At 72.8% G+C, this 57,671-nt stretch carries 42 protein-coding genes and 1 pseudogene (1 of these 43 running past the window's edge); 21 read left to right on the top strand and 22 right to left on the bottom strand.

Annotation, left to right across the window (positions count from 1 at the left end; genetic code table 11):
• From CUT83_RS14380 to CUT83_RS14370, 3 genes are all read left to right on the top strand, one after another.
• On the top strand, nucleotides 1–1,491 hold the end of the coding sequence (locus CUT83_RS14380; protein WP_439145003.1) for an alpha-N-acetylglucosaminidase. The gene continues 1,605 nt to the left of window position 1, outside the view; only the last 1,491 of its 3,096 coding nucleotides appear in the window; the start codon falls outside the window, past its left edge; the stop codon is at nucleotides 1,489–1,491.
• A gap of 129 nt (nucleotides 1,492–1,620) precedes the next feature.
• Entirely contained in the window at nucleotides 1,621–2,316 is a 696-nt protein-coding gene (locus CUT83_RS14375) for a TetR/AcrR family transcriptional regulator (RefSeq protein ID WP_101256234.1), read from the top strand.
• 10 nt (nucleotides 2,317–2,326) lie between these two features.
• Nucleotides 2,327–3,235: a DUF4253 domain-containing protein gene (locus tag CUT83_RS14370; RefSeq protein WP_143688556.1), complete on the top strand. Its 909-nt coding sequence runs from the start codon at nucleotides 2,327–2,329 to the stop codon at nucleotides 3,233–3,235.
• A gap of 121 nt (nucleotides 3,236–3,356) precedes the next feature.
• On the opposite strand, the gene pulA is transcribed toward CUT83_RS14370, so the two are convergent.
• From pulA to CUT83_RS14335, 7 genes are all read right to left on the bottom strand, one after another.
• Nucleotides 3,357–8,759 carry a pullulanase-type alpha-1,6-glucosidase gene (gene pulA / locus CUT83_RS14365; RefSeq protein WP_101256232.1) on the bottom strand — a complete coding sequence of 1,801 codons (5,403 nt, stop codon included), beginning with the start codon at nucleotides 8,757–8,759 and terminating at the stop codon, nucleotides 3,357–3,359.
• A 258-nt stretch (nucleotides 8,760–9,017) separates the two neighbouring features.
• The gene (locus CUT83_RS14360) at nucleotides 9,018–10,730 is read right to left on the bottom strand and encodes a carbohydrate-binding module family 20 domain-containing protein (protein ID WP_101256231.1); all 1,713 of its coding nucleotides are present in this window, start codon (nucleotides 10,728–10,730) and stop codon (nucleotides 9,018–9,020) included.
• 453 nt (nucleotides 10,731–11,183) lie between these two features.
• The gene (locus tag CUT83_RS14355) at nucleotides 11,184–12,314 is read right to left on the bottom strand and encodes a LacI family DNA-binding transcriptional regulator (RefSeq protein ID WP_101256230.1); all 1,131 of its coding nucleotides are present in this window, start codon (nucleotides 12,312–12,314) and stop codon (nucleotides 11,184–11,186) included.
• Nucleotides 12,311–13,966 (bottom strand): glycoside hydrolase family 13 protein, encoded by a 1,656-nt coding sequence (locus CUT83_RS14350; RefSeq protein ID WP_101256229.1) that lies wholly within the window; start codon nucleotides 13,964–13,966, stop codon nucleotides 12,311–12,313. Before CUT83_RS14350 ends, CUT83_RS14355 begins: the two co-directional genes overlap by 4 nt.
• A gap of 58 nt (nucleotides 13,967–14,024) precedes the next feature.
• Nucleotides 14,025–14,951, bottom strand: coding sequence for a sugar ABC transporter permease (locus tag CUT83_RS14345; protein ID WP_101256284.1), 927 nt, complete (start codon nucleotides 14,949–14,951; stop codon nucleotides 14,025–14,027).
• Nucleotides 14,952–14,956: 5 nt separating this feature from the next.
• The gene (locus CUT83_RS14340; RefSeq protein ID WP_101256228.1) at nucleotides 14,957–15,976 is read right to left on the bottom strand and encodes a carbohydrate ABC transporter permease; all 1,020 of its coding nucleotides are present in this window, start codon (nucleotides 15,974–15,976) and stop codon (nucleotides 14,957–14,959) included.
• A 38-nt stretch (nucleotides 15,977–16,014) separates the two neighbouring features.
• Entirely contained in the window at nucleotides 16,015–17,295 is a 1,281-nt protein-coding gene (locus CUT83_RS14335; RefSeq protein ID WP_101256227.1) for an extracellular solute-binding protein, read from the bottom strand.
• 239 nt (nucleotides 17,296–17,534) lie between these two features.
• On the opposite strand from CUT83_RS14335, the gene CUT83_RS14330 reads away from it, so the two are divergent.
• From CUT83_RS14330 to CUT83_RS14320, 3 genes are all read left to right on the top strand, one after another.
• Nucleotides 17,535–18,872 carry an extracellular solute-binding protein gene (locus CUT83_RS14330; protein WP_101256226.1) on the top strand — a complete coding sequence of 446 codons (1,338 nt, stop codon included), beginning with the start codon at nucleotides 17,535–17,537 and terminating at the stop codon, nucleotides 18,870–18,872.
• Between the two features lie 105 nt (nucleotides 18,873–18,977).
• A complete protein-coding gene (locus CUT83_RS14325) occupies nucleotides 18,978–20,048 on the top strand; it encodes a LacI family DNA-binding transcriptional regulator (protein WP_101256225.1) in 1,071 nt (356 codons plus the stop codon).
• Between the two features lie 36 nt (nucleotides 20,049–20,084).
• Complete coding sequence (locus CUT83_RS14320) at nucleotides 20,085–20,930, top strand: phosphatase PAP2 family protein (protein ID WP_101256224.1); 846 nt, start codon at nucleotides 20,085–20,087, stop codon at nucleotides 20,928–20,930.
• A 410-nt stretch (nucleotides 20,931–21,340) separates the two neighbouring features.
• Here the strand turns inward: CUT83_RS14320 and CUT83_RS14315 are convergent, their stop codons facing one another.
• The 4 genes from CUT83_RS14315 to CUT83_RS14300 all read right to left on the bottom strand — a co-directional run bounded on the left by CUT83_RS14315 (nucleotide 21,341) and on the right by CUT83_RS14300 (nucleotide 27,388).
• Nucleotides 21,341–24,544, bottom strand: a complete 3,204-nt coding sequence (locus CUT83_RS14315) for a bifunctional [glutamine synthetase] adenylyltransferase/[glutamine synthetase]-adenylyl-L-tyrosine phosphorylase (RefSeq protein ID WP_173915072.1) — start codon at nucleotides 24,542–24,544, stop codon at nucleotides 21,341–21,343.
• Nucleotides 24,545–24,629: 85 nt separating this feature from the next.
• Nucleotides 24,630–25,991 carry a gamma-glutamylpolyamine synthetase GlnA2 gene (gene glnA2, locus CUT83_RS14310; protein ID WP_093852419.1) on the bottom strand — a complete coding sequence of 454 codons (1,362 nt, stop codon included), beginning with the start codon at nucleotides 25,989–25,991 and terminating at the stop codon, nucleotides 24,630–24,632.
• A gap of 96 nt (nucleotides 25,992–26,087) precedes the next feature.
• The gene (locus tag CUT83_RS14305) at nucleotides 26,088–26,720 is read right to left on the bottom strand and encodes a GNAT family N-acetyltransferase (protein WP_240958301.1); all 633 of its coding nucleotides are present in this window, start codon (nucleotides 26,718–26,720) and stop codon (nucleotides 26,088–26,090) included.
• 71 nt (nucleotides 26,721–26,791) lie between these two features.
• A complete protein-coding gene (locus CUT83_RS14300; RefSeq protein WP_101256222.1) occupies nucleotides 26,792–27,388 on the bottom strand; it encodes a Uma2 family endonuclease in 597 nt (198 codons plus the stop codon).
• A 160-nt stretch (nucleotides 27,389–27,548) separates the two neighbouring features.
• Here CUT83_RS14300 and CUT83_RS14295 point away from each other — a divergent pair, with 160 nt between their 5' ends.
• The gene (locus CUT83_RS14295; RefSeq protein ID WP_101256221.1) at nucleotides 27,549–29,303 is read left to right on the top strand and encodes an NAD+ synthase; all 1,755 of its coding nucleotides are present in this window, start codon (nucleotides 27,549–27,551) and stop codon (nucleotides 29,301–29,303) included.
• A 422-nt stretch (nucleotides 29,304–29,725) separates the two neighbouring features.
• Here CUT83_RS14295 and CUT83_RS14290 read toward each other — a convergent pair whose 3' ends face one another.
• The 4 genes from CUT83_RS14290 to CUT83_RS14275 form a co-directional block, all read right to left on the bottom strand.
• Complete coding sequence (locus tag CUT83_RS14290) at nucleotides 29,726–30,997, bottom strand: MFS transporter (RefSeq protein ID WP_101256220.1); 1,272 nt, start codon at nucleotides 30,995–30,997, stop codon at nucleotides 29,726–29,728.
• A 202-nt stretch (nucleotides 30,998–31,199) separates the two neighbouring features.
• Complete coding sequence (locus CUT83_RS14285; protein ID WP_101256219.1) at nucleotides 31,200–32,246, bottom strand: endonuclease/exonuclease/phosphatase family protein; 1,047 nt, start codon at nucleotides 32,244–32,246, stop codon at nucleotides 31,200–31,202.
• Between the two features lie 291 nt (nucleotides 32,247–32,537).
• Nucleotides 32,538–33,149 carry a TetR/AcrR family transcriptional regulator gene (locus CUT83_RS14280; RefSeq protein ID WP_101256218.1) on the bottom strand — a complete coding sequence of 204 codons (612 nt, stop codon included), beginning with the start codon at nucleotides 33,147–33,149 and terminating at the stop codon, nucleotides 32,538–32,540.
• Nucleotides 33,146–34,837, bottom strand: coding sequence for an MFS transporter (locus CUT83_RS14275; protein WP_101256217.1), 1,692 nt, complete (start codon nucleotides 34,835–34,837; stop codon nucleotides 33,146–33,148). Before CUT83_RS14275 ends, CUT83_RS14280 begins: the two co-directional genes overlap by 4 nt.
• 172 nt (nucleotides 34,838–35,009) lie before the next feature.
• Here CUT83_RS14275 and panB point away from each other — a divergent pair, with 172 nt between their 5' ends.
• The 3 genes from panB to CUT83_RS14260 all read left to right on the top strand — a co-directional run bounded on the left by panB (nucleotide 35,010) and on the right by CUT83_RS14260 (nucleotide 37,282).
• On the top strand, nucleotides 35,010–35,867 hold the full coding sequence (gene panB, locus CUT83_RS14270; protein ID WP_101256216.1) for a 3-methyl-2-oxobutanoate hydroxymethyltransferase: 858 nt from the start codon (nucleotides 35,010–35,012) through the stop codon (nucleotides 35,865–35,867).
• A 166-nt stretch (nucleotides 35,868–36,033) separates the two neighbouring features.
• Entirely contained in the window at nucleotides 36,034–36,444 is a 411-nt protein-coding gene (locus tag CUT83_RS14265; protein WP_101256282.1) for an Hsp20/alpha crystallin family protein, read from the top strand.
• 61 nt (nucleotides 36,445–36,505) lie between these two features.
• Entirely contained in the window at nucleotides 36,506–37,282 is a 777-nt protein-coding gene (locus CUT83_RS14260) for a site-2 protease family protein (protein ID WP_101256215.1), read from the top strand.
• Here the strand turns inward: CUT83_RS14260 and CUT83_RS14255 are convergent.
• Nucleotides 37,269–37,490 carry a hypothetical protein gene (locus CUT83_RS14255; RefSeq protein ID WP_101256214.1) on the bottom strand — a complete coding sequence of 74 codons (222 nt, stop codon included), beginning with the start codon at nucleotides 37,488–37,490 and terminating at the stop codon, nucleotides 37,269–37,271. The genes CUT83_RS14260 and CUT83_RS14255 overlap by 14 nt on opposite strands.
• A 494-nt stretch (nucleotides 37,491–37,984) precedes the next feature.
• On the opposite strand from CUT83_RS14255, the gene npdG reads away from it, so the two are divergent.
• Nucleotides 37,985–38,701, top strand: a complete 717-nt coding sequence (gene npdG, locus CUT83_RS14250) for an NADPH-dependent F420 reductase (protein WP_101256213.1) — start codon at nucleotides 37,985–37,987, stop codon at nucleotides 38,699–38,701.
• Between the two features lie 337 nt (nucleotides 38,702–39,038).
• Here npdG and CUT83_RS14245 read toward each other — a convergent pair whose 3' ends face one another.
• Nucleotides 39,039–39,266 (bottom strand): hypothetical protein, encoded by a 228-nt coding sequence (locus CUT83_RS14245; protein WP_101256212.1) that lies wholly within the window; start codon nucleotides 39,264–39,266, stop codon nucleotides 39,039–39,041.
• Between the two features lie 53 nt (nucleotides 39,267–39,319).
• On the opposite strand from CUT83_RS14245, the gene map reads away from it, so the two are divergent.
• The 4 genes from map (at nucleotide 39,320) to CUT83_RS14225 (ending at nucleotide 43,948) form a co-directional block, all read left to right on the top strand.
• Nucleotides 39,320–40,177: a type I methionyl aminopeptidase gene (gene map, locus CUT83_RS14240; protein WP_101256211.1), complete on the top strand. Its 858-nt coding sequence runs from the start codon at nucleotides 39,320–39,322 to the stop codon at nucleotides 40,175–40,177.
• A 123-nt stretch (nucleotides 40,178–40,300) separates the two neighbouring features.
• A complete protein-coding gene (locus CUT83_RS14235) occupies nucleotides 40,301–40,966 on the top strand; it encodes a biliverdin-producing heme oxygenase (protein WP_101256210.1) in 666 nt (221 codons plus the stop codon).
• Between the two features lie 146 nt (nucleotides 40,967–41,112).
• The gene (locus CUT83_RS14230) at nucleotides 41,113–42,774 is read left to right on the top strand and encodes a cellulase family glycosylhydrolase (protein WP_101256209.1); all 1,662 of its coding nucleotides are present in this window, start codon (nucleotides 41,113–41,115) and stop codon (nucleotides 42,772–42,774) included.
• A gap of 187 nt (nucleotides 42,775–42,961) precedes the next feature.
• Entirely contained in the window at nucleotides 42,962–43,948 is a 987-nt protein-coding gene (locus CUT83_RS14225; RefSeq protein WP_240958302.1) for an SCO2278 family lipoprotein, read from the top strand.
• Nucleotides 43,949–43,964: 16 nt separating this feature from the next.
• On the opposite strand, the gene CUT83_RS14220 is transcribed toward CUT83_RS14225, so the two are convergent.
• Nucleotides 43,965–44,702 carry a bifunctional DNA primase/polymerase gene (locus CUT83_RS14220; protein WP_101256207.1) on the bottom strand — a complete coding sequence of 246 codons (738 nt, stop codon included), beginning with the start codon at nucleotides 44,700–44,702 and terminating at the stop codon, nucleotides 43,965–43,967.
• Between the two features lie 481 nt (nucleotides 44,703–45,183).
• On the opposite strand from CUT83_RS14220, the gene ddaH reads away from it, so the two are divergent.
• The gene (gene ddaH / locus CUT83_RS14215) at nucleotides 45,184–45,993 is read left to right on the top strand and encodes a dimethylargininase (protein WP_420882481.1); all 810 of its coding nucleotides are present in this window, start codon (nucleotides 45,184–45,186) and stop codon (nucleotides 45,991–45,993) included.
• Nucleotides 45,994–46,035: 42 nt separating this feature from the next.
• Here the strand turns inward: ddaH and CUT83_RS14210 are convergent, their stop codons facing one another.
• Complete coding sequence (locus CUT83_RS14210) at nucleotides 46,036–47,136, bottom strand: small ribosomal subunit Rsm22 family protein (RefSeq protein ID WP_101256206.1); 1,101 nt, start codon at nucleotides 47,134–47,136, stop codon at nucleotides 46,036–46,038.
• Nucleotides 47,137–47,414: 278 nt separating this feature from the next.
• Between CUT83_RS14210 and CUT83_RS14205 the strand changes: the two genes are divergently transcribed.
• A complete protein-coding gene (locus tag CUT83_RS14205) occupies nucleotides 47,415–47,819 on the top strand; it encodes an ATP-binding protein (RefSeq protein ID WP_101256205.1) in 405 nt (134 codons plus the stop codon).
• Nucleotides 47,820–48,088: 269 nt separating this feature from the next.
• Here the strand turns inward: CUT83_RS14205 and CUT83_RS14200 are convergent, their stop codons facing one another.
• Entirely contained in the window at nucleotides 48,089–48,364 is a 276-nt protein-coding gene (locus tag CUT83_RS14200) for a type II toxin-antitoxin system VapC family toxin (protein ID WP_101256204.1), read from the bottom strand.
• A 31-nt stretch (nucleotides 48,365–48,395) separates the two neighbouring features.
• On the bottom strand, nucleotides 48,396–48,638 hold the full coding sequence (locus CUT83_RS14195) for a type II toxin-antitoxin system Phd/YefM family antitoxin (protein ID WP_101256203.1): 243 nt from the start codon (nucleotides 48,636–48,638) through the stop codon (nucleotides 48,396–48,398).
• Nucleotides 48,639–48,966: 328 nt separating this feature from the next.
• On the opposite strand from CUT83_RS14195, the gene CUT83_RS14190 reads away from it, so the two are divergent.
• The 4 genes and pseudogenes from CUT83_RS14190 to pglX all read left to right on the top strand — a co-directional run.
• Nucleotides 48,967–51,021: an NACHT domain-containing protein gene (locus CUT83_RS14190; RefSeq protein ID WP_158239013.1), complete on the top strand. Its 2,055-nt coding sequence runs from the start codon at nucleotides 48,967–48,969 to the stop codon at nucleotides 51,019–51,021.
• A gap of 127 nt (nucleotides 51,022–51,148) precedes the next feature.
• Nucleotides 51,149–51,676: a hypothetical protein gene (locus CUT83_RS14185; protein WP_101256201.1), complete on the top strand. Its 528-nt coding sequence runs from the start codon at nucleotides 51,149–51,151 to the stop codon at nucleotides 51,674–51,676.
• A gap of 200 nt (nucleotides 51,677–51,876) precedes the next feature.
• Nucleotides 51,877–54,132: a tetratricopeptide repeat protein gene (locus tag CUT83_RS29670; RefSeq protein ID WP_240958303.1), complete on the top strand. Its 2,256-nt coding sequence runs from the start codon at nucleotides 51,877–51,879 to the stop codon at nucleotides 54,130–54,132.
• A gap of 204 nt (nucleotides 54,133–54,336) precedes the next feature.
• Nucleotides 54,337–56,799 (top strand): annotated as a pseudogene (gene pglX, locus CUT83_RS14175) (BREX-2 system adenine-specific DNA-methyltransferase PglX); the annotation flags it as partial.
• Nucleotides 56,800–56,807: 8 nt separating this feature from the next.
• On the opposite strand, the gene CUT83_RS14170 reads toward pglX, so the two are convergent.
• A protein-coding gene (locus CUT83_RS14170) for an IS5 family transposase (RefSeq protein ID WP_420882460.1) occupies nucleotides 56,808–57,613 on the bottom strand; the annotation gives its coding sequence in 2 pieces (ribosomal slippage) (nucleotides 56,808–57,275 and nucleotides 57,278–57,613; 804 coding nt in all).
• Between the last annotated feature and the right edge of the window lie 58 nt (nucleotides 57,614–57,671).

Genomic DNA, 57,671 nt, shown 5'->3' with positions numbered 1-57,671 from the left:
CTGCTGGAGGCGGCCCCCGCCCTGCGCGGCGGCGACGCCTACCGTCACGACCTGGTGGACGTCGCCCGGCAGGCCCTGGCCAACCGCAGCCGGGTGCTGCTGCCCCAGCTGCGCACCGCCTACGAGGACGGCGACCTGGGGGCCTTCCGGGAGCTGTCGGCGCTGTGGCTGCGGCTGATGACGCTCACCGACGAACTGGCCGGGACCCACCGGATGTTCCTGCTGGGCCCGTGGACGGACGCCGCCCGCCGCATGGCGGCCTCCCCGCGGGAGGCGGCGGAGCTGGAGCGCACCGCCAGGGTCCTGCTGACGGTGTGGGGCGAGCGGGCCACCGCCGACGCCGGGAAGCTGCACGACTACGCCAACCGCGACTGGCAGGGGCTGACCGGCGACTTCCACCTGCCGCGCTGGCGGCGGCTGCTGGACGAGCTGGACGCCGCGCTGGCCTCGGGCCGGCCGCCCGCGCGGATCGACTGGTACGCGGTCGAGGAGCCCTGGACGCGGGAGCGCCGGGAGTACCCGCTGCGGCCCTCGGGCGATGCGTACGCCACCGCGCTGCGCGTGCGCGACAGCCTCGCCCGCGCGCCCTACCAGGGACGGCTGGAGGCCGCACTGGAGCCGGGGGCGCTGGAGCCGGGCGGGCGCGGACTGCTGACCGCCTCCCTCACCAACACCAACGGGCTGCGGGCCACGGGCCCGGTCGAGTTCGCCCTGTCCACCGGCTCCACCGGTCTGCGGGCGGTGCCGCTGGATCCCACCACCGCGGACCGCGTGCCGCCCGGCGGCCGGACCCGGGTCCGCTGGCGGGTGACCGCCCCCGGCCGGCCCCTGACCGCGCCGCTGCGGGAGCTGTCGTACGGCCTGACGGCGCGGTACGGGCCCGAGGGCGGGCGCCGGGTGCGCGCGGAGCTGGGCGGCTCGCTGTTCCTGGCCGGGCCGCTGCCGTCGGGGCTGCGCACGGTCTCCACCAACGGCGCGGTCTTCGGCCGGCTCGGCGAGCGGTACGCCGTGCACGGCGGGGGCGCGGACCTGTGGAAGGGCACCGCGGAGTTCGGCGCCGTGTACCGGCCGGGCGGGCTGGGCGAGCGGGGCTCGGTGACGCTGCGGGTCGACTCCCAGGCGGGGACCGGGCCGTGGGCGAGGGCGGGGATCTTCGTCCGCAACGACCTGTCGCGGGCCGGCTCGCCGGGCTTCGTCAACCTGTCGGTGACCCCGGCCAACGGGGTGGTGCTGTCCTACGACTCGGGCGGCGACGGCACGCTGGACTCCTACCGGCGGATCACCGGGGTGAGGGCCCCGGTGCTGCTGCGGCTGCGGCGCGCGGGGGAGGAGTACACCGGCGAGCTGTCCGACGACGGCGGCGCGAGCTGGCGGACGGTGGCGACGGTGCGGGTGCCGGGCGCGGCCGGACGGCAGGACGCCGGCCCGGGCATGACCGCGGCGGGCGGCACGGCCGGCACGGTGGAGTTCTCCGGGTGGCGCACGGCCTGACGCCGGGCGGCCGGCGGCGGGTCCGGGCACCCCCGCCGGTCCTCCTCCGGCCGTCTCCCGGCCGTCTCCCGGCCGTCTCCGCAGGCGGACGGGGCGGCCGGTGTCCGCGGCGCTCGCTAGGGTGTTCCCATGACCACCGGGGTACGCCGCAGGATGGGTGTCGAGGAGCGTCGGCAGCAACTGATCGACGTCGCACTGAGGTTATTCAGCGACCGCCCGCCCGAGGACGTCTCCATCGACGACATCGCCACCGCGGCGGGGATATCGAGGCCGCTGGTCTACCACTACTTCCCGGGCAAGTACAGCCTCTACGAGGCGGCGGTGCGGCGGGCGGCCGACGAGCTGTCCGCCCGTTTCCACGTACCGCACGAGGGCCCGTTCAGTCTGCGGCTGCTGCTGGTGATGGGGCGTTACTTCGACTTCGCCGAGGAGCACGCGCCGGGCTTCTCGGCGCTGCTGCGCGGCGGTTCGGTGCGCAGCGAGGCCGTGGTCGAGGAGGTGCGGCAGGCCGCGTACGACCAGCTCCTGGCCCATCTGGAACTCACCGATCCCGGCCCCCGCATGTCCCTGGTGATCCGCACCTGGGTCGGTGTCGCCGAGACCACGGCGCTCAGCTGGCTGACCGACCGCTCGATACCGCGCCGGGAGCTGGAGCGGCAGCTCGTCCACGATCTGCTGGCGCTGGCCGCGGTGACGGCCGCGTTCGACGAGGAGACGGCCGAAGTGCTCCGCCGCGTCGTGGATCAGGAGCCCCCCGACGGCCCGTTCGCGGAACTGGTGTCCAGGCTGCTGGCACTCGTTCCCGGGAGGGCCGGCGGCGGGTAGTTTCGAGGCCGTGACTCATGTGACCCGTGGACCGAGCACCAAGGCACCGAACCTGCGCTCGCTCGCCGCGTCGGCGGCGCTGCCGCCGGGCACGCTGGTCGACCGGACGGTGCTCGGCAGGCTGCCCGAGCCGCTGCTGTGGCGCTCCGACGAGCCCGCCGGGCCGGACGGCTGGGAGCGGATGCTCCCGGTGCGGGACGCCACCGGGCTGTGGCCCGTGCTGCTGGGCACGCATGTCCGCGGCACCGCGGTGGAGGACGATCTGCTGCCCCCGCCGCGGGGCGGGGACGGCGGCAGCGCGGGCGGTGGCGGCGGGACCGGCAGCGGCGGGGGCGGCGGGACCGGCAGCGGCGGGGGCGGCAGCGGCGGGGCCGGGACGGGCGCCGCCGGTGTGCTGGCCGCCTGGTGGCGGCGGCACGCCGCGTGGGAGCCGGGCGGCCGCGGGGCCGGGGGGATACCGGCGCTGCGGCCGTACGGCAGACGCCCGCCCGAGCTCGCGCCCCCCTCGTGTGCGGGCGCCGACCCGGACGCCGCGGCGGCCGGGGCGGCCCGCGCGCTGGTGACGCGCGGCACCCTGCGCCGCCCGCGGGCGGCCCTGGTCCCGGCGGCACGGAGCGCGGACATACCCGCCGCCATCGGCTGGTCGGGCACCCTGGCCTCCGGCGAGGACTTCGAGGGGTACGGCGCGGTGCTGCGCTCCTGGGAGGAGCGTTTCGGCACCCGGGTGGTGGCGCTGGAGCCGGACGTGCTGCACCTGTCGGTGCCGGACCCGCCCCGTACCAGGGCCCAGGCCCTGCCGGTGGCGGCCGAGCACTACGCGTTCTGTCCCTCGGTGGTGCGGCAGGGCGCCGGATCGATCTCGCGCTACGCGGACAGGTGGCTGACCGGCCGGAGCCTGTGGTCGTTCTGGTGGGACTGAGCACCGGCCGGGACGGCCGGCGGGCGGGCAGGCGGGGGGCGTGGGGGGACGCGCCCCGGGGCGGGGCCGTCCGCCGACGGCCCCGCCCCGGGGTGTCACTCGCTCCACCGCCCCGCGCGGGTCACCGCGCGGCGAACACCGCCACCGTGCGCGGCGGCACGGTGAAGGCGCCCTTCTTCCCGTCGAAGGCGGCGCCGCGGACCACCGTGTCGGAGCCCTTCGCCTGCACCGGGTGCAGTGCGTAGGAGGCGCCGGCGAGCGAGGGGACGGTCTGCGTCTTCCGCTCGGGGGTGGCGTTGAGGACGACCACCAGATCGCGGTCGCCGTCCGCCAGGCGCATGGTGATCACGCCCGGGGTCTCCTCCTTCCCCGACAGCGGGAAGGACAGCGCCCGCTGGACCCCGGCCGCCGTGGACTGGCTGAAGACCTCTTCCGTGGAGCGGATCTCCAGCAGATCGCGGTAGGCGGCGGAGGCGCCCTGGATCTCCCCGCAGGAGGGCGAGAGGTCGGCCAGGGTCAGCAGTGGCTTCGCGTACGGCCACTTGTCCTCGTTGTCCCAGGCCGGCGGCAGCCCGCGGCCGAAACCGTTGCCGGCCTCGCAGTTCCAGTGGACGGCGTTGTACCAGTCGCCGGAGTCGTAGGAGTTGCGGTCCAGCGACTTCGAGCGCAGCAGGTCGCTGCCCGCCTGGCTGAGGGCCGGCCCCTGGGAGAGAGCGGCGGTGGCCATGGCGATCACCTGCATACGGGCCCGGTCGGCGGCCGGGGTGTCCTGGGGCAGCTTGAACGCCAGGGCGTCGTAGAGGGTCTCGTTGTCGTGGGCGTCGGCGTAGGCGAGCGCCTCGCCGGGGGCGGCGGCGTATCCGGCCGGTGAGCCGTTGTAGTCGACCTGCGAGCCGGTGACCCGCCTGCCGGAGGTGTCGGTGAAGGTGTAGTCGGCGAGGTTGCCGGACAGCCCGACCTTGATCAGGTCCTGGTAGTGCAGCAGCCGCTGCCTCTGCTCGGCCCGGCTGCCGTTGGCGTCCGAGGAGTTGGGGTCGGTGTACAGGCCGCTGGCGAAGCCCTGGACGCCGGGGTCGGCGTCGAAGGGGCCGCCGCCGCGCACCGCGTCGCGGGCCCGGTCGGAGAAGGTGGCGATGCCGGTGCCGGCCATGTTCTTCTGCGTGGCCTGGACGAAGCGGGCGTCGTCGGCGACCTCGCCGAAGTTCCAGCCCTCGCCGTAGAGGATGATGTTCTTGCCGTCGACGCCGTCCTTCTCGGGCGTGAGGGCGTCAAGCGCCTCGCGGACGGCCAGGATGTTGGCCTTGGGGTGGTGGCCCATCAGGTCGAAGCGGAAGCCGTCCACCTTGTACTGCCTGGCCCAGGTGACGATGGAGTCGACCGTGAGCTTGCCCATCATGGTGTGCTCGGGCGCGGTGTTGGCGCAGCAGGTGGAGGTGGCCACCGTGCCGTCGGCCAGCAGGCGGTGGTAGTAGCCGGGCACGATGCGGTCCAGGACGGACTGCTCGTCCTGCCCGGCGGCCATGGTGTGGTTGTAGACCACGTCCAGCACGACCCGCAGTCCGGCCTTGTTCAGGCTCTTGACCATCTCGCGGTATTCGACGGTGCGGGTGGTGCCGTCGGCGTCGGTGGCGTACGAGCCCTCGGGCACGGTGTAGTGCAGCGGGTCGTAGCCCCAGTTGTAGGCGTCCTCGCCGCGGATCTTCCCGATGCACTCCTGCTGCTCGCCGGAGTCGGCGGGCAGGGCCGCCAGGTCGCAGGCGGGTTCGGCCCTGTCGGCGGCGCGCTCGGGGATGGAGGCGATGTCGTACGAGGGCAGCAGGTGGACGTGTGAGGTGCCCGCGTCCGCCAGCTTCCGCAGGTGCTTCATGCCGTCGGCGGAAGTCTCGGTGAAGGCCAGGTAGCCGCCGCGGTGCTTCTCGCTCACCGTGGGGTCGGCGACGGAGAAGTCGCGGATGTGCAGTTCCTGGATCTGCGCGTCGCGCAGCGGGGTCGGGGCCGGCTTGTCCAGCTTCTTCCAGCCCTTGGGGGCCAGCTTCGGGTCGGACAGGTCGACGACCAGGCTCTTTTCGGAGTCGGTGGTCAGGGCGGTGGAGTAGGGGTCGGTGACCTTGTTGGTGACCAGCCTGCCCACCGAGGGCGCCCAGACCTTCACGTGGTAGCGGTACGGCTCGCCCGTCCAGCTCCGGTTGCCGCGCGCGCTCCACACGCCGGTGGCGTCGTCGCGGCGCATCCGCACGGTGCGGCCGTCCAGTTCGAGGGAGACCTGCTGCGCGGTGGGTGCCCACACCGACAGGGTGGGGCGCCCCTTGCGGTCGAAGACCGGGCCGAGGTCGGCCTTGGCCGCCCTCTTGCCGTAGAGGTCGTCCAGCACGCCGGGGATCTGCACTCCGGTCGCCGCCAGCAGCGCGCTCTCGCTGTTGCGCTGGGTGGCGACGATCTGGCCGCGCAGGGCGGTGCGCACCCGGTCGCGGTCGCGGGGGTCGATACGGAAGGCCGGGTAGTCCTTCAGATGCGGGAACCTCTCCTTCTGCGCGTCGCTCAGCCCGCCGGGCACGGGGTTCAGCCGCAGCCAGCGGCCCTCGTGGCTGAGGGCGCCGTCCTGGAGCGCGATGGTGCCGCGGGTGTCGTAGGCGAGCTGCTGGCTGGTGGCGTCGGTGGCCTCGACCTTCCAGGCGACGGTGTCCCGGTCGATCCACTGGGCCTCGGCCCCGCCCAGGTCCAGGTCGGGTGCGCTGCCGGTGGTGGGCAGCAGGTAGCCGGGGGTGGCGGACAGCTTCCAGACCTCGCGGCCGTGGGTGGCGAAGTCCAGTGACTGGTCGGCGTTCTCGTCCTTGGTGTCGCCCTTGTGGATGATGTAGCTCAGCGAGGTCGCGCCCTCGGCCAGCGGCACCTCGAAGGTGACGCCGAAGGCGTCCTCCCCGACCGGCATCAGGGGCTTGGACCAGTCGGTGGGCTCGGCGGCACCGGTCCAGGTGTGCAGGCCCCAGCCGTCGTAGTCGCCGTCCGCGCGGTGGTAGTGCAGTACGGCCTTCTTCCCGTCCTGCGGCGGGTAGACGTCCTCGGGGCGCTCGGACAGCGTCTCGTCGCTGCCCTGCTCGACCCACACCTCGCCGGTCCTGGCCAGGTCGACGGTGCGCTCGGGTCCGTCCGCCTCACCGTCCTTGGTGATGGTGAAGGAGATCCTGCCCTCGCCGTCGGCCGGCCTGACCCAGGCGAAGGCGCCGTAGGCGTCGCGGCCGGTGAAGTCGGCGGTGCGGTCGCCGGCGACCAGTTTCCAGCCGTCGTAGTCGCCGTCCGTGCGCTGGTAGTGGACGACGGCCCAGTCCCGCTCGACGGCCGAGGGCTTCTCGGGCGGCGGGGCCTGGCCGGCGGCCGAGGAGGCGGTGTCGGAGGCGGTGCGCCCCTCGGCGTCGACCACGACGGCCTTGTAGCGCAGCGGCGTTCCGGCCTTCACGTCCGGGCCGATGTACTGGGTGACCTTGTAGGGGGCGTGGTCGGCGGTGCCGAGTGTCTGCCACTTCCCGTTGCCGGTCTGGGCGGCGAAGACGACGCGGTCGAGCTGCCGGCCGTCTCCTCCCCCGACGTTCGCGGTGATCTCGACGGTGCCGGTGGCGCCCGCGGCGGGGGCCTCCAGCTCGACGGTGGGCGCGGCGGCGGGGGCGGGCAGCGGCCTGGCCGCCTTGAACACCGCGGTGGACAGGGCCGGGACGGTGACGGTCAGCTTCGCGTCCGGTCCGGTGCGCACGGTGGCGTCGCCGCCGTGGAGCCGGCGGAACGCGGTGTCCGGCGAGCCGGTGGGGATCTCGACGGTGCGGGCCTTGTCGCCGTTGTTGGCGGCGACGAGGTACTCGGTGCGCCGCTCGGCGTCGGTGCGGGTGAAGGCGTACACGCCGGGGCCGTCGCCGCTGTGCGCGTACCGCTCGGTCTGGACGCCGTCGCGCAGGGCGGGGTGCTCGCGGGTCAGCTTCGACAGGGCGGCGATGGAGCGGTACAGCGGGTGGGAGGTGTCGTAGGCGTCCTCGGCGTGGGTGCGGTCGGTGCCGATCCGGTCGTTGTCCTCCTCGTCCAGGTAGGAGGGCACCTTGGAGGCGAAGAGGGTCTGGCGGGCGTCCTGGTCGCCGCCGGTGCCGGTGAAGCCCTGCTCGTCGCCGTAGTAGATCACCGGGTTGCCGCGGCTGAGGAACATCAGCTCGTTGGCGAGCTTCGCCCGCTTGAGCAGTTCGGCGTCGGACGCGCCGGGGTTGTCCTGGCGCAGGAAGGCGCCGATGCGGCCCATGTCGTGGTTGCCGGTGAAGGTGACCTGCTCGTAGGCGTTGGAGCGGCCGGTGGTGTAGCGGTAGTCCTGGGCGAACAGGTTCGACAGTTTGGCCGCCGGCCCGCCCTGGGATGCGTAGGAGCGGGCCGCCTCCTGGAAGCCGAAGTCGAGGGTGGCGTCCAGCTTGCCGCGGGTGACGTAGGGGGCCATCCGGGCCGGGTCGGAGGAGTAGACCTCGCCGAACATGAAGAAGTCCTCGCGGCCCTTCCTCGCGGCGTAGGCGTCCAGGGCGGTGGCCCACTGGGTCCAGAACTCCATGTTGACGTGCTTGACCGTGTCGATGCGGAAGCCGTCGATCCGGAAGTCCTTCACCCACCGCTGGTAGATCTTCTTCATGCCCTCGACGACCTCGGGGCGCTCGGTCCACAGGTCGTCCAGGCCGTAGAAGTCGCCGTACCGCGAGCTCTCCCCGGCGAAGGTGGAGTCGCCCCTGTTGTGGTACATCTGCGGGTCGTTGAGCCAGCCGGGGACCTTCACGTCCTTCTCGGCGGCCGGAACGACCGGGGTGCGGGGGAAGGAGTCGCGGTCGGTCTTCGGGAACTTCCCCCCGGCGGCGCGGTCGGCGTAGTCGGCGTCGTCGAAGGGCCTGCCGTCCTCGGTGAGGTAGGGGAAGGCGCCCTTGGACAGGTAGGAGTAGGACTTCTCCTCGTAGTTCACCACGTCGGCGGTGTGGTTGGTGATGACGTCGAAGAAGACCTTCATGCCCTTGTCGTGGGCGGCGTCGATCAGCTTCCGCAGGTCGTCGTTGGTGCCGAAGTGCGGGTCGACCTGGGTGAAGTCGGTGATCCAGTAGCCGTGGTAGCCGGCGGAGGTGTTCTTCCCCTCGCCCTGGACCGGCTTGTTCTTGAAGATGGGCGCCATCCAGATGGCGGTGGTGCCCAGGCCCTTGATGTAGTCGAGCTTCTCCGTCAGGCCCTTGAGGTCGCCGCCCTGGTAGAAGCCCTTGTGGGTGGGGTCGTAGCCGGTGGTCAGGCGGTCGCCCTTCAGCCCGCCGCGGTTGTTGGAGCGGTCTCCGTCGGCGAAGCGGTCGGGCAGGACGAAGTAGAACTGCTCCCGCGTCAGGTCGTGCCGGGCGGGCTCGGCGGCCAGTTTCGCGTCGGACGGCGGCGGTGGTGCGGCCTTGGCGGGGGCCGCCGCGGTGATGAGCGTCGCCAGGAGCGCGGCCGCGATGCTCGCGGCCGCTCCTCTGCGCGCCAGGGGACCTGTCACGGGTCGCTCTCCTCGGGTGCGGTGTTCTGTGCGTGGTGCGCGGTGTCGCGCCGTGTGGTCGCGCGGTGTGGTCGCGCGGTGTGGGGGACGACCTGTGGGGGGAGTCCGGATGACCGGATGACCGGATGGGGGGCGTGGGCCGCCCGGCCCGGCGGCGGGGAAGTGGGCCGGGGTCCGGGCGGCCGTCTCATGGCCTGCGCGGGGGCCGGGGTCCGCGCGGGGCTCTGCGCGGGTGCCGGCTCCGTGCGCGGGTCAGCTTCAGCTGCGCCAGGTGTCGTTCAGCACGACCCTGCCGTCGGCGGGGACGGTGGCGGTGCGGTTGGCGCCGCTCTCCCAGGTGACGTTGCCGCCGGCGTCCTTGCGTATGTACTTGTACTCGAAGGACGTACCGGCCGGCAGGTCCACGTCCAGCTTCCACACCGGGTAGCCCGCCGGGTCCAGCTTGGGGGCGTTCGCGGTGTTCCAGTTGCCCAGTTCGGCGCGGTTGCCGACGACGTGGATGTTCTGTCCCATCACCGTGGTGGCCTCGACGTTGAACGAGGCGCCGTCGGCGGTGTTCCCGCTGTCCCCGCCGTCGCCGCCGCCGGAGCAGGTGCGGGCGCCGGTGTGCAGGGCCAGGGCGGCGTTGGCGCCGAGGGTGGCGGTGAACCGGCCCGATCCGTCGACGGTCACCTTCCTGCCGCTCTGGACGTCGCAGTAGTCACCGGACGGCAGGGAGGACTGGAAAGTACGCGAGAGCGGGGAGCTCTCGTGGTTGATGGCGACGTACGCCCTGGAGCCGCGCCCGAAGGCGATGGCGTTGTTGCCGTTGTCCCACCAGTTCGTGACGGCCTGTCCGCGCGAGACGTTGCGGAAGGCGACCATGGAGGAGATCTCGCGCCAGGCGTGCTGGCACTTCCAGCCGCCGCTGTAGCAGGCGGTCACGTTGCCGCCGCTCGGCGGGCCGGCGTCCTTGTCGGACCACTCGTAGCCGGAGTGGACGTCCGGGGAGCCGTAGGGCCAGGCCAGCATGAAGACGTTGGCCAGGGTGTAGTTGGCGCCGTCCTTGTAGTTGAGGGTGTCGCCGACGCGCTCGGTGTCGTGGTTCTCCACGAAGACCCCGGACTTGCCGGACTCCATGAAGCCCCAGCCCTCGCCGAAGTTCTTCAGGTGGGCGAGCCTGTCGCTGTTGAACACCCGCTTGAGCTCGCGGCCGTAGCGGAACTCCTGGACGTCCCCGCTGCCGAGGTACTCGGTGGGCGAGACCGCCTCGCCGGCTCCGTGGATGGCCTCGTGCTTCCAGTAGACGTTCGGGTCGGACAGCCGGGACTTGATGGCGGCCAGGTCGGTGGCGGGCATGTGCTTGGCGGCGTCGATGCGGAAGCCGTCCACGCCCAGGGAGAGCAGGTCGTTCAGGTAGGCGGCGATACGGCCGCGGACGTAGTCCTCGCCGGTGTCGAGGTCGGCCAGGCCCACCAGTTCGCAGTTCTGGACGTTGCCCCGGTCCCGGTAGTCGTTCACCTCCGACCGGCAGTCGTCCATGTCCCGGCCGCTGTAGATGCCGGGGTAGTCGTACTTGGCGAACGGTGTTCCGCCGGTTCCGGTGCCGCTCGCGTGGGCGGACATGTGGTTGATGACCGCGTCGGCGATGACCTTCACACCGGCCGCGTGGCAGGTGTCGATCATGTTCTTGAAGGACGCGCGGTCGCCGAGCCGGCCGGCGATCCTGTAGCTGACGGGCTGGTAGGAGGTCCACCACTGGCTGCCCTGGATGTGCTCCTGGGGCGGCGAGGTCTGGACGTACCCGTAGCCGGCCGGGCCGAGGGTGTCGGTGCAGGCCCTGGCGATCGAGTCGAAGCGCCACTGGAACATCACGGCGGTGACGTCCTTGGTCCCGGGCGGGGCCGCCTGCGCCGGTCCGGGAACGGCGATGAGGGAGCCTGCCATGCCCGCGACAAGCGCGAGTGTGGCGGCCGCTGATCTCCTGGCCACGTTTCCTCCTGTGGGGGAAGCAGATGCGAGTGCCTGCCTGGGGGCAACGCGCCGCGCCCGTGAGGCGGTGGAGCAGTGAATGCTCTTGCTGCAAGAAGACTGAAAGAGCCTGAAAGTCTTCGCGCAGGAGACCGTAGACGGGCCCCGGGGGGCCGTCAAGGCTTTGGACATCTCCGGGAAACACAGCCGTCGCCTCTGCGCAAACTCTTTCGCAAGAGATTGCATGGTGCTACGTTCGACCACACTCCCGGTCCGGTCGGCCGGGGGACCAGGCACATGGCCCCCACGCGCCCGGCCGGCCGGGCCGGGATGCCCGCGCACCGGCCCGCGGCGCACGGTTCCCCCCGGACACACCGCCGGGCGCCGGCCGGCACCCGGCGGCGGGCTGTCAGGTCACACACCGCCGGGTGCCCGCCGGCGCCCGGCGGTACGTGTCGGGTCCTGCGCCCGCCCCTACTCCTGCTGCGGCGGCGGGGCCGTCGAGCCCCTCACCACCAGCTCGGGCTGGAAGACGAACTCCGAGTGCTGGACGGGGTTCCCCCCGATCTCCTCCAGCAGGGCGTTCACCGCCGCGCTCGCCATGGCCTTGACCGGCTGGCGCACGGTCGTCAGCGGCGGGTCGGTGAAGGCGATCAACTCGGAGTCGTCGAAGCCGACCACCGACAGCTCGCGCGGGACCTCCAGCCCGCGCTGCCGGGCTGCCCGCACCACGCCCAGCGCCATCAGGTCGCTGCCGCAGACCACCCCCGTGCAGCCGGCGCTGATCAGCGCGCCCGCCGCGGCGTGGCCGCCCTCCAGGGTGAACAGCGTGTGCTGGACCTGCTCGCGTACCCGCGCCGCGGGTACGCCCTGCTCGATCAGCGCCGCCGTGAACCCCTCCGCCTTCCGCCGCACGGGTACGTACCGCACGGGGCCGACCGCCAGGCCGATCCGCAGTGGATCATGGCCCAGGTCCACCAGATGGCGTACCGCCATCCGGGCCGCCGCCCGGTCGTCGGGCGACACGAAGGGAGCGCTGACGTGCTCGTTGAACCCGTTGATGAGCACGAACGGCACACCCCGCCCGGACAGCCGCACATAGCGGCCCGGGTCCGCGGTGGTGTCGGCGTGCAGCCCGGAGAGGAAGACGATGCCGTTGACGCCCCGCTCGACGAGCTGGTCGACCAGCTCGTCCTCGGTGGCGCCGCCGGGCATCTGGGTGCACAGCACCGGGGTGTAGCCGTGCCCGGCCAGGACCTGTTCGATGACCTGGGCGAACGCCGGGAAGATCGGGTTGGTCAGCTCCGGGATGACCAGCCCGATCAGTCCGGCGCTGCGCTGCCGCAGCCGCACCGGCCGCTCGTACCCCAGCACGTCCAGGGCCGCCAGCACCTTCTGCCGGGTGCCGGCCGCCACGCCCGCCTTGCCGTTGAGCACACGGCTGACCGTGGCCTCGCTGACCGAGGCCTGGGCCGCGATGTCGGCCAGACGGGCAGTCCCGGGAGCACTGCCGGGGACACTCCCGGGAACGCCGCCGGGGACGGCGCCCGCGGCCGGTCCCCCCTGCTGGGGGACCGGCGCGGGCGCCGTACCGGTGTCGGTCATACCTCCCACCAGACGGTGGTGTCGGCCGGGATCGCCCCGCCTTCGTACTCGCCGCTGGCCAGCAGCGCCCGGCCGGGCGCCGCGGACAGCTCCACGGGCCGGTCGGTGGTGTTGGCGGTGCAGATCAGGTCGCGGCCGGAGCCGTCGGCCGCCCGGCGGCGGAAGGCCAGCACGCCGGCGGGGAAGTCCTCCAGCCACTCCACGCTCTCGCCCGCGCCCAGCGCCGGGTGCTCGCGGCGCACCGCCAGCGCGCTGCGGTACAGCTCCAGCGTGGAGGTGGGGTCGCCGGTCTGCTCCTCGACCGACAGCTCGGCCCACTGCCCGGGCTGGGGCAGCCAGCTTCCGCCGGAGCCGAAGCCGTGGCTGGAACCGGCCCGCGTCCACGGGATCGGCACGCGGCAGCCGTCGCGCAGCCCGTCCTGTCCGTTGTCCTTGAAGAAGGACGGGTCCTGGCGCACCTCGTCGGGCAGGTCGGCGACCTCCGGCAGGCCCAGCTCCTCGCCCTGGTAGACGTAGGCCGAGCCGGGCAGCGCCAGCATCAGCAGCGAGGCCGCGCGGGCGCGGGCCAGGCCGCCGCCGAGCCGGGTGCGGTGGCGCACCACGTCGTGGTTGGACAGCACCCAGGTGGTGGGGGCGCCGACCGGGCGCATGGAGTCCAGCGACTGGTCGATGACCTCCCGCAGCGCCTCGGCGTTCCACCCGGTGTTCAGGTAGTGGAAGTTGAACGCCTGGTGCAGCTCGTCGGCGCGCAGGTAGAGCGCGGTGCGCTCGGGGCTGGGCGTCCAGGCCTCGGCGACGCCGATGCGCTCGCCGGGGTACTCGTCCAGGATGCGCCGCCAGGAGCGGTAGATCTCGTGGACGCCGTCCTGGTCGAAGAAGGGCAGCACCTGGTTGCCCAGCAGCTTCAGCTGCCCGGCCCGTCCCATGTCGGGCAGTCCGGCGGCCTTGACCAGTCCGTGTGCGACGTCGATGCGGAAGCCGTCCACGCCCATGTCCAGCCAGAAGCGCAGCACCGAGCGGAACTCGTCCCGCACGGCCTCGTTCTCCCAGTTGAAGTCGGGCTGCTCGGGGGCGAACAGGTGCAGGTACCACTCCCCCGGGGTGCCGTCGGGGTTCTTGGTGCGGGTCCAGGCCGGGCCGCCGAAGATGGACTCCCAGTCGTTGGGGGGCTCCTCGCCCTTCGGGCCGCGGCCGGGGCGGAAGTGGTAGCGGTCGCGCAGCGGCGAGCCGGGGCCCTCGCGCAGGGCTCTCTGGAACCACTCGTGCTGGTCGGAGGAGTGGTTGGGCACCAGGTCCACGATGATCCGCAGCCCCAGCTCGTGGGCGTCGCGGATCAGCGCGTCGGCGTCGTGCAGATCGCCGAACATCGGGTCGATGGCGCGGTAGTCGGCGACGTCGTAGCCGGCGTCGGCCTGCGGGGAGGCGTAGAAGGGGCTGAGCCAGACGGCGTCGACGCCCAGGTCGGCCAGGTAGGGCAGCCGCGCGCGGACGCCCGCCAGATCCCCCATGCCGTCGCCGTTGCCGTCGGCGAAGGAGCGGGGGTAGACCTGGTAGATCACCGCGTCGCGCCACCAGCCGGCCGGCGCTCCCGAGGCGTCCGTGCGGACGGCCGGGGCCGTGCCGGTGGCGGGGGCTGATGAGTGCTGGGTCATGTCATCCCTGGTGTCGTGAGTGGGGGGACGCGAGGTGCCGGACGAGTGGGGCGGCGGATCAGGACTTGACGGCGCCGGAGGTCAGGCCGGCGACGAGGTGGCGCTGTGCGATGCCGAAGACGATCGCGGCCGGGACGGCGATGATCACCGCGGCGGCGGTCATCGAGCCCCAGTCGCCCACGTACTGGTTGACGAAGGTCTGCAGGCCGCCGGCGAGGGTGAGGTTCTCCTCGCCGGTCATGAAGGCCGACGCGTAGGCGACCTCGGCCCAGGCCGTCACGAAGCTGTAGAAGCCGGTGACGGCCAGCCCCGGCTTGGCCAGCGGCAGGATCAGCCGCCAGAACGTGCCGAAGGGGTTGAGGCCGTCCACGCGCCCCGACTCGTCGATGGAGACGGGGATGGTGTCGAAGAAGCCCTTCATCATCCAGGCGCAGAACGGCACCGCGATGGTGAGGTAGGTGATGATCAGCCCGACGGGCTGGTTGAGCAGGCCGAGCTGCGCCATCAGGTTGTACAGCGGCACGATCAGGATCGCCATCGGGAACATCTGCGTGATCAGCAGGGTCCACATCAGCGGGCGCATCCCGGGGAAGCGGAAGCGGCTGACGGCGTAGCCGGTGGTGGCGGAGATGAACACGCCGAGCAGCGTGGTCGCCACCACGACCACCACCGAGTTCCAGAACCAGGTCAGGAAGTAGGTCTCGCCCAGGACGTGGGTGTAGTTCTCCAGCGTGAAGTTCTGCACCAGCGAGGTGGTGAAGGTCTCCGTCTTGGGCTTGAAGGACGTCACCAGCAGCCAGAAGGGCGGGAAGACCGCGGCCAGGGCCGCGAGCAGCAGGCCCGCGTGCAGGGCGGTGGAGGCCAGCGGCCCGCGCTCGCCGCGCCCGCGCGCCCGCCGGGGCCGCCCGCCGCCGGCCGGCGGCACGGGCGCGGTGGTGGCGGGGTCGGGGGTCGTGGTCGCGGTGGTGGTTTCCGTGGTGTTCATCGTCGTCACCACACCTCTCCCTGCTTGCGGAGCGAACGGCGGTAGAACACCGCGAAGAGCATCAGGAGCAGCAGGATCAGCACGCCCCAGGCCGCGGAGGTGGCGAAGTCGCGCGGGCTGTTGAGGAAGGACAGCCGGTAGGCGTAGGTCACCAGGATCTCGGTGGAGTCGCCCGGCCCGCCGCGGGTGAGCAGGTAGATCACCGGGAACATGTTGAACGTCCAGATGGTGCTCAGCAGGACCACGGTGCTGCTGACCGAGCGGATGCCCGGCAGGGTGACGTTGCGGAAGCGCTGCCAGGCGTTCGCGCCGTCCACCTCGGCGGCCTCCAGCAGCTCCGAGGGGATGGCCTGGAGGGCGCCCAGCAGGGCGACGAGCATGAACGGCACGCCCAGCCAGACGTTCACCGCGATGACGGAGATCTTCGCCCAGGTGGGGTCGCCCAGCCAGGGGACGCCCTCGATGCCCCCGCCCTCCAGGACCCGGTTGAGGATGCCGTTCTTCTCGTTGAACAGCATCTGCCAGGCGAAGACGGAGACGAAGGCGGGGATGCCCCAGGGCAGGATGATCGCGATGCGGTACACCGCCCTGCCGCGCAGCTTCCGGTTGAGCATGGTGGCCAGCACCAGGCCCAGCAGGAAGGTCACGGAGACGCAGCCGACCGTCCACAGCACCGTCCAGCCCAGCCGGTCCCAGAAGACGTTGTCGGTGAGGATGGCCAGGTAGTTCTCGAGACCGACGAACTCGTAGGTGGCCTCGATCTCGTTGACGCCGATGGTGCGGGCGACGTTGGCCTCGTCCGCGTCCGTCAGGGACAGCCAGATGCCCCGGAACAGCGGATAGCCGATGATCACCCCGATGACGGTCACCACGGGGGCCACCATGGCCCACGCGTACCAGTGCGTCGCCAGTGCGCGGCGCAGCGGTCCGGGGACCTTGCTGGACTTCTCGCCAGTTCCGCGGCCGCGGCCGCGGGCGTCTCCGCCCGCGGCCGGTGCCACCGACTGGCCGGTCTCGACAGCCATGGTCGTCGGTCAGCCTCTCCCTGAGCTCTTCCGGACCCTTACTTCCAGTCCCCGTCCTCGAGGAGCTTGGCGTACTCCTCACCGGCCTTCTCCGCGGCGGCCTCCGGCTTGGTCTTGCCGGTCAGCACGTCGGCCATCTGGACGCGCAGCGGCTCGAAGAGGGAGTTGCCCTCGGCGATCCAGGGGCGCTCGACGGCCTTGTCCACGGCGGGCTTGAAGAACTGGACCATCTGGTTGTCCTCGACGGTCTTCTCCTCGTACACCGAGGTGCGCGTCGGCAGCAGGCTCAGCTCCTCGGTGGTGCGCTTCTGGACCTCGGCGGAGCTCATGTACTTGACGAACTCGTAGGAGGCGTCGAGGTTGTCGGAGCCGGCGTAGACGGAGTAGTTGTGACCGCCCTGCGGGGCGCCCTGGCCGGCGCTGCCGGCCGGGACCGCGGCGACCCCGAGGTTGTCCTCGTCGTCCTTGAACTGCTTGCCCGCGAGGGTGTCCTCGATGGCCCAGGGGCCATTGATCATCATCGCGACCTTGCCGTCCTTGAAGGACTTCTGCATGTTCTCCCAGCCGTTGGTGGTGTCCGTGGTCGCGGCCCCGGAGTCCACCAGGTCCTTGATCACCTCGAACGCCTTCACGCCGGGCTCTTCGTCGATGGTGATCTTCTTCGCGTCGGCGTCGAGCATGTCGCCGCCCTCGCCGTACAGGAAGGGCAGGAACCAGTACGGGTCGTCGCCGCGCAGGTAGAACGGGGTGACGTCGTTCTTCTCGAACGCCTTCGTGGAGTCCTTGATGTCCTCGACCGACTGCGGGACCTCGACGCCGGCCTTCTCCAGCAGACCCTTGTTGTAGAAGAGGGCCAGGGTGTCGATGACCTGCGGGACGGCGTAGGTCTTGCCGTCGTACTGGGTGCTGCCCCAGGCCTGCGGCAGGTAGTCGTCCTTGTCGTCGACCGCGGCGGTGTCGTCCAGCGGGGCGAGGTAGCCCAGGCTGGCGAAGTCGGCCACCCAGGCGACCTCGGTGCGCATCACGTCGGGGGCGCCGGAGCCGCCGCCCGCGGCGTTCTTGAACTTGTTACTGGCCTCGCCGAAGGGGACGTTGACGTACTTGACCTCGACGCCGGGGTGCTTGTCCTCGAACTCCTCGGCGACCTTCTTGTAGAAGCCCTTCTCGGCGTCGCCCGACGTGTCCCAGAACTCGACGGTGCCCGACAGTTCGCCGTTGGCGTTCTTCTTCTCGCCGCCGTCGCCGTCCCCGCCGCCGCAGGCCGTGGCCGCGAGCGCGATGGCCGCGACCAGTGCGGTGGTCCCTATGCCACGCCGCATGTGAACTCCTCCATGATCCGGTGCCCGTCTCGCGGGGGCACTGGCGTACTCCGCGCGGGCCGCGCGGTCGCGGCGCCGGGCTGACCAGGAACGTAACAGCGGGGCAATCTTTTAGAAAGACCTTGCGGCAACTTTCTGCAAACGAGTCTGCAACGACTTCCGCAAGAAGTTGCACCCCTGCTACCTTCCTCCGCGTTCCACTGCGGATCCTCCGCTTGAGGACAGACGGGAAGAGCACGATGGAAAGCCACATACACCCCGACACGTCCGATTCGACCGGACGGGCCGCCCGACGCGGCAGGACCGCCGCGCTGGCCGCCGCCCTCTCCCTGACCCTGACGGCCACCGCCTGCACGGTCCTCGGCGGCTCCGCCGAGGACGACGCCTCCGCCGCCTCCGGCAGCGTCACCTGGTGGGACACCTCGGGCGAGGCCGAGGCCCCGCACTTCGCCAAGCTCGTCGCCGCCTTCGAGAAGAAGCACCCGGAGATCGACGTCGAGCACGTCACCGTCCCCTTCGACCAGGCCCAGCAGAAGTTCCTGGACGCCGTGGAGTCCGGCCGGGGCATACCCGACGTACTGCGCGCGGACGTCGGCTGGACGATCGGCTTCGCCGCCGAGGGCCACCTGGCCGACCTCACCGGCACCCCCGCCCTGGACGCCGACATGTCCGGTTTCCTGCCGACCACCACCGCGAGCGTGACGCTGGAGAACGGCGGCGTCTACGGCGTCCCCCAGGTGACCGACACCCTCGCCCTGCTGTACAACCGCCGGATCTTCGAGGAGGCCGGGATCAGCCGCCCCCCGTCCACCTGGAAGGACCTCAAGGACGTCGCGCTGGAGATCAAGGAGAAGACCGGCGCCGAGGGCATCGCCCTCAACCCCGACCCCTTCTTCTCCCTGCCGTTCCTGTACGGCGAGGAGAGCGATCTGGTCGACGTCGGCTCCCGTACGATCACCGTCGCCTCCCCCGACTCCGTCCGGGGGGTGGCCACCGCCGCCGACCTGGTCTCCTCCGGCGCCGCGCCCAAGCCCCCGGAGAAGGACGCCTACGCCGCCATGCAGAACGCCTTCAAGAGCGGCGAGGCGGCCATGATGATCAACGGCCCCTGGGCGACCGCCGACATCTTCTCCTCCCCCGAGTTCGAGGACCGCGACAACCTCGGCATCGCCGCCGTCCCGGCCGGCGGGTCGGGCACCGCGGGCTCCCCCACCGGCGGCCACAACCTCGTGGTCTCCGCGGAGGCGGAGAACCCCGACGCCTCGTACCTCTTCGTCAAGTACATGACCGACGCGAAGCGGCAGGAGAGCACCGCCCTCGCCCTGGGGCTGCTGCCGACCCGTACGGCCGCCTACACCGGGAAGGTACTGTCCGACCCGGTGCGCAACTCCTTCTACCTGGCGCTGACCAAGGCCGTGGCCCGGCCCTCCCTCCCCGAGGGCGGACAGCTCTTCGTCGCCCTCCAGCCCCACTACACGGCCATCCTGCGCGGCGAGGAGACCGCCCGCGAGGGACTGACCCGCACCGCCGAGGAGTGGAGCGACGGACTGCTGCCCGGCTACAGCGTCGAACGGTGAGCCCCCGGTTCCGCCCCCCGGCCCCGGGGGGCGAAACCACACCTATCCGGGCGAACTCCCGGGTACGGTGGGCAGTCGGACACATGACCGGTACAGTCCGGTGCTGTGACCGCACGGCTAGCTGACATCGCAGCCCAGGCGGGGGTCAGCGAAGCGACGGTCAGCCGCGTCCTCAACGGCAAGCCCGGCGTTTCCCCGGCCACCCGCGAGTCCGTCCTCGCCGCACTGGACCTGCTGGGGTACGAACGGCCCATGCGCCTGCGCCGGCTCAGCGCGGGGCTGGTCGGGCTGATCACCCCCGAGCTGGAGAACCCGATCTTCCCGGCGTTCGCCCAGGTCATCGGACAGGCGCTGACCCGTCAGGGCTACACCCCCGTCCTGGCCACCCAGACCCCCGGCGGCTCGACGGAGGACGAGCTGACCGAGATGCTCGTGGACCGGGGCGTGGCGGGCATCATCTTCGTCTCCGGGCTGCACGCCGACACCACCGCCGACACACAGCGCTACGAGCAGCTGCGCGGCAAGGGCGTGCCGTTCGTGATGGTCAACGGCTTCTCCCCCAAGGTCCGCGCGCCCTTCGTCTCACCGGACGACCGGGCCGCGATGCGACTGGCCGTCACCCACCTGATCTCGCTCGGCCACGAGCGCATCGGTCTGGCCCTGGGGCCGGCCCGGTTCGTGCCCGTGCAGCGCAAGACGGAGGGCTTCACCACCAGCCTCCAGGAGCAGCTCGGACTCTCGCCCGGCGAGGCGGAGTCGATGGTCCAACACTCGCTGTACACCCTGGAGGGCGGCCAGGCCGCGGCCGGCACCCTGATCGACCGCGGCTGCACCGCCGTGGTCTGCGCCAGCGACATGATGGCGCTCGGCGCCATCCGGGCCGCCCGGCAGCGCGGCCTGTCCGTTCCCGGCGACGTCTCGGTCATCGGCTTCGACGACTCCCCGCTGATCGCCTTCACCGACCCGCCCCTGACCACCATCCGCCAGCCGGTGACCGCGATGGGCCAGGCGGCGGTACGGGCCCTGCTGGAGGAGATCGGCGGCACCCCCGCCCCGCACAGCGAGTTCGTCTTCCTCCCCGAGCTGGTCGTCCGCGGCTCCACCGCCTCCGCGCCTCAGGGACGGAGGTCCGTCCCGGGGAGGACCGGAGGTGACCGGGACAGGACCGGGGGATGATCGGTCGGGGTCCGGATTCTGGCAGACTGGCGCACCATGGGGGCTACGATCGCGAGGACGACAGAAGAAACCAGAGTGACCGATGTCGCTCCGGCAGATGAACACACGGTTGCTCCGGCTCCGCGCCGCACCGTGTCCCAGCGCATCCGCGTGCCCCGCAGGCCCCGGATCTGGTTCGAGATCACGCTGATCGCGATCAGCTACTGGACGTACTCCATGATCCGCAACGCCGTGCCGGAGCAGGAGGCGCAGGCCCTGCGGAACGCCGACTGGCTGTGGGAGGCCGAGCGCGCCCTCGGCATCGCCGTCGAACAGTCCCTCAACCACGCGGTCAACGGCGTCACCTGGCTGATCGTGACGATGAACTACTACTACGCCACGCTGCACTTCATCGTCACCATCGGCGTCCTGGTCTGGCTCTACCGCAGACACCCGGGCCGCTACGCCGCCACCCGTACGGTCCTGTTCGCCACCACGGCCGTCGCCCTGCTCGGCTACTACCTCTACCCCCTGGCTCCGCCGCGGCTGATGGAGAGCGTGCACTTCATCGACACCGTCAAGGTCCACGGCACCTGGGGCTCGATGGCCTCGGGCGACATGGCCAACGTCTCCAACCAGTACGCGGCCATGCCGTCGATGCACATCGGCTGGTCGGTGTGGTGCGGCATCACCCTCGCCCTGTTGGCGGCGCCGCTGTGGGTGAAGATCCTCGGATGGCTCTACCCGGCCCTCACCCTGGTGGTCATCGTCTGCACCGCCAACCACTTCTGGCTGGACGCGGTCGGCGGGCTGGTCTGCCTGGGCATAGGCTTCGCGGTCTCCTGCGCCTGGTACGGCGCCCCGGCCCACCGCCTCCCCCGCCTGATCCCCGCCTCGCCCTAGCCCCACCCACGGGAGAAACCCCTCCCCCGCGCCGGGGGCTCGCTTCGCCCGGGTGACGACCACGCGCCCGCACCCGGACAACGGGCCCGCACCACCCCGGACCCGCACCCGGGCGACGGCGGGAGGGGACGGGGAGGGGCGGACGTTCCGGACACTCAAGTATTATTTGCGGCCAATAGGCGCTTCACGCAACGGTGTACGGAACGGCCGTAAATAATACCGTCCGGAATGTTCGCCCCGGACCGGCCCCGACCCCCGCACACACCCGGCCCCCACCGCACCGCGCCCCCACCGCCCCACCGGCGGAACCCGCGCCCCAGAACGCACCCCCACCGGCGGAGCCCGCCCCCAGGGCGAACCCGCCACCGGCGGAACCCGCCCCCAGGGCGAACCCACCACCGGCGAAACCCTCACTCCACCCCGTAGAACAACCGGTCCACCACCCCCCGGGCACGCCGCGTGATACGCCGGTAGTCCTCCAGCATCTCGCCCACGTGCCCCGGCTCGTACCCCAGGTAGCGTCCGACGGCGGCCAGCTCGCGCGGCTCGGAGGGGAAGGTGTCGCCGGGCCGGCCGCGCACCAGCATCACCGCGTTGCGCACCCGGGTGGCCAGCAGCCACGCCTCGTCCAGGGTCGCCGCGTCCTCCCCGCCGATCAGCCCGGCGTCCCGCGCGGCGGCCAGCGCGGCGCGGGTTCGGGTGGTGCGCAGCCCCGGCACCTTCGCTCCATGGCGCAACTGCGTCAGCTGGACCGTCCACTCCACGTCCGACAGCCCGCCCCTGCCCAGCTTGGTGTGGGTGGTGGGGTCGGCGCCGCGCGGCAGCCGCTCACCCTCCATCCGGGCCTTGAGGCGGCGGATCTCCCGCACCGCGTCCTCCTCCAGGCCGTCCTCCGGATAGCGCAGGGGGTCGATCAGCTCGACGAAGCGGCGACCCAGGTCCGCGTCTCCCGCCACCGGTTCGGCGCGCAGCAGCGCGTGCCGCTCCCACACCTGCGACCAGCGGCGGTAGTAGGTCCCGTAGGAGGCCAGGGTGCGCACCAGCGGGCCGCTTCTGCCCTCCGGCCGCAGGTCGGCGTCGATGAGCAGCGGCGGGTCGGAGCTGGGGAGCTGCAGGAGGCGGCGCATCTCGCCGGCGACGGCGAGGGCCGCCTCGCCGGCCTCCCGCTCGTCCACACCCTCGCGCGGTTCGTGGACGAACAGCACATCGGCGTCGGAGCCGTAGTTCAGCTCTCGGCCCCCGAAGCGGCCCATGCCGATGATCGCGAAGCGGGTGGGCAGGGTGTCGCCCCAACGGGCGTCCACCGCCGCCCGCAGGGCGCCGGCGACGGTCGCGGCGTTCAGGTCGGACAGCGCCTCCCCCACCCGGTCCACGGCGGCCGCGACGCCCTCGGCGTCCCCCGCACCACCACCGGCACCACCCCCCGAACCGCCTACCGCACCACCACCGGCACCACCCTGCGCACCACCACCGGCACCACCCTGCGCACCACCACCGGCACCACCCTGCGCACCACCGCCCGACCCACCCGAGCCCCCCTCCGCCCCACTGCCCGAAGCACCCTCCGAACCACCCTCCGAACCACCGGAACCGCCCCCGCTCCCCGCCTTGTACGCGCCGATGACATCGGCGGCGGCGGTACGGAACAGCTCGCGCCGCCGCACCCCGCGGACGGCGGTGACGGCCTGCTCGGACCCGTCGGCCCGGCCGACGGCCGCCAGCGCCTCCTGGGCCAGCGCCTCCCGGCCGCGCGGCCGCAGCCCGCCGGGGTCGCCGAGCAGGGCGACGGCCTCGGGGGCGCGCAGCAGCAGGTCGGGGGCGAGCCGCCCGGCCGACAGCACCCGGGCCAGGTTCTCCGCGGCGGCCCCCTCGTCCCGCAGCAGCCGCAGGTACCACGGCGTCTGGCCGAGCGCGTCGGAGACCTTGCGGAAGCCCAGCAGCCCGGCGTCGGGGTCGGCGGAGTCGGCGAACCAGCCCAGCAGCACCGGCAGCAGGGTGCGCTGGATGGCGGCTTTGCGGCTGACCCCGGAGGTCAGCGCCTCCAGATGGCGCAGGGCGGCGGCCGGGTCCGCGTAGCCGAGCGCCTCCAGGCGCTGCCGGGCGGCTCCGGCCGACAGCCGGACCTCGCCGGGCGCGAGCTGGGCGACGGCGTCCAGCAGCGGCCGGTAGAAGATCTTCTCGTGCAGCCGCCGCACCACGGCCGCGTGCCGCTTCCAGGCGCGGGTCAGCTCGGCCACCGGGTCCTGGCGGAAGCCCAGGCAGCGGCCCAGCCGGCGCAGTTCGGCCTCGTCCCTGGGCATCAGATGGGTGCGGCGCAGCCTCTGGAGCTGGATGCGGTGCTCCAGGACCCGCAGGAAGCGGTACGCGTCGCCGAGCGCGGCGGCGTCCTGGCGGCCCACGTACCCGCCCGCCGCGAGGTCGTCGAGCGCGGCCAGCGTGGTGGGGCTGCGCAGGGAGGTGTCGCTGCGCCCGTGGACGAGCTGGAGGAGCTGGACGGCGAACTCCACGTCGCGCAGGCCCCCGGGGCCGAGCTTGAGTTCGCGGTCGAGTTGCGCGGCGGGGATCGTGGCGACCACGCGGCGGCGCATCTGCTGCACGTCGGTGACGAAGTTCTCCCGCTCGGCGGCCTGCCACACCATCGGGGCCAGGGCCTCGGTGTACTCACGGCCCAGTGCCGGGTCGCCGGCCACCGGGCGGGCCTTGAGCAGTGCCTGGAACTCCCAGGTCTTGGCCCAGCGCCGGTAGTACGCCAGATGGCTGGACAGGGTGCGCACCAGCGGGCCGTTGCGCCCCTCGGGCCGCAGGTTGGCGTCCACCGGCCAGATGGTGCCCTCGGCGGTGGTGTCGGAGCAGATCCGCATCATCCGCGCGGCGAGCCGGGTCGCGGCGCGCAGCGCCTCGCTCTCCCCGTCGCCGTCCCCCGCCGCTGCCCCGGCGGGCTCGGCGACGAAGACGACGTCCACGTCCGAGACGTAGTTGAGCTCGCGTCCGCCGCACTTGCCCATCCCGATCACGGCCAGTCGGCACGCCCGCGCGTCCTGCGGCTCCTCGCGCCCGGCCATCGCCAGGGCGGCGCGCAGGGTGGCGGTGGCCAGGTCGGCGAGCTCGGCGGCGGTCTCGTCGACCGTCGTGGTGCCGCACACGTCGCGGGCGGCGATGGTGAGCAGGGCGCGACGGTAGGCGACGCGCAGCTCGTCGGGGCCGTCCGCACCGGCGAGCGCGGCCTCGAACTCCTCTACGCCCGGGTGGAGGTCGGCCGTCTCGTAGGAGTGGAGGGCCTGCCAGTCGTCCGGGTGGCCGGCGAGGTGGTCGCCGAGCGCCTCGGAGGCGCCCAGCACCCCCAGCAGCCGGTCGCGCAGCGGCTTGGCCGCCAGCACGGTGCCCAGCAGCGTCTGCCGCCCGGCCTCGTCGGGCTGGGCCTCCACCAGGCGGACGAAGGACAGCAGCGCCTGGTCGGGGTCGGCGGTGGCGCCGAGCGCGTCGAGGAGCACCGCGTCGTCGCGCACCCGGGTCAGGGCGGGTGAGTCCAGCAGGCGGACGGCCGCCCCCGGATCGGTGAACCCGCGCCGCACGAACCGTCCGAACCGGCTGTCCCGCCGACCGCCCTGCACCACTGTGGCCTTGCCTCTCGCCGCTGCCGCCGTACCGCCCCGCCGTACCGCTCCGCCGTGCTGCCCCGCGTACCGACCCGCCGTCCCGCTACAGCACCGGCAGGGACTTGCGCAGCTCGAAGGCGGTGACCTCGGAGCGGTACTCCTCCCACTCCTGCTTCTTGTTGCGCAGGAAGAAGTCGAAGACGTGCTCGCCCAGGGTCTCGGCGACCAGTTCGCTGCGCTCCATCAGCGCGATCGCCTCGCCCAGGTTCTGCGGCAGCGGCTCGATGCCCATCGCGCGGCGTTCGGCGTCCGACAGCGCCCACACGTCGTCCTCGGCGCCGGCCGGGAGCTCGTAGCCCTCCTCGATGCCCTTGAGTCCGGCCGCGAGCAGCACCGCGTAGGCCAGGTAGGGGTTGGCGCCGGAGTCCAGGGAGCGCACCTCGATGCGGGTGGAGCCCATCTTGCCCGGCTTGTACATCGGCACGCGGATCAGCGCGGAGCGGTTGTTGTGCCCCCAGCAGATGTAGGAGGGTGCCTCGCCGCCGGCGCCCGCGGTGCGCTGGGCCCCGCCCCAGATGCGCTTGTAGGAGTTGACCCACTGGTTGGTGACGGCGGAGATCTCCCCGGCGTGCCTGAGCAGCCCGGCGATGAAGGAGCGGCCGACCTTGGAGAGCTGGTACTCGGCGCCGGACTCGTGGAAGGCGTTGCGGTCGCCCTCGAACAGCGACAGGTGGGTGTGCATCCCGGAGCCGGGGAACTCCGAGAACGGCTTGGGCATGAACGTCGCCTGCACTCCCTGCTCCAGCGCGACCTGCTTCATCACCAGCCGGAACGTCATGATGTTGTCGGCCGTCGACAGGGCGTCGGCGTACCGCAGGTCGATCTCCTGCTGCCCCGGGGCGCCCTCGTGGTGGGAGAACTCCACCGAGATGCCCATCGACTCCAGCATGGTGATCGCCTGGCGGCGGAAGTCCTGGCCGACGTGCTGCGGGGTGTGGTCGAAGTAGCCGGAGGAGTCGGCCGGGGTGGGCCGGGTGCCGTCCACCGGCTTGTCCTTGAGCAGGAAGAACTCGATCTCGGGGTGGGTGTAGAAGGTGAAGCCCAGGTCGGAGGTCTTGTTCAGGGCCCGCTTGAGGACGTAGCGGGGGTCGGCGTAGGAGGGGGAGCCGTCCGGCATCAGGATGTCGCAGAACATCCGCGCGGTGCCGGGGGCCTCGGCGCGCCAGGGCAGGATCTGGAAGGTGCTCGGGTCGGGCTTGGCGATCATGTCGGACTCGTAGACGCGGGCGAAGCCCTCGATCGCGGACCCGTCGAATCCCATGCCCTCGTCGAAGGCCTGCTCCAGCTCCGCCGGCGCGACGGCGACGGACTTCAGGAAGCCGAGCACGTCGGTGAACCACAGCCGGACGAACCGGATGTCGCGCTCTTCGAGCGTCCTGAGCACGAATTCCTGCTGCTTGTCCATGGTCACCCATCCTCGCTGGTCAGACGGCCCTTCCCCATGCCGCCCGGGAAGGGAGCGGCCCGCACACCAGTATCACGGTGAGGGGTTACCGTCACATTACGCCGACCCGGCCTCCGTGGACCTTCCCAGATAGGTGAGCGGGCCGGGGTCGGGCACCGACAGCTCGTGGAAGCCGAGGCGGTCGTAGAAGCGCCGCGCGCCGGTGTTCACCGTCAGCATGCCCAGATGGACGCGCTTCGCCCCCTCCCGGCGCAGGGCGTCCAGCAGCGTGCGCATCAGCGCCCTCCCGTGCCCCGCGCGCTGGTACGCGGGGAGGATGTCGATGTGGAGGTGCGCCGGGTGGTCGGCCAGTTCGGGCAGCACCATCCGCTCGGGTGTGTACAGCAGCTCGGTCATCCGCTCGTCCGGTGTCACCGGCCGCCGCGCCCTCGGATACCCGCCGGCCACCCGCGGCAGCCACTGACGGCGGAACGCCTCGGCGAACGCGGCGGTGTCGGCGGTGCCGATCGCGTACCCGACCGCGTGCCCGCCGTCGTCCAGCACGAAGGCCAGGTGCGGCGCGTGCCACACGTACGGGCCGGCGAAGAGGTCGCCCATCAGGTCCGGGTTCCGGTAGATCCCCCGCGCGTCGCCGCCCGCGTCGGCGGTGCGCACGCACACGTCGTACACCGCCTCCCGGTCCCGCGCCCGGTACGGCCGTACGAACGGCCCGCCACTGCTCTCGCCCACCGGGGCCTCCTTTCCTGGGAGCGCTCCCAGCATGACCGCACGAGCCCCGCGCGACAACCCTCCGGGAGCCGCTACCCCAGCCCCAGCACCCGGTCCGCTTCCAGCGTCACCGGCGCACCCACCGACTCCGGCAGCGTGAAGGACTCCCCCGGCGGATGTACCGCGTGCACGCGGTACTCCCCGTACTCCGGCTCGGTCAGCACATGCACCCGCCGGTTGCGGCGGTCGGCGATGACGTAGACGGGGATCCCGGCGATCGCATAGGCGGTGACCTTCTTCTTCAGGTCATTGCCGTAGTTGGAGGGGGTGACCTCCAACACCATCCGGAAGACCGCGGGGTCGTAGCAGTTGTGCTCGGCCCTGTGTTCGTCGAAGTCCGCGTCCACGACGGCCAGATCGGGAACGGCGTAGTCGAAGGGCCCGTCCGGCAGCCAGACGCCCACAGCCTGGATCACCCGGCTCTCCTTGCCATGCAGGCCCGCGGCCAGAAGCGGGACCATGATGTCGGTCAGGGCATCTCCATGGTGCCCGTCGGCGGGTGGTGTCACGGTGATCTCTCCCCCGATGATCTCGACGCGGTAGCCGGGGAGCCTCTGCGAGAGCTCCTCGGCCTCCTCCAGCAGGTTCGGCGCGTCGTCGCAGGGGTACTCGACTGCTGCGGCGGACATGGCATTCCTCCTGACGGCCGGTGGTCGAGGCCGTCATCGTAAGCCGGAAGCCCCCACCACACCTGGGACCGAGACCTTCACCCGAACGGGTGCGACACGCGGTAGCCGGGCCGGTCCCCGCCTCCCGGGATCGCGTCAGTACGACGATTAGACTGACCGTGTGCCTCAGCTACGACTCGCCCTGAACCAGATCGACTCCACCGTCGGCGACCTCGCCGGGAACGCGGACGCGGTCGTCCGCTGGACGCGGCACTCGGCCGAGCAGGGGGCGCACCTCGTGGCGTTCCCCGAGATGATGCTCACCGGCTACCCCGTCGAGGACCTGGCCCTGCGCCCGTCCTTCGTCCGGGCCAGCCGCTCCGCCCTCACCGCCCTCGCCGCCCGCCTGGCCGACGAGGGACTGGGCGAAATCCCCGTGGTCGTCGGCTACCTCGACCGGGCGGAGGAGGCCCAGCCCCGCTACGGCCAGCCCGCCGGCGCGCCCCGCAACGCCGCGGCCGTCCTCCACGGGGGCGAGGTCGTGCTGACCTACGCCAAGCACCACCTTCCCAACTACGGGGTCTTCGACGAGTTCCGCTACTTCGTCCCCGGCGAGACCCTGCCCGTGGTCCGGGTCCGCGGCGTCGACGTGGCCCTGGCGATCTGCGAGGACCTGTGGCAGGACGGCGGCCGGGTGCCCGCCGCCCGCGCCGCCGGGGCGGGCCTGCTGCTGTCCGTCAACGCCTCCCCCTACGAGCGGAACAAGGACGACACCCGCCTGGACCTGGTGCGCCGCCGGGCCCGCGAGGCCGGCTGCACCACCGCCTACCTGGCCATGGTCGGCGCCCAGGACGACCTGGTCTTCGACGGCGACTCCATCGTCGTCTCCGCCGACGGCGAGGTCATCGCGCGGGCCCCGCAGTTCGAGGAGGGCTGCGTCGTCCTCGACCTCGACCTGCCCGCCGCCGCGACCGAACCCCCCTCCGGCAACGTCTCCGACGGCCTGCGCATCGAGCACCGCACCCTGTCGGCCTCCCCCCTCCCCGCGTACGAGCCGCAGGTCACCGGCGCGGAGGCCCCCCGTATGGACGACGACGAGGAGATCTACACCGCCCTCGTCACGGGCCTGCGCGCCTACGTCCTGAAGAACGGTTTCCGCTCGGTGCTCATCGGGCTGTCCGGCGGCATCGACTCCGCCCTCACCGCCGCCATCGCCTGCGACGCGATCGGTCCGGAGAACGTGTACGGCGTCTCCATGCCCTCGCGCTACTCCTCGGAGCACTCCAGGGACGACGCGGCGGAGATGGCCCGCCGCACCGGCCTCAACTTCCGCACCGTGCCGATCGCCCCGATGTTCGACGCCTACATGGACTCGCTCCACCTCACCGGCCTGGCGGAGGAGAACCTCCAGGCCCGGCTGCGCGGCACCCTGCTGATGGGCCTGTCCAACCAGGAGGGCCACATCGTGCTCGCGCCGGGCAACAAGTCCGAACTGGCCGTCGGCTACTCGACCCTCTACGGCGACTCGGTCGGCGCGTACGGCCCGATCAAGGACGTCTACAAGACGACCGTCTTCCGCCTCGCCCGCTGGCGCAACAAGGCCGCCGCCGAGCGCGGCGGGACCCCGCCGATCCCGGAGAACTCCATCTCCAAGCCGCCGAGCGCGGAGCTGCGCCCGGACCAGGTGGACACCGACTCCCTCCCCGACTACGACGTCCTGGACCGGATCCTGGAGCTGTACGTGGACCTGGACCGGGGCCGGGAGGAGATCATCGCCGAGGGCTTCGACGAGGAGACCGTCACCCGCGTCCTGCGCATGACGGACACCGCCGAGTACAAGCGGCGGCAGTACCCGCCGGGCACGAAGATCTCCGCGAAGGGTTTCGGCAAGGACCGCCGCCTGCCGATCACCAACCGCTGGCGCGAAACCGGCTGACCCCGGCCCCGACGGCGGGCGCCCCACCACCGGGGCGCCCGAACGGGGCTCCCGATCCCGCCCGTTCCCCCCTGTAAGAGTCGACCGCCGGACGGAACCGGGCAGAGGCCGCCCACCCGCACCCGGGCGACGAGCCCGTGCCGCCCCCCGGGGCCCGGCCCGCACCACCCCACGCCCGCAGCCGGGCGACGGCGGGAGGGGACGGGAAGGGGCGGACGTTCCGGACACTCCGGGGTTCCCCATGCCGGAGGCCAGGGGCGTGATTTGCGGCCAATAGGCGCTCCAGGCAACGGTGCACGGAACGGCCGTAAATAATGCCGTCCGGAATGTTCGCCCCGGACCGGCACCGACCCCCGCACACACCCGGCCCCCACCGCACCCCCACCGCCCACGGCGGCCCCAGCCCTCAGTGGACGCCGCCCTCAGTGGACGCCGGCCCCGTCCCGGTCGCCCGCCTCCCGCGAGCCCGCCCAGCGGGCCACCACCCGCGACCGGCGCCCGGACGACGCCCCCCGGTCCAGCACCCCCGCCACCACGGCGATCACCAGCCCCACCACCGCCAGGCCCGCGCCCACCAGCGCCGGGGACGTCCACCCCCAGCCCGCCGCGATGGCCGTGCCACCGGCCCACGCACCGCCCGCGTTCGCCAGGTTGAACGCGGAGTGGTTGGAGGCCGCGGCGAGCGTCGGCGCGTGGCGCGCCTTCTCCATCACGAGCATCTGCAGCGGTGTGGTGGTCATGAACCCCACCGCGCCGATCACCACCACGGTCGCCATCGCCGCCCACGGCACGTGGACGGTGAACCGGAACGCCACCAGCACCAGCGCCAGCGAACCCAGCGCCCCGTACAGCGTGGGCCGCGGCGCGCGGTCGGTCAGCGGCCCCGCGGCCAGCGCTCCCAGCGTCATGCCGACGCCGAAGAGGGCCAGCACGACCGTCACCGACGACTCGGCCATCCCCGTGACCTCGGTGACCATCGAGGCGAGGTAGCTGTAGAGGGCGAAGACGCCCGCGAACCCGAAGACGGCCGTCAGCAGTCCGAGCAGCACCTGCCGGTCCCCCAGCGCCCGCACCTCGCGGCGCAGTTCACGAACCACGCCACCGCCACCGGCACCGGCGTCCCCCGCACCGCCGCCCCGCCGCTCCAGCGGCAGATACGGCACCAGCGCCGCCAGCGCCCCCATCGCGGCCAGCCCGATCACGGTGACGACCAGGAACGTCGCGCGCCACCCCAGTTGCTGCCCCAGTGCCGTACCGCCGGGCACGCCGACGATGTTGGCCACGGTCAGCCCCAGGAACATCGTGGCCACGGCCCGCGCCTGCCTGCCCTCCCGCACCAGGCGGGCGGCGACGACCGCGCCGACGCCGAAGAACGCGCCGTGCGGCAGCCCGGCCAGCACCCGTCCGGCCAGCAGCGTGCCGTAGCCGGGAGCGAGGGCGGAGGCGAGGTTGCCGATGGTGAACAGGCCCATCAGGGCGATGAGCATCCGCCTGCGCGGGACGCGGACCCCGACGGCGGCCAGGAGTGGGGCGCCGATGACGACGCCGATGGCGTAGGCGGAGACGAGATGGCCGGCGGCGGGCACGGAGACGCCCAGGTCGTCCGCGACGTTGGGCAGCAGGCCCATCATCACGAACTCGGTGGTGCCGATCCCGAAGGCCGCGACCGCGAGGGCGAGCAGGGCCAGGGGCATGGGAGAGCCTTTCGACGCGGAGGGTGGGTGCGCAGCAGACGCAGGACACAGGAAGCGGAACCGGTCCGCCCCGGACACGACCAAGTCTCGCAGCTTTTTGTTCCGGCACAAAACAAATAGGTGACAGCCGTGCCACAAACAGCGGACGGCCCGCCCCCGCACCGGGCGAGCCGTCCTCCGGAACCCTCGGACCGGCCGGGCCCTACCAGCTCACCGACGCCGCCAGCGGCAGATGGTCACTGCCGGTCGGCGGCAGCGCCCACGACGACACCGGCTCGACCCCCTTCACCATGATCTGGTCGATCCGGGCCATCGGGAACGACGCGGGCCAGCTGAACCCGAACCCGTCGCCCGCCGCGCCCTGCGTGGAGCGCATCTGCGAGGTGACGGACGCCAGCGCCCGGTCGTTCATCGTCCCGTTGAGGTCGCCCAGCAGCACCACCCGCCCGACGGACTCCGCCACGATGGCCTCGCCCAGCAGGTCGGAGGCGACGTCGCGCTGGCGGGCGGTGAACCCCGCCTCGAACCTCACCCGCACCGACGGCAGGTGCGCGCCGTACACGGCCACGTCCCCCCTCGGCGTGCCGACGGTGGCGCGCATCGCCCGCGTCCAGCCGATGCCGATGTCCACCGGCCGGGCGTCGTCGATCGGGTACTTGCTCCACAGCCCGACCGTGCCCAGCACCACGTGGTGGGGGTAGGCGTCCGCCAGCGCCTTCTCGTACTCCGCCACCGACCGGCCCGGCAGCTCCTGGAGGGACAGCACCTCGGCGCCGCTGCGCGCCAGCTGCCGCGCCGTACCGGCGGGGTCGGAGTTGTCGGCGTTGACGTTGTGGGTGACCACGGTCAGGTCTCCGCCGCCGGCGCGCTTGTCCGTGACCAGGCCGCCGAACAGGTCCGCCCAGACCACGGCGGGCAGCAGCAGCGCCACCAGCGCGGTGGCCGAACGGCGCAGCAGCGCGGCCAGGAGCAGCAGGGGGATCGCCAGGCCGAGCCACGGCAGGAAGGTCTCCAGCAGGCTGCCCAGGTTGCCGACCCGGTTGGGCACCCGGGAGTGCAGCGCCATCAGCAGCGCGACCAGCACGGCCAGCAGCGCGAGCAGCAGGCCGCGGCGCCACCGGCCCTCGCCGCCCGCCCGGGCGATCGCGCGCCGGAGGCGGGCGGCGAAGGAGGGGGCGGGGCCGGGGCGCCCGTCCACCTCGCCCCGCGACGTCTGCGACTCCGCCTCGGTCATGTACGCCCGTGCCATCCGCCGTCCTCACTTGCCGTCATCGCGAGGCCGCCGCCCCGGTCCGGCGTCCGGGTGGCGGCCGGTCTTGCCTGCCGGGCGCGCCGCACCGGGCGGCCCGTACGCCTGTACGTCTGCCAGGACGAACGCGGTCCTGCGGCGGGTTCCTGACCTTTCGGCAGCACCCGCCACTGTAACGAAACACGCACATTCCGGCACGGCGCACAGCCCCGCACAGCCCCGCACACCTCCGCGCCCCCGCCGAGAACGCGCCGGCCTCCTCAAGCCCCCCCTCAGCCCCCCTCTGCCGCGTCAGCCGCGCGGCCGGGCGCCGTCCAGCACCCCGTCCACGATCTGCTCGGCCAGCCCCTCGGGCAGCTCCCTCCACTCGTGCAGCAGCGCCCGCGACAGCATCGGCCCGGTGAACAGCTCCCCCAGCAGCTCGACGTCCAGGTCCGCGCGGATCCCGCCCTCGGCCACGCCGCGCCGCAGCACCGCGTGCAGCGTCTCGCGCCGGGCGCGGATCACGGTGTCGTGGTAGGCCTGCCACAGCCTCGGACGGCTGTGGAAGTGGCTCATCATGGTGCGCAGCAGCGCCGAGTCCCGCTTGGCCAGGCCCTTGCGCCGCAGCCCCTCCAGGATCTCCACCAGGTCCTCCCGCACGCAGTCGCCGCGCACCTCGGCCGGGGGTTCGTCCAGGGCCCGCATGACGTCCAGCAGCAGTTCGTCCCTGCCCGGCCAGCGGCGGTAGACGGTCGCCTTGCCCACGCCCGCCTCGCGGGCGATCCCCTCCATGGACAGCGCGCCGACGCCGGCCCCGCGCTCCAGCAGCCGCAGGGCGGCCGCGATGATCGCCCGGTCCGCGGCCGCGCTGCGCGGCCTGCCGCGCACGGCGCGCACCACCCCGGCGCCCTCCTCCCTCACCGCTCCACCTCCGCCTCCAGTGCGTCCCGCCCACGCCCCGCCCCGGGCACGCCCACCCCCTCTCCCCGGTCCTCCCGCTCGCCCTTCCCCTCCTCCCCTTCACCCCTCTCACCCATCCCCCCGCCCGGCGTTCCCCGCCTGCCCGGCATGAACAGCGCGACGACCACCGCACCGGCCAGGGCGACGGCGGCGGAGGCCACGACCGTGACGTGCATGGCGTGGACGAACGCCTCGTCGGCCCGCTCGGTCAGCGCCCGGCCCGCCGGGCCCATCCGCTCGGCCAGTGCCCGGGTGGCCTCGATGGACTCGCCCGCCGCGTGCCGGGCGTCCTCCGACAGGCCCGGCAGCCCGGCCAGTTCTGCGTCGATCCGGCCCCGGTAGGCCGCCGAGAGCAGCGAGCCGAGCACCGCGACGCCCAGCGCGCCGCCGACCTGCCGGAAGATGTTGTTGACCGCCGAGCCGGAGCCGGCCTTCTCGCGCGGCAGCGACTGCATGATCGTGACCGTGACGGGCGGCGTGACGTGCGCCATCCCGGCGCCCTGGACGACGAAGAGGACCTCCAGGACCCAGATCGGGGTGTCGGTGCCGAGCAGCACGAATGCCGCCATGGTCGCGGCGACCGCCAGCAGGCCGGCCGCGCAGGTGGCCCGGGCGCCGAAGCGTTTCACGGCCAGCTCGGCCCGGGAGGCGAAGAAAAGCTGCGAGGCGGCGAGCGGGAGCAGCAGCAGACCGGTCTGGAAGGGCGTGTAGCCGCGCACGCTCTGGGTGTAGAAGACCATGAAGAACGTCACGCCCATCAGCGCGAAGAACACCAGCGCCACGGCGGTTACGGCGGCCGAGAAGGGCGGCTCGCGGAAGTACCGCATGTCCAGGGCCGGGTGCCGGCTGCGCCTCTCGTGGAGCACGAAGCCGGCCAGGACGGCGAGGCCGCCGCCCACCGTGAGCAGCACCTCGGGGTCGGTGAAGTCGGCGAGCTGCCCGCCCTTGATGACGCCGTACACCAGCAGCACCAGGCCGACGACCGACAGCAGTACGCCGGGGACGTCGGGGCGGCCGGGCGCGGGGTCCCTGGAGTCGGGGACGAGCACGGCCATCGCGATCAGCGCGACGATCACGATGGGCACGTTGACCATGAAGACCGAGCCCCACCAGAAGTGCTCCAGCAGCAGGCCGCCGGTGGCCGGCCCCACGGCGATGGCCGCGCCGACGCTCCCGGTCCAGATCCCCATGGCCCTGGGCTGCTCGTCGCGTTCGAAGACGTTCATCAGGACGGCGAGCGTGGAGGGCATCACCAGGGCGCCGCCGACGCCCATCAGCGCACGGAAGGCGATCAGCTCGCCGGGCGAGCCGGACAGTCCGGCCAGCACCGATCCGGCGCCGAACAGCGCCAGGCCCGCCAGCAGCACCCGCTTGCGTCCGTAGCGGTCACCGAGCAGGCCCGAGGTGAACAGCAGCCCCGCGAAGACGAGGGTGTAGGAGTTCACCGCCCATTCCAGCTGGCTGTGGGTGGCGCCGAGTCCGGTGGGGGGCGGGGTCGCGATGGTCTTCATCGCGACGTTGAGGATCGAGTTGTCCAGTACGACGATCAGCAGGCTGAGCATCAGGACGGCCAGGATCGCCCAGCGCCTGCGGTGCACGGCCTCCGGGATCACCGAGCACGGCGGCGCTTCGGAATCAACTGCACTCATCGCCACAGATTAGGACATTTACGATACGAACCCGTCTCGTATCGTCACGCGCTCCCCCGTGTCGCACCGCGGCGGCCCCTCTTCCCTCCCGCCCGGCGGTAGTGCCACCATGGACGCGGATCCGGGGACGCCGTGAGGGCGCCTCGAGACGACGAACACAGGAGCCGGCGCAATGACGCATGCCCAGCAGGCAGCCGACAGCAGCAAGGCGCTGTACGGCGGAACGCAGCAGCGACGCATCACCGTGAGGGACCTGGCCGCCGCCAAGCAGCGCGGCGAGAAGTGGCCGATGCTCACCGCGTACGACGCGATGACCGCGTCCGTCTTCGACGAGGCGGGCATCCCCGTCCTGCTCGTCGGGGACTCGGCGGGCAACTGCCACCTCGGCTACGACTCCACGGTGCCCGTCACCATGGAGCAGATGGCCATGATGTCCGCCGCCGTCGTACGCGGCACCCGGCGGGCGATGGTCGTCGCCGACCTCCCCTTCGGCTCGTACCAGGAGGGCCCCGTCCAGGCCCTGCGCAACGCCACCCGCCTGGTGAAGGAGGCCGGCGCCGGCGCGGTGAAGCTGGAGGGCGGCGAGCGCTCGCTGGCCCAGACCGAGCTGCTCGTGCGGTCCGGCATCCCCGTGATGTCCCACCTGGGCCTGACCCCGCAGTCGGTCAACGCGCTGGGCGGCTACTACGTCCAGGGCCGCGGCGACGAGGCCGCCCACCAGCTCCTGCGCGACGCCAAGGCCGCCCAGGACGCCGGCGCCTTCGCCCTCGTCATGGAGATGGTGCCGGCCGAGCTGGCCGCCGAGGTCACCCGCTCCCTGGGCATCCCGACCATCGGCATCGGCGCCGGCCCGGACTGCGACGCCCAGGTGCTGGTCTGGACGGACATGGCCGGCATGACGTCGGGCCGGATGCCGCGCTTCGTCAAGCAGTACGCGCGGCTGCGCGAGACGCTCGGCGACGCGGCGCGCGGGTTCGCCCAGGACGTGGTCGGCTCCGCCTTCCCCGCCGAGGAGCACACCTTCCACTGACCGGCGGCGGCCGGCCCTCCCCCACCGGCCACCACCGGTCCTCCCGCGGCGGCCCGCCGACGGCCTTCCCCCGGCCCGTCGGCGGGCCGCCCGTTATGTTCGCCCGCACCCGGATACCCGCCACGGCGCACGGACAGGCCACGAGGAGGGAGGCACTCCCGTGAAGATGCCAGTACGACGCGACCCGCGCAGCGAGTTCGAGAACCTGTGGTCCGAGGTGGGCCGGTTCTTCCAGCAGGGCACCACGCCCACCGGTGAGCGGCCCTGGGTGCCGCTGGTCGAGGAGGAGGAAGCCGAGGACGCCTATCTGGTGCGGGCCGAGCTGCCCGGCATCCCGCGCGAGAACGTCTCGGTGGAGCTGGACGCCAACGAGCTGCACATCACCGGCGAGCTCGAGGAGGAGCACCACGGGAAGGTGCTCAGCCGCCGCACCGGCCGGTTCTCCTACCGCACCATGGTCCCGCACGACATCGACGAGGACGCGGTCTCGGCCGACCTGGCCGACGGGGTGCTCACCGTACGCATCCCGAAGTCGCCCCAGGGCAAGCGGCGCACGATCGACATCAGCGCGCAGTAGGCCGGCCGGGCACGGGCCCCGGCTCGTGCCCCGCCGCCCGCGCCGGGTACGGTCTGGCCCCATGAACAGACAGGTCAGCCCCGTGTTCCTGGGGCTCGTCACCGTCATGGGGGTGTCGGCCTGGGGCGTGTGGGCGGGCTACGCGGCGAGCACCGGCTTCGCGGTGTTCCTCTTCGTCGTCTCGGCCTGGATCGTCTCCCTGTGCCTGCACGAGTACGCGCACGCGCGCACCGCGCTGCACGGCGGCGACATATCCGTCGGGGCCAAGGGCTACCTCACCCTCAACCCCCTCAAGTACACCCACGCGATGCTGAGCATCGTCCTGCCCGTGGTCTTCGTGATCATGGGCGGCATCGGCCTCCCCGGCGGCGCGGTGTTCATCGAGCGCCACCGCGTCCGCGGCCGGCTCAAGCACAGCCTGATCTCGGCGGCCGGCCCCCTGGTCAACGCCGCCCTCGCCCTCGCCCTGGTCACGCCCTTCCTGCTGGGCCTGCTGGACGACGCGCCGATCGCGTTCCGCTGCGCACTGGCCTTCCTGGCGATGCTCCAGGTCACGGCCGCGATCCTCAACTTCCTGCCCGTCCCCGGCCTGGACGGCTACGGCGTCATCGAACCGTGGCTATCGCTCAAGGCCCGCCGCCAGATGGAGCCCTTCGCGCCCTTCGGTCTCCTCGCGGTCTTCGCCTGCCTGTGGATCCCGGAGGTCAACGCCGTCTTCTGGAACGGCGTCGACGCCGTGATGGCGGCTCTGGGCGTCTCCTGGCAGGAGGTCGCCTACGGGCTGCGGTACTTCCGCTTCTGGGAGGGCGAGCCCCAGAACGTCTTCATCCCCCGGTGACGCCGTTCGCCTCGGCCGCGGCCCGCTCCAGCCTGGCGCGGCGCACGTAGTACCAGGCCATGTTGGACGACAGTCCGGCCAGCAGGACCCAGACGATCCCCACCGGCCAGGCCCCCCGGACGAAGGACACCACCGCCGCGACGACGGCGAGGCCGCAGACGACCAGGGCGAACAGGGGCAGTCGTCGGGTCGGGGACGAGGGGGCCATGGGGACGGGCTCCTGAGGGTGCGGCGTTACGACGGTCCCCATTGTCCCCCATCCTCGCCCACACCCCCCGCGCCGGGGCCGCCCCGCCCACCGGCGGAACCCGCCACCGCGCCGGCCCACCGGCGCGACCGGCACCACGCCCGCACCCGGAGCCCGCACCACCCCGCACCCGCAGCCGGGCGACGGCGGCCCGACGCCGCCTCGCGCCCGGCCCGCACCGCCACGGACCCGCAGCCGGGCGACGGCGGGAGGGGACGGGGAGGGGCGGACGTTCCGGACACTCAAGCGTTATTTGCGGCCAATAGGCGCTTCAGTCAGCGGTGCACGGCAACGGCCGTAAATAATGCCGTCCGGAATGTTCGCCCCGGACCGGCACCGACCCCCGCACACACCCGGCCCCCACCGCACCCGCACCCCACCGCACCCTGGGCCCCACCGCACCCGCACCCGCACCCCACCGCACCCCGGCCCGCAAACCCTGGCAGGATCGGAGCATGACCTCCAACGATGCTTCCGCAGACGCCCCGAAGAAGGCCCCCGCCAAGGACCCCTGGGAGCTGCCGGACGTCTCCGGCCTGGTGGTCGGCGTGCTGGGCGGCACCGGCGACCAGGGCCGCGGTCTGGCGTACCGGCTGGCCCGGGCCGGCCAGAAGGTGATCCTCGGTTCGCGGACCGCCGAGCGCGCACGGGCCGCGGCCGGGGAGCTGGGCCTGGGCGTGGAGGGCGCCGACAACGCCGAGTGCGCACGCCGCAGCGACGTGGTGATCGTCGCGGTGCCGTGGGAGGGGCACGCCGCCACCCTGGAGAGCCTGCGCGAGGAGCTGGCGGGCAAGCTCGTCGTGGACTGCGTCAACCCGCTCGGCTTCGACAAGAAGGGCGCCTACGCGCTGAAGCCGGAGGAGGGCAGCGCCGCGGAGCAGGCCGCCGCCCTGCTGCCGGACTCGCGGGTGACCGCGGCCTTCCACCACCTGTCGGCCGTCCTGCTCCGGGACCCGGAGATCGAGGAGATCGAGACCGATGTGATGGTGCTCGGGGAGGTGCGGGCCGACTGCGAGATCGTCCAGGCGCTGGCGGGGCGCATCCCGGGGATGCGCGGCGTGTTCGCCGGCCGGCTGCGCAACGCGCACCAGGTGGAGTCGCTGGTCGCCAACCTGATCTCGGTCAACCGGCGGTACAGGGCGCACGCGGGGGTGCGGCTCACCGACATCTGAGCGTGTACCGGGGTGCGGTGGGGGCCGGGGTGCGGTGGGGGCCGGGGTGCGGTGGGGGCCGGGTGTGTGCGGGGGTCGGTGCCGGTCCGGGGCGAACATTCCGGACGGCATGATTTACGGCCGTTCCGTGCACCGCTGACTGAAGCGCCTATTGGCCGCAAATCACGCTTGAGTGTCCGGAACGTCCGCCCCTCCCCGTCCCCTCCCGCCGTCGCCCGGCTGCGAGCGGACGGTGGCGCGGGCCGGGCCCCGGGGGTGGTGCGGGCTCGTCGCCCGGGCGCGGGTGTGTGGCCCGCGCGGGGCGGCGCCGGGTCACGCCGGTGGGCGGGTGCGCCGCTCACTCGGTCTCGTCCCGCGGGGCGGGCTCGTTCCAGCGCGGATCGTTCTCCCACCGTTCGTTGCGCTCGCGGGCCGTGTCCATCGCCTGCTCGGCCTCGGCGCGGGTCGCGTACGGGCCCAGGCGTTCCCTGGCCGGGCACTGGGGGCCCTCCTCGACCGTGTGGTGGGACAAACAGTAGAACCACTCGCCGGGCTTGCCTGTCGCCTTGCGCTTGAAGAGTGCCATGTGGTTCATGCTGCCCTGCCAGGGCGTCGCCTATCACGGTTAGACTCGCGCACATGTCTGGCCAGTCGCTTCTCGTTCCCGGCACCGTCTCCCCGCACCGCGGTGTGCCCGCCTCGATCCCCCGCCCGGAGTACGTGGGCAAGGACGCCCCGACGCCGTACACCGGTCCCGAGGTGCAGGACGCCGAGACGGTCGAGAAGATGCGGATCGCGGGGCGGATCGCCGCCCGCGCCATGGCGGAGGCCGCCGGGCACATCGCTCCCGGCGTGACCACCGACAAGCTGGACGAGGTCGCGCACGAGTACCTGTGCGACCACGGCGCCTACCCCTCGACGCTGGGGTACCGGAAGTTCCCCAAGTCGCTGTGCACCTCGGTCAACGAGGTCATCTGCCACGGGATTCCGGACTCCACCGTTCTGCGCGACGGCGACATCGTGAATCTGGACGTGACGGCGTACATCCACGGTGTGCACGGTGACAACAACGCCACCTATCTGTGCGGGGAGGTGGACGAGGAGTCGCGGCTGCTGGTGGAGCGGACGCGCGAGTCGCTGAACCGCGCGATCAAGGCGGTGCGGCCGGGCCGGCAGATCAACGTCATCGGCCGGGTCATCGAGTCGTACGCCAAGCGCTTCGGTTACGGGGTGGTGCGCGACTTCACCGGGCACGGCATCAACAGCTCGTTCCACTCGGGGCTGATCATCCCCCACTACGACGACCCGCGGGCGACGACGGTGATGAAGGCGGGCATGACGTTCACCATCGAGCCGATGCTGACGCTGGGCACCCACGAGTGGGACATGTGGGAGGACGGCTGGACGGTGGTGACCAAGGACCGGAAGCGGACGGCGCAGTTCGAGCACACGCTCGTGGTCACCGACTCGGGGGCGGAGATTCTGACACTGCCCTGACGGTTTTCCGACAAGCTGTCGGCAAGACGTTGACTTGCGGGCCCGGTCGGCGAGAATCGGTCGGGTCCGGCGGTGCTCTTGTGGCGCCGTCCTCTTGTGTCGTCTGGTCCCCGGAGGCCCGCCTTGGTCGCGTCCGCCACGACTCCGTTCTCCGTCCTCATCCGTGAGGCCTCCCGGCAGCAGCACACGGAGGCGGAGGGTTCCGCGTTCATGGGTGCCCTGCTGGGCGGCGGGCTGGGGGTGGAGGCGTACCGGCGGTACACCGAGCAGCTCTGGTTCGTCTACCGCGCTCTGGAGGACGGGGTGGAGGGGCTGGCCGGTGATCCGGTGGCAGGACCGTTCCTGCGGCCCGAGCTGGCCCGTACCGCCGCCCTGGAGCGTGATCTGTCCCATCTGCACGGCGGGGAGGGCTGGCGCGGGTCGCTGGTCCCGCTGCCGGCGACGGCCGCGTACGCCGGGCGGATCGCCGAGCTGGTGCGTCAGTGGCCCGGTGGCTATGTCGCGCACCACTACACGCGTTATCTGGGCGATCTTTCCGGTGGCCAGATCATCCGGGGGAAGGCCGAGAAGGCCTGGGGGTTCGCGCGCAGGGGCGACGGTGTGCGTTTCTACGTCTTCGAGGGGATCGACAATCCGGCCGCGTTCAAGCGCGAGTACCGGGCGGCGCTGGACGCGGTGCCGGCGGACGATCTGGAGAAGCAGCGGATCGCCGAGGAGTGCCGGCGTGCCTTCGCGCTGAACACCGCCGTCTTCCGCGAGCTGGGTGAGGAGTTCCCGCTCAGCGCCTGAGGGTTCCGGAACCGATTCGTGTCGCACCTCTTGACGCGGCGTCGGCGGCGACGGTTGGTTGGGAGCGCTTCCACACCAGACCGCCGGGTGCTCGCGCCGCGCCGGTCTGACATCGTTGTCAGCCATACGGTTCACTGGAGTGACAGATGAGACCACGCACCACCCGCGGGGCCGCCGTCTCCGGCGCCCTGCTCGGATTACTGCTGCCGCTGTCCGGCCTGGGCCAGAGCGCGCAGGCCGCGTCCGGGGCCACCGGGAGCACTGCCGCCACCGGCCTCCACGTCAGCGGCGGACGCCTGCTGGAGGGCAACGGCAACGACTTCGTGATGCGGGGCGTCAACCACGCCCACACCTGGTACACCGGCGAGCTCGACTCCCTGGCCCACATCAAGGCCAAGGGCGCCAACACCGTGCGGGTCGTGCTCAGCAGCGGCGACCGCTGGACGCGCAACGACGCCTCCGACGTGGCGAACGTCGTCTCCGAGTGCAAGGCCAACCGGCTGATCTGCGTGCTGGAGGTGCACGACACCACCGGTTACGGCGAGCAGAGCGGCGCGGCCTCCCTGGACCGGGCCGCGGACTACTGGATCAGCGTCAAGAGCGCGCTGGAGGGCCAGGAGGACTACATCGTCGTCAACATCGGCAACGAGCCGCACGGCAACAGCGGCTACGAGAGCTGGGCCGACGACACCAGGGGCGCCATCGGCAAGCTGCGCGACGCCGGGTTCGACCACGCGCTGATGGTCGACGCCCCCAACTGGGGCCAGGACTGGTCGTTCACCATGCGCGACAACGCCGCGTCGGTCTTCGCCGCCGATCCCGACCGCAACACGATGTTCTCCGTCCACATGTACGGCGTCTTCGACACCGCCGCCGAGGTGCGCGACTACCTGGGCCGCTTCACCGACGCCGGGCTGCCGATCCTGGTGGGCGAGTTCGGGCACGACCACAGTGACGGCAACCCGGACGAGGACGCCATCCTGGCCACCGCCGAGGAGTTCGGACTGGGCTACCTGGGCTGGTCCTGGAGCGGCAACGGCGGTGGCGTGGAGTACCTGGACATGGTCGAGGGCTTCGACCCGGACGCCATGACGAGCTGGGGCGAGCGCCTGTTCAACGGCGCGAACGGCATCGCCGCGACCGCGAGGGAGGCCACCGTCTACGGCGGTTCCGGCGGCCCGGGCGACACCACCGCCCCCACCCGGCCCGGCACCCCGGTGGCCTCCGGTGTGACCTCCACCGGTGTCACCCTGTCCTGGGCGGCCTCCTCCGACGACACCGGGGTGACCGCGTACGACGTGGTGCGCGTCGACGGCTCCTCCGAGACCGCCGTGCGCAGTGTCACCGGTACCTCGGCGCAGCTCACCGGGCTGACGGCCGGCACCTCCCACACCTTCGCGGTGTACGCGCGGGACGCGGCCGGCAACCGCTCCGAGCGCTCGGCGACGGTGGACGTCACCACCGGCCGGGGCGGCGACCCCGCGCCGGGCGCCTGCTCGGTCGGCTACAGCGTCGTCGGCCAGTGGCAGGGCGGCTTCCAGGGCGAGGTGACCGTCCGCAACACCGGTGCGTCCGCGATCAGCGGCTGGACGCTGGGCTGGCGGTTCGCCGACGGCCAGACCATCACCAACATGTGGGGCGGCACCCCGGGCCAGAGCGGGGCGGCCGTCACCGTCGAGCCCGCCTCGTACACCGCGGACATCCCGGCGGGCGGCTCGGTGACCATCGGCTTCACCGGCACCTGGAACGGCGCCAACACCGCTCCGGAGGCGTTCACGCTCGACGGCGCCGCCTGCGCGGTGTCCTGACGCGGCGGATGTGACGGCCGGCCCGGCCCCGCCCCTTCGGACCGGCCGAACCGGCCCGGGGCGGGGCCGGGTTGGCCGTGTCCCGGGCCCGGCCCGTCCCGGCCCCTCCCGGCGGGCGGCCCCCGCGGAGCACCGGTAGGGTTCGGGCCGGGGAAGCCTCGTGATGGTCCGGGAGGGGTCGAGGAGAGTGCGGACGAAGGCGCGTGGGCTCAGGCGTGCGGTGGTGTTCGCGGCGGCGCTGGCCGCTGTGGCGGTGCTGCCGGGCTGCGTCACGGTGCACGGCGAGAGGGCCGTGGTCCCGGCGGTGACCGAGGCGGAGGCGGCGAAAGCCCTCGACCGCTTCACCGAGACCAACAACGAGGCCAACCGCACCAACGACGCCGCCCTGAACGCCACCATCGAGACGGGCGCGCTGGGCGCCGTCGACCAGGCCGGGCTGCGGGCCCGCCGCGCCGTCCATCCGGACGGCAGCCCCGACCACCAGGAGCTGGAACTGAGCGACGCCCGCTTCCTGATACCGCGGCAGGCGGGCTGGCCGAAGTTCTTCGTCGCCGACACCGCCTCCAGCCAGAGCCCCGGCAAGCGCTGGCTGCTGGTCTTCACCCGCGACGGCGTCGAGGAGAAGTGGAAGGTGTCGTACCTGTCGGTGCTGGACGCCTCCGCCGTGCCGGAGTTCGCCGAGGACGGCGAGGGCCACGCCGAGGCCGTCCCCGCCGGCGCGTCGGCCCGGCTGGCCGTCGCGCCGAAGGATCTGGGGAAGGCGTACACGGACTATCTGCGCGAGGGCGGCGACGCCTTCGCCGACGGTCCGGCCACCAGCGGCCTGCGCCAGGAGCGGAGGAAGACGGCGGCGAGCCCGGGCGCCCGCACCCAGTGGGCCGACCTCCCGGCCCGGGACGCGCGGTTCGCGCCGGTGGGACTGCGCACCGAGGACGGCGGGGCGCTGGTGTTCTTCACCACCCACCACCAGATGCGGCAGACCGTGCCCCAGGGCTACAAGCCGCAGGTCAAGGACCCCTACGTCAGGGCCCTGATGGAGGGCACGCCGCGGCAGTCGGTGACGTACGTCCGTCTCGGCCTCCAGACGGCGGCCGTGCCTCCGGCCGACGCCGGCGATCCGAAGGTCGAGCTGGTCTACCGCCTCCAGCGTCTGACGGGCGCCAAGGGCGAGTGACCCGGGCCCCGGCGCGTCAGCGCACCGGCCAGGGGGCGGCGTGGTCCGGCTCCTGCTGTGCGTGCGCGGCGCAGGCGTCCGTCAGCGCCTCCAGCATCGTCAGCGGGTCGGGCAGCGGGCGCTCGGGGGCGCGCAGCCAGCCCACCGCCGGGTCGGAGTCGTCGTCGGGCAGCCGGGCGGGGGGTACGAGCACGTAGCTGCCGCGGCAGTGCCACCGCAGGCCCGGGTGGTCCTCCAGGGTCTCGGGGTGGCAGTCCAGCTCGCACGGCCACCACTCGTCCTCGTCGTCCGGGGTGCCGCGGGTGGCGGTGAAGAACAGCATCCGTCCCGTCCGGGGGTCGGTGCCGCACACCGCCACCGGCCCGACCTCGATCCCCTCTGCCTCCAGCCGTTCCAGCGCGGCCCGCCCCGCGCCCACGGGCACGTCCAGCACGTCCTGGGTACGGCCGGTGGCGGTGATGAAGTTGGCCGACGGCTGGCCGGCGGCCCAGCGGGCGATCTGCTCGGGGTCGGTGGTGGCCTGGGTCTGCCAGGCGAAGGAGACCGGGTGCCGGCCGGGGGTGGGGCAGCCGATGCGGTCGCAGGAGCAGCCGTAGCCCTCGGGGTGCGCGGCGGGGGCCAGGGGGAAGCCGGCGGCGGCGGCCGTCAGCAGCAGGTCCTCCCGGACGCGGGCCGCTTCCCGCGCGGCGCTCGCGTGCGCGCCGCCGCGGGAGCGTCGGCGCAGCCACCGGGGGAATCTGCTTTCGCGTTCCATCGGACTCCTAGTGCTGGGACCACCGGCCTCGGCCTGTGGGGGAATCGCTTCCCTGGTTTGCGGTGCTCGGCCGGTCCCGCGGGGCGTCGGGGCGGGCCGGGCAGCGACCTCCGACTCGGAAAGAGCCCCTCCTCACGGGAGGGGAGCGGAGATCGCGTACCGCCCCACGCGCGACCGGAGCCGTGGGTTTCGAGGGTACGAAACCGAGCGCCTTCGGCCGGGCGGAATCCGCGGATCCCGCCCGGCCTTCTCCATCCTGCTCCTTCGGCGCCCCCGATGAGTAATCGAACGGTGGTCGCGATGGTCACAGCCGGCCCGGCCCGGGGGATCCGGCGGGCCCGCCCGGCCCGCCGGAAGACCGTCCTGCTCCGTACAGCGGAAATCCTCCTCCCGGACAGGACAGGGGGGCCCGGCCGGGTGGACGATGTGCTGACACAGCGCGACACCTCCGGCACACAGCGATCCTGTGAGGAGCCCTTCCGTGTACACACCCCGCCGCTATCTGATGTGCCCACCGGCGTACTTCGCGGTCACCTACTCCATCAACCCGTGGATGGATCCCGCCAAGCCCGTGGACCTCCCGCTGGCCGTGGCCCAGTGGGAGGCCCTGCGCGACACCTACCGCTCGCTCGGCCACACCGTCGAGGAGCTGGCGCCCGACCCGGAGCTGCCCGACATGGTGTACGCCGCCAACGGCGCGCTCGTGGTGGACGGCCGGGTGCTGGGCGCCCGCTTCGCCCATCCGGAGCGGGCGCGGGAGGCCGCGGTGCACCGTCAGTGGTACCGGGCCCGCGGCTTCGCCGAGGTGCGCGAGCCGGAGCACGTCAACGAGGGCGAGGGGGACTTCGCCGTCACCGCCTCCTGGCTGCTGGCCGGGCGCGGCTTCCGCAGCAGTCCGCTGTCCCATCCGGAGGCGCAGGAGTTCTTCGGCCGCCCGGTCGTCGGCCTGGATCTGGTGGATCCGCGCTTCTACCACCTGGACACGGCGCTGTGCGTGCTGGACGACACCCGCGATGACGCGGTCATGTACTACCCGCAGGCGTTCTCGCCCGGCAGCCGGGAGGTGCTGGCCCGGCTCTTCCCCGACGCGATCACCGCCGGGGAGGCCGACGCCCGCGCCTTCGGTCTGAACGCGGTCAGCGACGGGCACCATGTGGTGCTGCCGCAGGCGGCGGTGGGGCTGTTCGGGCCGCTGCGCGAGCGCGGTTACGAGCCGGTCGGCGTCGATCTGGGGGAGCTGCTCAAGGGCGGCGGCAGTGTGAAGTGCTGCACGGCGGAGCTGCGCGGCTGATCCGGTCCGCCCCCGCGCCGGTGCGGGGCGGGGGCGGGGCCGTCAGTCCTCGTCCCCGTCCCGCCCGCCGTCCGGCCGGTCGTCCCGCCCGTCGTCCCAGGCGTCGCCCCAGTGCGCGTCCCGGGCGGCGCGGTAGGCCGGCCCGCGGCGCTTGGTGACGGTCTCGCGCCGCAGCCCGCCGCGTTCGGCGTCCGGCCCGGTGCACAGGTCGAGCAGGACCTGGCCCTTGCGGATCTGCGGCCTGCGCACGATCCGCGCCGCGGCGGGCGTCCCGTCCGGGCCGCCGTCCGGGCCGCCGCCGCCCGCGCCGGGGCGGACGGCGGCCACGTAGGAGAACTTCTCGTCCTCGTACGCCAGCGTCCCTCCCTTCACCTGCCGGTGGAGGGAGGAGCGGCTGACGCGGGCGGCGAAGTGGCACCAGTCCGTGCCGGGCTCTATCGGGCAGGCGTCGCTGTGCGGGCAGGGGGCCAGGACGCGCAGTCCGGCGCCGGTCAGCCGGTCGCGTGCCTCGATGATCCGCCGGTAGCCGTCCGGGGTGCCCGGCTCGACGACCACCACCGCCCGCCGGGCCGCCGCGGCGGCGGCGTCGACCAGCGCGCCCCGGGCGTCCTCGGGCAGTTCGTTCAGTACGTAGGAGACGGTGACCAGGTCGGCCGCCTCCAGCCCCGGTGCGGCGCCGATGCGCTCCTGCCGCCACCGGGCCCCGCGCAGGGCGGCCGAGCCGGAGCCGGCGGCCAGCTCGCGGCCGAGGGCGAGGGCGGGTTCGGAGCGGTCCAGCACGGTGGTGGCCCGGGCCTCCCCGGTCCGCTGCGGGCCGTCGCCCCAGACCGCGGCGGCGGCCCACACGGCCGCGCCCGTCCCCCCGCCCACGTCCAGGTGGGTGGCCGGGTCCAGCTCCGGGGCGCGCTCGGCGAGGGCGTCCAGGGCGGCGCGGACGGCCTCGAAGGTGGCGGGCATCCGGTAGGCGGCGTAGGCGGCGACGTCGCCGCGGTCGCGCAGGACGGGGGCGCCGGCGGCGCCGCTGCCCCGGTAGCCGCTGATCAGCCGCTCGACGGCCGCGGCGGCCTGCCGGGGCGGCAGCCCGTCGAGGAGGCGGGCGAGCGCGTCGCGCAGCTCGTCGTCGGTGTGGAGGGGGGCGAACACCGGGCCAAGTGTAGGCGGGCGCCCGCCCGCGCCCCGCCGTGCGGTGGTGGATCTTTCCTCCGGTGGATTCCCCCGGATTCGTTCCCGTTCACGCCTGACGGTCACCGGACGCCCGTTATCGTCGCGCATATGCCACGGGCTGTTGCATACTTTCGTGGCATTCCGCTCCCCTTCCCGGAGGGAATCCGGGTCACCGGATCCGATTGTGTTCGGCTGCGCACTCGGGGGCAGACGATGCAGTGGAGTTGGGAAAGCAGCTCCGAAAACGAGGAGGACCGATGCACAGGGAAGGCCGACCACCGGAGCGATTGACGAACCGCTCACCGCAGTCCGGGGACCGGGCGCGGGAGATAACACGGGGTTTCCTCCGGGAAGCCGAGCCGGGCGCGTCCGAGGCGGACGTGGACGCCGTGCTGCTGGGGGTGTCGGAGCTGGTGTCCAACGCGGTCCGCCACGCCGGCGGGGTGACGGACTTCCGCCTGGGTTCGCGGGACGGCGGTGTGCTGGTGGAGGTCTCGGACGCCAGCGTCCGGCGGCCGAGGACGGTCCAGATAAACCCCTCCGTGCCCGGCGGCTTCGGCTGGCTGCTGGTGCGCGAGCTGGCCACCGACGTCACCGTCACCCTGCGCCCGGGCGAGGGCAAGACGATCCGGGCGTCCTTCCCGCTGCGGGCCGCCGCCTGACGCACGGGCCCGCCCCCGGGGATCGCGGAACGGAAGCCGCGGAACGGGACACTCCCCCGCGACACCGCGCCATTCCCGCGCGAAATACCGGCGGCGGCCGCCTTCTCCCCCTCAACTCGGCGGCCGGATAGGGACGTTCACGTTTCCCGGAAACCCCGCACCGGAATCGGTGGCGAGCGGAGAGCACCGGCCCATGGTGAAGCGGTGCGGCACCGCGCGAGGCTCGCGCGTCGCGGGGGCGGGGAATGCCGGGGCGGGCGTCCCGCGTCTCAGACGGACTTGACCCGCACGTCGTACTGCGGGATCCACTTGTCGCGGGTCATCGGGGTCATGCCCTCGATCTGCGCCTGGGCGACCAGCATCCGGTCGAAGGGGTCCCCGTGGTGCTCCGGGAGCCGGCCTGCCCGCACTCCGTGCCCGGCTGTGACGGGCAGGCCGGTGAACTGGCTGTCGCGTACACGTTCGGCCAGGTCCGCCGGGTCTTCGAGTTTGCCGATGGACTGCTTGATCGAGATCTCCCACGGTGTCACGGCGCTCACGTACACGGCGGGCTCCCCGTGTCGAGCAGGAGTCGCATCAGCGCATCCCGAAGGCGTCGGCGATGTCGTCGGGCAGTTCGTCGAAGTCGTCCGGGATGCGGACGGGGCCCTTGAGCGAACCGCGGCCGGTCCGCCCCACCCTGGACCGCAGGGGCACCGCCTCGGCCACCGGCTCCCCCGCCTTGCCGATCACCAGCTCCTCGCCCGTGGCTACCTGCTCGAAGATCCGGGAGAGGTGTGTCTTGGCTTCGTGCACGTTGTACTGCCGAGCTGCTTCCACGGCTGCCCCACAATCCGGTCACCAGGTGGACTGGGCGATGGACCGAGTATCGCCCGGCCGCGCACCGGCCGCGCACCGGTCGGTCCGCGGGTTTCCGGGTGCGGTCGGAGCGAACCGGCGAGAATGACCGGGAATGCGCGGAAGTCGCCGCGATTCCCCGTCCGCGTCTCCGGTCAGCCGAATTGCGCGGGTGTCCGTGGTCGGGCGCCGCGGAGCCCGCGTTCCGTCGCGTACGCGCCCGCACGCCGGGCGGAAATGGCCGCCGCGGTACGGCTCCCTGCCCCGCCCCTTTGCCAACTCCCTTGTGACGCACCACACTTCGTCAATCATGGGGAGAATGCAGTACGCCCGCCGCGGCGCCGTGTGGATGGTGTCGGCGCTCCTCCTGTGGGGCCTGGCCGCCGCCGTCGTCCTTCTGCGGGACGCCCCGCCGCTGCGCGGCGGCTCGCCGATCGAGATCGGCGCTCTCGCGATGGCCGTCGCCGGTGCCGCCATGGCCGCGCACGGCCTGCGCCTGGCACGCCTGTCCCTGGCCGCCTCGCAGCCGGACCACAGACGCCTGCTGTCCGACTTCCGGCACCAGGTCGGTCTGTCCCTCGGCAGCGTGCCCCAGAGCCACTTCGACGGCCCCGGCGACTTCGTCCCCATCGCCTACCGGGACGCCGCCGACCCGGGGACCGACAGGCCGGAGCCGCTGACCGAGTACTTCGAGAACCTGCCCGCCGACCGCAACCGCCTGGTCATCCTGGGCGAGCCCGGCTCCGGCAAGACCACGGCCGCCATCAGGCTGATGACGGACCTGCTCGGCCGGTGGCAGGAGGGGCGGCCCGTCCCAGTGCGCGTGCCCCTGTCCGCGTGGAACACCGAGCGCAGCCTGACGGACTGGCTGGCGGACCATCTGGCGGAGCGCCGGCTCACCCCCTCGCGGGCCGTGGCGCACGAGCTGCTGCGGGCCCGGCTCGTCCTGCCGATTCTGGACGGGCTGGACGAGATGGACCCGCCCGGCACACGGCCGCGCGACTCCCGGGCGCTCGACGCGCTCAAGCGCCTGAACAGGGACTACGGCTTCCCCGGAGGCAGGGCACGGCTGGTGGTGGTCTGCCGGGCCAAGCAGTACGGCCGGCTCAGCCGGACGGAGGGGCTCGAGCACGCCGCGGTCGTCACGCTCCAGCCGCTCGACAGCCCCCGGCAGCTCGAGTTCCTGAGCGCGAGCGGTCTGCGGGACGAGACGGGGCGGTGGCGACAGGAGTGGCGCGATGTGGCCGAGGCGCTCACCTGGAGCGGCTCGGCGCGCGGCCTGGCCCGCGTGCTGGACACTCCCTGGAAGATGGCGCTGCTCACCACCGTCTACAAGGAGCGCGACGAGGACCACCGCCCGGTCCGCTCCCCCGCCGGGCTGCTGTCGATGGCTCCCCGCGAGGCGCCGGACCATCTGCTCGGTCTGTACGTGCGCGCGGCGGTCATGACCCGCAACGCACATCCCGGACCGCGCCGTGATCCGGCGAAGGTCGAGCGGCGGCTCGTCCTGCTCGCCCGCCATCTGCGCGACGGCGGCCGGACGGACGGGCGGGAGTCCGGCCCGGAGGGCGGGGCGGCCCCGGAGACGGACATCGTCCTGCACCGGCTGTGGCCGCTGGGCGGGGGCCCGGTCGCCTTCATGGAAATGACGCTGTGGTCCCTGCCCTTCGTCGTCTCCATCAATGTGGCCGAACGGCTCGGCTTCGCCATCCCTCCGGACAGCCTTCTCGCCGTCGTCGTACTGTTCTTCCTGCTCTGGGTGGGGCCGCACATGGTGATGGGGCGCAGCATGCGGCATCCGGTGCCGCGCCGGCTGGACTGGCGGCGGGCGGCCGACTGGCGGTGGGCGGTGCTGGGGCTGTTCTACGCGGTCGGCCTGGGGCTGTATCTGCTGGACGGGTTGCGCGACCGGCCCGCTCTGTACGCGGCGATAGCGGTCGGCTACCTGGCCCCGTTGCCGGTCTTCAGCGCGGTGTGGCCGGTGGCCGACCATCCGCAGGCGGCGCTGACCGGGCCGCGCGACCCGCTGCGTGCGGAGCTGCGCTGCGCACTGGCGACCGCGGTCGCCGTGTCGCTGTCCACAGGGGCGCTCTTCGCCCACCTGGGGGAATCCGCCTCGGACTTCCTGTACGGCGCCCTGTTCGCCTTCCTCCCGGTCCTGGGCCTCTCCGCGCGCGCCTGGCGCCGCTATGCGGCGTTCAAGTCGACCGTGGTCGGCCGGCTGCCGGCGCGGCTCGGCGCGTTCCTCGACTGGTGCTGCGAGGCGGGGCTCATGCGAGTGGAGGGGCTGGCCTACCAGTTCCGCCACCGGGAGCTCCAGGACTGGCTGGCCCGCTCCGGGGCCGACTCCGAGGCGGCGCGCTGACCCTCCCCTCGGGCAGGGCTCCCGGTGTCTCCCCGCCCCGCCGACTCGCCTCGGCACCGGGGCGAGCCGGGGCCGGTGGCGCTACCGTGTGACGAGGGGGTCACGCTTCGGAAAAAAGGGGACGGGAATGCTGGAGCAGGCTTTGGCGGCGCTGGCCGCCGCCGGGGGCACGGCGGTGGTGCAGGCCGCGGGCACGGAGGCGTGGACGGCGGTGCGGGACGCGGTGGCCCGCTGGTTCGGCCGGGGCGACGAGCGGCGCGAGCGCGCCGAGCTGGAGCGTCTGGACCGCACCGCCGCCGAGCTGGAGCCGGGCGGACCGGAGCCGGGCGGGGACGAGGACCGGGAGCCCGGGGCCGCCGGGGCGGAGCAGGCGCGCATCCGCCAGGAGGCGGCCTGGCAGGCCCGCTTCGAGGGCCTGCTGGAGCGCGTGGACGACGCCGAGCGCGCCCGTCTCGCCGCTGAGCTGCGCGCCCTGCTGGAGCGCCACTCCCCCGCCGCCCCCGCCGCCGTCCCGCCCGCCGGCCCGTCCGTCGGCCGGGACGGGATGGCCGTGGGCGGGGACGTCCACCTCCGCGCGGACGGCGGCGTCGCGGGCGGGGTGATCCACGGCGGAGCCCATGTCCACCCTCGGCCGCCCGGTCCGCCCCAGGGCTGAACGGACCGGGCGCGGACGGCACGCCTCTGTCCGCCGAGGCGTACGTCCAGGCCCCGGGCGGCATCGGCGCCGGTCACATCGACCGGGCCAGCCTCCACACCCACTACCACTCCGATCCCCGCCCTCGCCCCGGCGTCTCCTGGCCGCATCTGGTCGGGGTGCCGCCCAGGGAGGCGGACTGTTTCCAGGACCGCGCCGCCGTGCGCGAGCTGGAGCGCGCGCTGGACGGCGGCGGCACGGCGGTGCTGTGCCAGGTGCTGTCCGGCATGGGCGGGGTCGGCAAGACCCAGCTCGCCGCCCACCACGCCCGCCGGGTCCTGGCGGCGGGCGGCGTGGACCTGCTGGTGTGGGCCACGGCCGCGACGCGCGAGGCGGTCGTCGCCGCCTATGCCCAGGCCGCCGCCGGGATTCTGTACTCCGACCCGGATCTGCCCGAGACGGCGGCGCGGGAGTTCCTGGCCTGGCTGGAGCACCGGCCCGGTCCGGAGCAGCGCCGCTGGATGGTGGTGCTGGACGACGTGGCAGACCCGGCCGACCTGCGCGGCCTGTGGCCACCGGCGAGCCCGCTGGGCCGCACCCTGGTCACCACCCGCCGCCGGGACGCGGCCCTGACCGGGCCGGGCCGCCGCCTGGTGCCGGTCGGGCTGTTCAGACCGGTGGAGGCCAGGGCGTATCTGGCCGCGTCCCTGGCCGCCCGCGGCCGCCATGAGCCGGAGGGGGAACTGGACTGCTTGGCAGGCGAGTTGGGTTATCTGCCGCTGGCCCTGTCCCAGGCCGCCGCCTATCTGATCGACTCCGGTCTGGACTGCGCCGCCTACCGCGCCCTGCTGGCCGACCGCGCCCGCGACCTGGCCGACGCCCTGCCCGACGCCGGGGCCCTGCCCGACGACCAGGCCGCCCCGCTGGACGCGGCCTGGTCGCTGTCGGCCGACCGCGCCGACCGGCTGCGCCCGTACGGCCTGGCCCGCCCCATGCTGCGTCTGGCCGCGATGCTCGACCCCAACGGCATCCCGGCCTCCGTCCTGACCTGCGGCCCCGCCCTGTCCCATCTCGCCGACCACCTCGCCGACCGGGCCGCCGTCCGGGCTCCGGACCGGTTCGGCCCGCCCGGCCGGCCCGCCCCGCCCGCCCGGACGGTCACCGCCGAGGACGCCGTCGGCGCGCTGCGGGCCCTGCACCGCCTGAGCCTGATCGAGCACTCCCCCGGCACGCCCCGCCGGGCGGTACGTGTCCACCAGCTCATCCAGCGCATCGCCCGCGACTCCCTCGGCCCCGGGCGGCGCGACGCCCTGGCCCGTACCGCCGCCGACGCGCTGATGGCCGCCTGGCCGGAGGTGGAGCGCGACACCGCGCTCGCCCAGGCGCTGCGCGCCAACACCGACGCCCTGGCCCGGTACGCCGGGGAGGCCCTGTACCGGCCCGAGACCCATCCGCTGCTCTTCCGCTCCGGCCGCAGTCTGGGCAACGCCGGCCAGGTGGCCGCCGCCCTGGTCCACTTCCAGCACCTGGCCGACTCCGTGGGCGCCCGGTTCGGCCCCGGCCACCCCGACACCCTCAACGCCCGGCACCGGCTCGCCCACTGGCACGGCATGGCGGGGAAGGTGGAGTACGCCCAGACCGCCCTCACCGGGATCCTCGCCGACTATCTGCGGGTACTGGGCCCGGACCATCCGGGCACCCTGGGCGTGCGGCACAACCTGGCCCGCTGGCGGGGTGCGGCCGGGGACACCACCGGCGCCAGGACGGCGTTCGCGGAACTGTTCACCGACCGCCTGCGCGTCATCGGCCCCGACCACCCCGACACCCTCGCCACCCGCCACGAGCTGGCCCGTCTGCGGGGAAGGACGGGCGACCACGCCGGGGCCATCGCCACCTTCACCGATCTGCTCGCCGACTGCCTGCGCCTCCTGGACCCGGACCACCCCCGCACCCTGGCCGCCCGGCACGAACTGGCCCGCTGGCGGGGCGCGTCGGGCGATATCGCGGGCGCCAGGGCGGCTTTCGCCGAGCTGCTCACCGACCGCCTGCGCATCATCGGCCCCGACCACCCCGACACCCTCGCCACCCGCCACGAGCTGGCCCACCTGCGGGGGAAGGCGGGCGACCGCGCCGGAGCCGTCGAGACCTTCACCGGCCTCCTCACCGACTACCTGACGGTGCTGGGCCCGGACCATCCCGGCACCCTGGGCGTCCGGCACAACCTGGCCCGCTGGCGGGGTGCGGCCGGGGACCCGGCGGCGGCCGTGGCCGCGCTCACCGACCTCCTCGCCGACCGGCTCCAGATCCTCGGCCCCCACCACCCCAGCATCGCCGCCACCCGCACCGATCTGGCCTACTGGCGCGGCCGGGCGGAGGCCGGCGGCCCCCACGTCCCCCGGCAGCCCTCCGCGCCCCGGTCGGAGGCGCGCGACCAGGCCCCCCGGCGGCCGTCCGCCGAGCCCGGCGGAACGGGCTGATCCGCACGGACCCCTCTCCCGGCAGGCGGCCGGGGACTACGATCTGCCAGGGGTTTCGAAGCCGCATGTCCTCCTTTGGCCGGTTCCGCGGGGAACCGGCGCACGCGCCGTGCGCGCGGACGGGGGGCCGCGGCTTGCGGGACGGGCGCGACGGACGCGAGGGGCGCCCACGGGGGCGACAGGCACGACGGGAGACGTGATCACGTGATCGACCGCAAGGCACTGCTGGCTGACCTGATCAAGCAGGTCAGGGCCGCCGAGGCGGATCTCGACCGGCAGGTGCGGGACGGCGAGGCCGTCCTGAAACCGCTGCGCACCGAGTACGGCAAGGAGAAGAAGGCCGACCCCAAGGGCACCCCGAGGTGGGCGGCCTGGGTGGAGGAGCGGGCGGCGGAGCTGCCCGAGGAGCGCGCGGAGCGGGTACGGGCGGCGCAGGCGGTCGCGGGCAGGCTGCGGGACGAGTACGACCAGGCCTTCGACATCGGCCGCACGGGCGCCACCTGGAGCCAGTGGCTGGGCGAGCGGGTCACGCAGGTCGCGGTGGCGTGGGTGCTGGGCACGGTGTTCGTGCGGTTCTGCGAGGACAACCGCCTGATCCCCGAGCCGTACGTCACGGGCCCGGACGCCGACCGGCGCGAGCTGGCCGAGGCCCGCTACGACCACTACGTGGAGACGGACACCGACCCCACCTACCGGGGCTGGCTGGAGAAGGCGTTCACCGACATCGGCTCGGGCCCGGCCGGCCGCCTCCTGTTCGACCGGCGGCGCAACCCGCTGTACCAGATCCCGCTCTCCCATGACGGCGCCCGCGAGCTGATCGAGTTCTGGCGCGAGCGCGACGAGACCGGCGTCCTCGTCCACGACTTCACCGACCCGCTGAGCGAGGACGGCACGGAAGGGTGGGACACCCGCTTCCTGGGCGACCTGTACCAGGACCTCAGCGATGCGGCGCGGAAGACGTACGCGCTGCTCCAGACACCGGAGTTCGTGGAGGAGTTCATCCTCGACCGCACCATGAACCCGGTCGTGCGGGAGATGGGCGACCGCTTCGGCGAGCTGAAGATGATCGACCCGACCTGCGGTTCCGGGCACTTCGTGCTCGGCGCGTTCCGTCGCATGGTCCGCCTGTGGGCAGAGCGGCGGCCGGGTACGGACGTCCACGAGCAGGTCCGGGCCGCGCTGAATTCCGTGCACGGCGTGGACATCAACCCCTTCGCGGTCGCCATCGCGCGGTTCCGCCTGCTGATCGCCGCCATGGCGGCGGCGGGTGTGCGCACGCTGGAGGAGGCGGCGAAGTACGAGTGGCCGATCCACCTGGCGGTGGGCGACTCCCTCATCAAGGAGCGGCAGCTCGAATTCACGCTCATCGGCGAGAAGTCCGGCGACCCGCTGGCAGAGTTCTCCTACGCCACGGAGGACGTACACGAGCACCCCGGCATCCTGGAGCCGGGCCGCTACGACGTGGTGGTGGGCAACCCGCCGTACATCACGGTCAAGGACAAGAAGCTCAACGCCCTGTATCGGAAGCTGTACGACTCCTGCGCGGGCAAGTACGCCCTGTCGGTTCCCTTTGCTGAGCGGTTCTTCCAACTGGCCAAGACCGGGGAGCCCGACGGCAGCGGCTACGGCATGGTTGGCCAGATCACCGCCAACTCCTTCATGAAGCGCGAGTTCGGCACCAAGCTGATCGAGGAGTACTTCGCGCACAAGGTCGAACTGACCGAGGTCATCGACACCTCCGGTGCCTATATTCCTGGGCACGGAACACCAACCGTCATCCTGGTCGGCAGGCGCCGTGCTGGGAAGGGGCGCGCGGCGACGATTCGCACGGTCCGAAGCGTTCAAGGTGAACCCACCACGCCGGAGAACGCCGAGGAGGGCTTGGTCTGGCAGGCAATTGTCGAACAGATCAACAAGCCCGGCTCGGTGAGTCAGTGGGTTTCCGTGGACGACCTGGACCGCGAGAAGTACTTTGCGAAGCAGCCGTGGGTCCTCGCTGACGGTGGCCAGGAAATGCTTGAGCAGATCAACACGGCCCAGCAAGCGGTTCTGAAGCGTGACCTGCACCGGATCGGTTTCTATGGAATCATGGGGTCGGATGACGCCATGAGTGCCGTCTCTCGCGCTTTCAAGAGAGTTAATGCCGAGCCTCAATACATTCGACGCCTTGTCGTGGGCGATGAAGTGCGCGACTTTCAATTTGCGGACGGGGATGACGCCTTTCATCCGTACGACGAGCGGCACGAATTGGTGAACCTGGAGAAATTCCCCAAGTTGTCTGATTGGCTATGGTCGTATCGGACGGAACTGGGGAATCGTGCCACGTTCTCAGGCGGGAGGTACTTTACAGACGGTCGGCCATGGTGGGAGTGGCACCAGCTCCCTAAGGACCATGGAGCGCACCAGTGGGCGATCCCATTCGCTTTCGTGACTACGCACAATCACTTCGCGCTGGACCGGGGCGGCAAGGTGTTCAAGCAGTCTGCTCCGGTGATCAAATTGCGGGAAGGGGCGAGCGAGGAGGAGCACCTGCGGCTACTCGGACTGCTCAACAGCTCCACGGCCTGCTTCTGGCTCAAGCAGGTGAGCCACAACAAGGGCGGCCCTGGTGGTGGTTACTCTAAGGGTGAGAAATGGCGGGATTTCTACGAGTTCACCGGCACTAAGAGCATGTCTCACGTGGTGAGTTGGGCGAGTTTCTTGTAGCAGGTCAGGGCGGCCGCGAGGCCGAGGAAGGCCAGGAAGTGGCTGCCCTTGCGCTCGTACCGGACGGTGAGGCGCCGGTAGCCGAAGAGCCAGGAGATCGACCGTTCGATCTTCCAGCGGTGCCGGCCCAGGCGCTCGCCGGACTCGATGCCGGGCCGGGCGATGCGCGGGACGATGCCCCGCTCGCGCAGCCATGCCAGCTTCTCGGCGGAGTGGTAGGCCTTGTCGGCGCGGAGCCTGCCGGGGCGGCGTCTGCGCGGGCCGCGCCGGGAGCGGACGGCGGGGATGCCCGCCACCAGCGGCAGGAGCGCCTGGCTGTCGTGGACGTTCGCGCCCGAGACGCCCAGGGCGAGCGGCAGGCCCTGGGCATCGGACAGAACGTGGAGCTTGCTGCCCTTCTTGCCCCGGTCGACCGGATTGCGCCCGGTCAGCGAGCCCCCTTTTTCGCCCGCACACTCGCCGCGTCCACGATCGCCGCGGCCCAGTCCACCTCGCCCCGGGCCCCGAGTTCGTCCAGCACCGCCCGGTGCAGCCGGCGCCACAGCCCGGCCTCGGTCCAGAGCGTGAACCGGCGGTGCGCGGTGGCCGGGGAGATGCCGAAGGTCTCCGGCAGATGCCGCCAGGCACACCCGCTGGTCAGCACGTACACCACGGCGGTGAAAGCGGCCCGCTCGTCCACCGGGGCGGTCCCACCGCCCTGCGGCCGGGACGTGAACTTCGGCAGCAGCGGAGCTGCCAGCTCCCACAAACCGTCGGGAACCAACCGCTGCGACAGATCAACACTCACAGCCACCCATCATGCCGCACCGAACCCACCACGTGAGACAAGGTCT

The organism is Streptomyces barkulensis, assembly GCF_002843305.1.
Lineage (GTDB): Bacteria > Actinomycetota > Actinomycetes > Streptomycetales > Streptomycetaceae > Streptomyces > Streptomyces barkulensis.
Note: the sequence above shows the minus strand (reverse complement) of the source record. Positions and strands in the feature narration are given on the sequence as shown.

Excerpts from the sequence above, each read along its gene's own strand:
- CUT83_RS14355 (WP_101256230.1), bottom strand. The coding sequence starts at position 12,314 with ATGACCGACACCGGTACGGCGCCCGCGCCGGTCCCCCAGCAGGGGGGA.
- CUT83_RS14375 (WP_101256234.1), top strand. The coding sequence starts at position 1,621 with ATGACCACCGGGGTACGCCGCAGGATGGGTGTCGAGGAGCGTCGGCAG.
- npdG (WP_101256213.1), top strand. The coding sequence starts at position 37,985 with ATGACCTCCAACGATGCTTCCGCAGACGCCCCGAAGAAGGCCCCCGCC.
- CUT83_RS14265 (WP_101256282.1), top strand. The coding sequence starts at position 36,034 with ATGCCAGTACGACGCGACCCGCGCAGCGAGTTCGAGAACCTGTGGTCC.
- CUT83_RS14245 (WP_101256212.1), bottom strand. The coding sequence starts at position 39,266 with ATGGCACTCTTCAAGCGCAAGGCGACAGGCAAGCCCGGCGAGTGGTTC.
- CUT83_RS14330 (WP_101256226.1), top strand. The coding sequence starts at position 17,535 with ATGGAAAGCCACATACACCCCGACACGTCCGATTCGACCGGACGGGCC.
- panB (WP_101256216.1), top strand. The coding sequence starts at position 35,010 with ATGACGCATGCCCAGCAGGCAGCCGACAGCAGCAAGGCGCTGTACGGC.
- CUT83_RS14260 (WP_101256215.1), top strand. The coding sequence starts at position 36,506 with ATGAACAGACAGGTCAGCCCCGTGTTCCTGGGGCTCGTCACCGTCATG.
- CUT83_RS14255 (WP_101256214.1), bottom strand. The coding sequence starts at position 37,490 with ATGGCCCCCTCGTCCCCGACCCGACGACTGCCCCTGTTCGCCCTGGTC.
- CUT83_RS14275 (WP_101256217.1), bottom strand. The coding sequence starts at position 34,837 with ATGAGTGCAGTTGATTCCGAAGCGCCGCCGTGCTCGGTGATCCCGGAG.
- CUT83_RS14300 (WP_101256222.1), bottom strand. The coding sequence starts at position 27,388 with ATGTCCGCCGCAGCAGTCGAGTACCCCTGCGACGACGCGCCGAACCTG.
- CUT83_RS14320 (WP_101256224.1), top strand. The coding sequence starts at position 20,085 with ATGGGGGCTACGATCGCGAGGACGACAGAAGAAACCAGAGTGACCGAT.
- CUT83_RS14185 (WP_101256201.1), top strand. The coding sequence starts at position 51,149 with ATGCTGGAGCAGGCTTTGGCGGCGCTGGCCGCCGCCGGGGGCACGGCG.
- CUT83_RS14230 (WP_101256209.1), top strand. The coding sequence starts at position 41,113 with ATGAGACCACGCACCACCCGCGGGGCCGCCGTCTCCGGCGCCCTGCTC.
- CUT83_RS14220 (WP_101256207.1), bottom strand. The coding sequence starts at position 44,702 with ATGGAACGCGAAAGCAGATTCCCCCGGTGGCTGCGCCGACGCTCCCGC.
- glnA2 (WP_093852419.1), bottom strand. The coding sequence starts at position 25,991 with ATGGACAAGCAGCAGGAATTCGTGCTCAGGACGCTCGAAGAGCGCGAC.
- CUT83_RS14205 (WP_101256205.1), top strand. The coding sequence starts at position 47,415 with ATGCACAGGGAAGGCCGACCACCGGAGCGATTGACGAACCGCTCACCG.
- CUT83_RS14340 (WP_101256228.1), bottom strand. The coding sequence starts at position 15,976 with ATGGCTGTCGAGACCGGCCAGTCGGTGGCACCGGCCGCGGGCGGAGAC.
- CUT83_RS14335 (WP_101256227.1), bottom strand. The coding sequence starts at position 17,295 with ATGCGGCGTGGCATAGGGACCACCGCACTGGTCGCGGCCATCGCGCTC.
- CUT83_RS14290 (WP_101256220.1), bottom strand. The coding sequence starts at position 30,997 with ATGCCCCTGGCCCTGCTCGCCCTCGCGGTCGCGGCCTTCGGGATCGGC.
- CUT83_RS14350 (WP_101256229.1), bottom strand. The coding sequence starts at position 13,966 with ATGACCCAGCACTCATCAGCCCCCGCCACCGGCACGGCCCCGGCCGTC.
- CUT83_RS14345 (WP_101256284.1), bottom strand. The coding sequence starts at position 14,951 with ATGAACACCACGGAAACCACCACCGCGACCACGACCCCCGACCCCGCC.
- CUT83_RS14285 (WP_101256219.1), bottom strand. The coding sequence starts at position 32,246 with ATGGCACGGGCGTACATGACCGAGGCGGAGTCGCAGACGTCGCGGGGC.
- CUT83_RS14190 (WP_158239013.1), top strand. The coding sequence starts at position 48,967 with ATGGGGAGAATGCAGTACGCCCGCCGCGGCGCCGTGTGGATGGTGTCG.
- map (WP_101256211.1), top strand. The coding sequence starts at position 39,320 with ATGTCTGGCCAGTCGCTTCTCGTTCCCGGCACCGTCTCCCCGCACCGC.